Below are 45,968 nucleotides of genomic sequence, written 5' to 3' on the forward strand. Positions count from 1 at the left end.
TATTTTTACTCTTATTTTTCGCTGATTGTAGTTGATTGAACCTAGGAAAACCTAGGTTATTTGACAACAGTATTTAACCCCCTTAGACGAAGTTCCAAACCATCCAGCATCAAGATTAATGTTGCTATCGAAGACGCTATACTCCTGTTGCGGTTGAGAAAGTTTTAGTTTTGTTGCTCTTAATTCAGCAAGCAAAGTATTAAAACGCAACCGAGCAGTATGTAAACCTACACCATACATTCGCATGGTGATAAATCTCTGTTGTTGCCCATGTTGCTGATACTTAAAAGCGTTCGCTGATAAATGCGCGTCGTGATGAAGGCATAATTGCGCTAACATCTCTATATCTGATGGCGCCAATATTACCTTGACATGAAACTCAAAGTAATTCGTTGTAGGTAATACCTGCGCTTGTCTATCTGAAACTGGAACATCTTGGTTATTTACCATCGCTTCTATTTTGACACGCGCGACCGCAAAACCCGAAGACTCAAATTCACGCGCAAGCTTATATGCTTCTTGCTTGACGCTAATCAATGTACCGCGATGATATGATGCCGTCATCAATTGAAGAGCGACAACACCAAATGGTAACTCGATAAGTACGCTTTTTACTCCTAAAGTTTTACATAAACAGCAAAACTTATCCTGTGCTGCTTCTGATGTCGCATCAACGGTTACATGTACTTCAAACGTTCCTGTATATCTAGGTTGCTTTACCTAATAAAATGGTCGCTTTAATGCAAGATGGCGCCGTATCCATGTTTTAACTATCATATGTTGTAGGGTTTTAATCTGTATACTACAATTGTAGTATACGTCCTTTGTCTGCTGCAAGTGCTTAATATGAACTTTATTTTTAGTACTAGTCCTTCTACTATTACTCAAAAATAATTACTTTGGAAATAGATTTTACTCAATCTGAAAATCTTTGGCAAAAAGTAATTGCTATGCACAAGGATAATCCACTTTTTGACGAGGTACTTTTTGAGATAGAGACAGAACGCTATAAGCCTGATGTAGAAACGGAAGAATATTATAGGCGACTAGATGTAAAGGATGAGTTAAAGTGACTTCTACCTGGGCATGACATCTGACCATTCTCTTTACTTATTTCTTTGGAATGATGTTTGTAAGTAATGAGTATGATATTGATAATTTTAATAACTAGGGGCTTATTAATAAAAATAAATATCTAAAATTTTATTGTCTTGTGTCTTGTGGGGTGGGCATCCTTGCCCGCCCTCTGTAATAAAACGGGCAGGGATGCCCATTCCACAAGATATTTATTCCACAAGATATTTATTCCACAAGATATTTATTCCACAAGATATTTATTCCACAAGATATTTATTCCACAAGATATTTGTTCCACAAGTTATTTAATTCTGGAGTGTGTATGGGAAATGAAATCTATATTGTTGAACAATCGATATCAAATTATACGCGCGTTAGGAAAGGGTGGGTTTGGCGAAACCTTTCTAGCGGAGGATACTTATTTGCCTTCGCGTCGTATTTGTGTTGTTAAGCGACTTCAACCAGTTACGAATAATCCTAAAGCTTATGATGTTATACAACAACGCTTTAATCGAGAAGCTGCTATTTTAGAACAGTTGGGTGAAGGTAACGAGCAAATACCTAAGCTGTATGCTTATTTTGCTGAGGAAGAATATTTTTATTTGGTTCAGGAGTGGGTAGAGGGTTTAACTTTAAGCCAAAAGTTACAGCATCAGCACCAAGGTGTGTTGAGTGAAACTTTTGTTACTCAGTTGTTGGTGAGTTTATTACCAGTATTAGATTATATTCATAAACACGGTATTATTCACCGAGATATTAAACCTAGTAATATTATCTGGCGCCAAAAAGATAGTAAACCTGTTTTAATTGATTTTGGTATTGCTAAGGAAGTAATGAATACTGCGTTGAATGATGAAGGTGAACCTCGTAGTATTGTTGTGGGGACTCAGGGTTTTATGCCACCTGAGCAAGCAGCAGGTCAACCTGTATATTCTAGTGATATTTATAGCTTAGGGATGACGGCAATTTTTCTACTTACTGGTAAACATCCTTATGATATACAGGAATGGCGCCAAGATGTTGATATTAGTAATCATTTGGCAGCAGTTTTAACTAAAGCTACTAATTCGCATCCTAGTGAGCGTTATAATAATGCCAAAGCAATGTTGACAGACTTGCAACCTCAAGACTTTTTGGCGCCATCACCTAATAAAATAATTGATATAGCTGATATTGAAACGACTCCGCTTTCTGGATATAGTTCAAAAAGTCCAGCAGAACTAATTTCATACAGCAGAGAAGAATACCGTCATCGACAAATATTACTCAATAAAGTCAAAAACTATTGGATAAAAGGCGTTTTAGAAACTTCTTTACATGGAGTCGTATTAATTGAATTGGGTTTAGAAAACCGCTTCGATGCTTTAGACCGTCCTTGGGGTATGCTATGGGAAACTCCTGAACTTGCTCGGCAACCTTTACCAAGTAATACTAAAATATTGAATTTATTTCAACAAATGGGCGCCGGGTGTTCGTTATTAATTTTAGGTGAACCCGGCGCCGGAAAAACAATTACACTTTTAGAATTAGCGCGCGATTTAATAGCGCAAGCTGAGTACGATATTTTGCAGCCAATTCCAGTAGTATTTAACCTTTCGGCTTGGGCAAATGAAAGGATACCAATTGCTGAATGGTTAGTACAAGAACTTAATACTAAATATCAGGTTTCTAAAGAAATTGGTAGAGCTTGGGTTAAAAATCAACAGTTATTATTACTTTTAGATGGGTTAGACGAAGTTGGCACCGAACTTCGAGATGCTTGTGTGACTGCGATTAATAAATTTAGCCAAGAATACGGTGAAACTCAAATTGTTGTTTGTAGTCGCATCAAAGATTATGAAGCGTTACCCCATCGCTTGCGCTTTCAAGGTGCAGTCTTTATACAACCACTAACTTTAGAACAAATACACCAATATTTACATAACGCTGGTTTACCTCTCCAAGCATTATATAAAACTCTGCAAGCTGACATGATAATGCAAGAATTAGCCAAGTCTCCCTTGATGCTAAGTATTATGACTTTGGCTTATCAAGATTTATCGGTTACAGACTTACCACACATGAACTTGGAAGAACGGCGCCAGCATTTATTTGATAAGTATATTCAAAGAATGTTTTCTCGCAGAAGCATTAGTCATCAATATTCACAAAAACAAGCAACACACTCGCTAATTTGGCTAGCAAAAAAACTTAAAAAGCAATCACAGACAGTATTTTTCATTGAAAGAATGCAACCCAACTGGTTAGGGAAGTGGCAACCTCTTTATATAAGTGGTCTTGTACTAGTTTTTCTATTTATCGCTACACCTGTAGGAATGCTAATTTTACCTATTCAAAGAGTAGTACTTGTACTCATATTTACAAAACTGTTTTTTTGGAAAATTTTTGGCTTTGGCAAAATTCATCCTGCTGAAAATCTTAATTGGTCTTGGAAAAACGTGAGAAAGCATTTAGCTGTAGGACTCATATTAAGTCCCATTTTTGGTGTGATGCTAAAACTAACTGCGGAGCTAATAAGTACACCATCTAACTTATATGCTTTAATTACGCAAATCAATGAAGAAAAATGGTTGCAAGGTGCAGTATTTGGATTAAGTTTAGGAATAATTTTTGTACTAACTCGTGGATTAACAAGTCCCAGTATCCAAACATTGACGTATCCTAATCAGGGAATTTGGCAGTCAGCAAAAAATGCAATTATTTTTGGTTTAATCGGATTAGGGTTACTGGGTTTTACTAGTATAGCATTACTGCAAGTACGAACTGCAATTTGGGGCGCCTTTGGATTATTGTTTGGAGTTGCCGCAGGTGGTGGTGAAGCTTGCATAAAACACTTTATATTACGCTGTATTTTATATTTTAACGGTCATATTCCTTGGAATTATGCGCGTTTTCTCGACTATGCTACAGAACGCATTTTTTTACAAAAAGTTGGTGGTGGGTACATTTTTGTGCATCGCTCACTTCTAGAACATTTTGCTCAAATGAGTAAATCAATATAACGTTAACACCTTTGTCTTCTGCCGCAAGTAGGACGACAAAGCTATTTCTTTCCCTTAAACTCAACGCTAGAGGTACTCGTGGCTAGAAAGTAAATGTTGTGGGCAATTCAAGACAATTCATTTAATAAATGCTCAAACTGGCTAGCTACACAAGAAGGTCAGTTATGAACAAATTACGCTTTCTAGTGCTAGAAGATAATCCCATTGATGTCAAACTTCTAGAATTGACCTTGAAAAAACTTAGTATTGAACACGATTTAGTACTAGTCGATACCTATGGTGCTTTTTTGTCAGCGATTGAAAGTGATTCTTTTGACCTAATTCTTGCTGATTATTACTTAACTGATTTTAATGGGCTTGATGCTTTAAAAGTAGCGCGCACACGAATGCCAAATATACCGTTTATTCTAGTTTCTGGGATGATATGCGAAGAAATGGCAATCGAAGCAATAAAACTCGGCGCCACTGACTATATATTTAAACAGCGTATAGGAAGATTAGTACCTTCTATTAATAGAGCTTTACACGAAGCGCAAGAAAGACGCGAACTTGAGCATACACAACAGGAACGTGACCGTTTTTTTATGCTCTCACTTGATTTATTATGTATTGCTGGACTTGATGGATATTTAAAACGTGTTAATCCTGCTTTTGTAAATGCACTAGGTTACACCGAAGCGGAATTACTCGCTCAACCTTTTATCGAATTGATCCACCATGATGACCGCGCACTAACGATTACCGAATATCATAAACTTATATCTGGTGGGGCGCCTACAAAAAGTCTTGAGAATCGTTATCGCTGTAAAGATGGTTCATATAAATGGTTATCTTGGGGTGGAAATCCAATAATTGACGAAGGATTAATTTATTCTTCTGCCAGAGATATAACCGAACGCAAAATTGCCGAGCAAGAACGGGAGCAATTATTGCAGCGAGAAAAAGCAGCACGTGAAGAAGCTGAAAGAGCAAATCGTGTTAAAGATGAATTTTTAGCTGTATTATCGCACGAACTCAGAACACCACTAAATCCGATTCTTGGTTGGGTAAAACTTCTCAAGACTGGTAAATGTGATGCTACTCGTACTCAAAAAGCGCTTGATGTTATCGAACGTAACACTCAACTACAAACCCAATTAATCGAAGATTTACTTGATATTTCATGTATTTTACAAGGCAAGCTTACCCTTGAAACGGCGCCTGTGAATTTCAACAATGTAATTTATTCAGCTATTGATACAGTGCGTTTAGCAGTTGATGCCAAATCAATAGACTTACAACTTGATTTACCTTCTTCTACCATACAGGTAATGGGCGATGCTACAAGATTACAGCAAGTAGTATGGAATTTATTAACAAATGCCGTAAAATTTACACCGCAGAATGGACAGATAAAAATTGGGTTATCCACACTAAACAGGAATCAAGAAGTTTGTTTTACAGTTAGTGATACAGGAAAAGGAATCAATCTAAAATTTTTACCTTACGTGTTTGAATATTTTTATCAAGAAGATAGTTCAACAACACGCAAATTTGGAGGTTTAGGTTTAGGACTAGCAATTGCAAAGCAAATAGTCGAACTACACGGTGGAACCATTAGTGCTGATAGTTTAGGAGAAGGAAACGGCGCCACATTTACAGTAAAATTACCATTAAAGCAACAAATCACGAAAGAAGCATTTTTTGACTCAGTATCCTACGTTACAGGCTCAATTTTATCAGGTTTAAACATTCTCGTCGTCGATGATGAAATAGACTCACTCGAATACCTAGCCTTTACACTAGAACAAAACGGCGCCAAAGTCACATCCACATATCAAGCATCGCAAGCACTACAACTACTATCACAATCAAACTACGATTTATTAATAAGCGACATAGGAATGCCAGAAATGGACGGTTACGAACTAATACGTCAACTTCAAACATCCACACTCCAAAAAAACACTCCACCAAAAGCAATTGCCCTAACTGCCTACGCAGGAGAAGAAGACCAACATCAAGCGATAAAATCAGGTTTTCAAATGCATTTATCCAAACCCATAGAACCAGACACATTAATCAACGCCATAATCAAATTATACGATAATCAACCCAACAATCAAATCATACGATTACCGTAGGGGCGGGTTAACCAATAACCCATAACGAAGCGTCAACCTAATAAACCCGCCCCGTCTCCATCACATTTATAGTAACAATCCATAAATTCAATATAGATAAAGTTTAATTATATATCTTCTTGATTTTCATTATCTTTATTCTCAGCAGCACCTTGTTCCTATTCAGAAATAATGCTTTTAATTTCCGAAGCAGTAATATTAACCTGTTGTGATTTTGGCTCTTCCGTAATTAGCGTGCTAAATTACTTAAAAATAAGCTTGAAATTCTTACTAGGCTTTTATTACAGCCAATTTTTGATTACAATACTGCATTCTAACTAAAATGTACGACTATAAGCGACTGTAAGGCTTGATTTTAAAGGAAAGTTATCGACTGTGATTAAAATTTAGCACGCTAATTCCGGAAGAACCGAAAAGATTGGTGTATGTAGAGTATAGAGTTTTGCTGCTTTTCAGTACGTAAAATCAATTTTGCCTGTGTAGTCATATAATATCCATACTAGCAACTAATCTTATATGTCTCAATTGATACACAAGGCTGCTGTCAGTGTCTTATTGTTTGCGCTGTCTGGACTAGTAAATTATAAACCAACTCAAGCAGAAACGGCGCCACCACAAAGCGCGCGCGTATCACAAGCAAATTCAATCAAATATCAAATATTCGATACCAACTCTCCAAACAAACGGTATGCTATAGCATGGGGAATTCCGGGTAGAAAAAGTAATTCTCCAGAACTTGACGAAAAAGATGATTTTGAGAAAGTCGAAAACTATTTAGTTGATACCAAAACGAATAAAGTTATTACCAAGCTTAAATACTCTAAAACCTTCCCTAATCAAAATCATGGTGGAATAACAGCAGCATGGGCGCCTAATTCTAAATTAGTATTAGTTGTGCATAACGGAAAATGGCAACCACGAAATGTGTCTTTGGTAAATACTAGTGGCGTTCAAGTTGGTATATTCGACCAGCTAGTAAAAGATACACGCACTTATTTAGCCAAAAATGACGGCGCCGCTTTTCAAAAAAATAAAGAAAAACTAATTTTCAGTTTAGATACTTCTTCCAAATCTTTCAAACTGACAAACAACAGATTTCAAATTCCTATAATTACCTATATCCCTAAAGCACTAAATGGGTATGAAGCCAATGTACTATTAACTTATCAAGTTGACACTAACGGTAATCCAAAATTAAACCTAGTTAACGTCAAAAAAGTAACACCTAGTCCTTAACTCTATTATTAAGCTCTTGAAGTTCTTGATTTAATTTCTGTTGTCGCTGTACTAAATTTTCCAAATCCGACTTTGGCGCCAAACCATTTGTTTGATTTGGAATATTTTGTTCTACTTGATTTAAACAAGCAGCTAATGCAGCGGCAAACTCATAACGAGTCATTGCCCTATCTCCTCGAAATGTGCCATCTGGATAACCGGAGAGACATCCTAGTTGAGGATTATTTTGATTATTGGTTTGTGCTAATAGCTTTGAGGAATTAAAACAAATATTAGTTATACATATACTAGCTGCACTTGTAAAATAAATAAGTCGTGAAAGTTTAAAAAGCATATCTTTAGATATAAGCTAATGTGATTATAATTTGTTTGAAAGGACGGGCAAGGATGCCCGTTCCACAAGACAAACACTCTCTTCCTTTGTGTCTTTGTGGTAGAAAAAAATTAAATTCCCGACAACTCTAACGAAGTCGGGAATCTTATTTCTTATACTCAGCACTCAATACTCAGCACTCAGCACTCAGCACTAATTAATAAGCGTCTTGGAGTTCGTAAAAATCGGGTGAGATGTAATCTTTACGTAGGGGGAAACCAACCCAATCTTCGGGCATTAAAATGCGCTTTAAATTAGGATGTCCTTCGTAAACGATGCCGTACATATCGTAAGATTCGCGCTCTTGCCAGTCGGCAGTTCTCCAAATCCAGTACACAGATGCGACTCTAGGATTTTCGCGCGGCAAGAAAACTTTAATACGCACTTCTTCGGGTTTGTCAACATTATCAGCCATTTTTGCTAAATGGTACATGCTGACTAATTCCTGTCCGGGGCCCATATCAATGCCACATTGACATTGAAGATAGTTAAACCCATATGCATATAAAGCGGTTGCAGTTGGTAAAAGATAATCTGCTTCGATTTTAATTATCTCTACTCCAGCACTGTCAGGCGCCAATGACTCGTTATCAAACCCATTTTCTGTGAGCCATTGAGCAACCTTACCAGCTTGTACTAAAGCTTTCTCGGATGCTACTACTGGTTGTGATTCATCAGCCACGGTCGGTTGCCTCCTTTTGTGTTTGTGATGTTAGCAACGCTGGTGGTACCGCCATACCCATACCTTCGGTTAATTCCTTCGGTGGTGTATAACGTGCTTCTGACTGAATGTACTTGCCAGTGAGAATTTGTGGAACGGACTTCATGTTGTGAGTTGTGCTGTAGTAGCGGTGTGTTTGCTTGATTACAACACCACGTTCTTGCATTGAGTCGTTAGCAATCTTCTTACGTAGCTTAATAATCGCGTCGATAATAGCTTCTGGACGAGGAGGACACCCTGGTAAATATACGTCCACAGGAATTAATTTATCTACTCCACGTACTGCACTGGGTGAGTCAACACTGAACATTCCACCTGTAATTGTACAGGCGCCCATTGCAATTACATACTTTGGTTCGGGCATTTGCTCGTACAAACGCACCAACTGAGGCGCCATCTTCATGGTGATGGTACCAGCAGTAATAATTAAATCAGCTTGACGTGGGCTAGAACGAGGAATAAGACCAAAACGGTCGAAGTCAAATCTCGAACCAATTAGAGCTGCAAATTCAATAAAGCAGCAAGCTGTTCCAAACAGCAAAGGCCATAGACTCGAAAGTCTTGCCCAGTTATATAAGTCGTCAACGGTTGTTAAGATAACATTTTCCGACAGGTCAGAGGTTACCGTCGTGCGCTGAATTGGGTTTAAGATACGCTCAGTTTGTTGAGTTGTTATCTCTTTTGCCGCATTAGCATCTAAGACCATTCCAAAGCTCCTTTACGCCATGCGTATACTAGGGCAACTACAAGAATCGCTATAAAAATAAGCGCTTCTATAAACGCTAACAACCCTAGACGGTGAAATGCTACCGCCCAAGGATACAAAAATACTGTCTCCACATCGAAGACCACGAAAACAAGCGCAAACATGTAGTAGCGGATGTTGAACTGAATCCAGGCGCCACCAATCGGTTCCATACCAGATTCGTAAGTTGTGCGTCGTTCGGGGTTGCGCCCACTGGGTCGCAAAAGCTTAGACGCACTGAGAGCTAGGGCTGGAACTAGGCTACAGACAAGCAGGAAGCCTAGAAGGTACTCGTAACCGCTAAGGACAAACACAATATATTTCTACCGTGAGAGAATGAAACGAACTTTGTTACCTTAATTTACATACATTATATCGTCTTAGCTTTTTTGAATCTGACAAAACATATAGTTAGGTAATTTGATTCGTTTTTGGTTGTGATAGAAAAATCTAACACTTGTGTCATAATTTGTAACGTATATTTAAGATTCGCCTGTAAAATACCAGGCATCTGGGGCTATGAGCGAACACGAAAATGAACCAGTAGTTGACACAACGCCAGACGTTGATGAAAGTGCTGAAAGTGCTGAAAGTGCTGAAACTACCGAGTTAGACCGCTACGAATGTCGTTCCTGCGGTTACGTTTACGAACCTGAAAAAGGAGACGATAAACGTGATATCCCTCCTGGAAGACCTTTTGATGAACTACCTTTAATTTGGCGTTGTCCTGTTTGCGGCGCCAAGAAAGCAGCTTTTGTCAATATTGGCCCTGCGGGTAGTGCATCAGGTTTCAAAGAAAACCTTGGTTTTGGCTTAGGCGTGAATACACTAACCCCAACGCAAAAGAACCTTCTGATTTTTGGTGGTCTAGCAGCAGCCTTTTTACTTTTTATGAGCCTGTATGGCTTGCAATAACACATGTAGAGACGTGATTAATCATGTCTCTACGGACGTTTTAATTTGAACATTAACGAAATACATTCAAAAATACTAATGCTTTTAATTGCTAGATTTTGGCGGCGAATATTGACGACGGCTGTAGTGATTTTGATTTGCGTTGGTTGTAGCAGCGTTCCTAACACAGCATACAATCCTTGGTCGGTAATATCTGTGCCCACGGATGCAAAACTACTCGATGTCGGTTTTACCTCAGATAAACAACATGGTTTTATAGTAGGTAGTAATTCTGCTGTTTTAGAAACTAAAGATGGTGGTAACACTTGGAAAGAAGTTCCCCTTCAACTCGATAGCGAAAATTATCGTTTGACTTCCGTCAGCTTTTCTGGTAAAGAAGGCTGGATAGTTGGAGAGCCAGCTTTGATGCTACACACAACTGATGAAGGTCGCTCATGGTCGCAAATTCCCCTTAGTGAAAAATTACCAGGCGCCCCTGTTAGTGTTGTGGCATTAGGTGATAATAAAGCGGAAATGGCGACCAATGTAGGCGGTATTTATCAAACTTCAGATGGTGGTAAAAACTGGAAAGCTCAAGTTGCTGAAGCTGTTGGTTTTGTACGTAACATGAAGCGTTCACCAGATGGCAAATACGTAGCAGTATCCGCGAAAGGTAATTTTTACTCAACTTGGGAACCTGGACTAAACGCATGGGTTCCTCACAACCGTAACAGTTCACGTCGCGTCGAAAACATGGGCTTTACCTCAGATGGAAAGATGTGGATGATAGCGCGTGGTGGTCAACTTCAATTTTCTGACCCAGAAAAACCAGAAGAATGGCTCGAAGCTCAATATCCAGAATTTTCTACCAGTTGGGGTTTACTCGACATGGCATATCGTACACCCGATGAAATTTGGGTTACTGGTGGTAGCGGTAACTTGCTACGCAGTGCCGATGGTGGTAAAACCTGGGAAAAAGACCGTGATGTCGAACAAGTACCCGCTAACTTGTTTAAAGTCGTTTTCTTCTCACAAGACCAAGGGTTTGTACTAGGAGACCGTGGTGGTTACTTACTTAAGTATCAACCTGATATCGCATCTAACACCAAATTGGCGCCTGCCGCATAATAATGTAGAGACGCGAGGAACATCCATCGCGTCTCTACGGGATGTAAATTTTTTTATGAGAAAAACGTTGCGACTTGTAACTCTTTCTAAACTTTGTAGGATAATAAACAAGTAGGATATGCGCTACATGATGTCGCGCGCTGCTAGTTTAACTTTTACTTCGTCTCAAAATAGATGGGGTAATATCCGCTGCTAAATGTGAGAAACTCTTAGCAGAGGGTTTTAAATGTTTCAGATTCATGTAGGAGAGCCAATGTCAGGTACCACTGGAGAGCGTCCGTTTTCGGACATAATAACCAGCGTTCGTTACTGGGTAATTCACAGCATCACCATTCCAGCACTGTTTATTGCTGGTTGGCTATTTGTTAGCACCGGACTCGCGTATGATGTTTTTGGTACTCCCCGTCCAGATGAGTACTTTACTCAATCGCGACCTGAAGTACCAATCGTTAACAACCGTTTTGAAGCAAAACAACAAGTAGAAAAATATATTGGCAAGTAGTATCAAACTATGACTAGCGGTAATAACATAAACCAACCAATTCAGTATCCTATTTTTACGGTTCGCTGGCTGGCAGTTCACACTCTAGCTGTACCCACCGTTTTCTTTTTAGGTGCTATCGCATCAATGCAATTCATCCAACGATAGGATTCAACGATTAGAACTTAAGGATACAAGGATATTATGGATCGTTCACCAAATCCAAATAATCAACCCGTTGAGCTAAACCGAACTTCTTTATACCTCGGACTATTGCTCGTTTTCGTTTTGGGAATTCTATTCTCTAGTTACTTCTTTAACTAAGTAACTTTTGATTTTGTTTCCATCACTGGTGTATATAAATTTCCCAGTGATGATAATGTTAATTATTCTATTTTGTGAAGGGAGGAGAAAGTTGTGTCTGGAGGTGGGAGAATACCACTGTGGATTGTCGCTACAGTCGCAGGGTTAGGAGTAATTACTGTTGTAGGCATTTTCTTTTACGGCGCCTACGCTGGTCTTGGTTCTTCGATGTAATCTAATAAGAACCGATTATATAAAAACAAAAACCACCTACTTGTTGAGAGTAGGTGGTTTCAATTTGAATTGCTATGTTGGGGTACGAAGTTCCTCGACACCAACCTACGTGTGCTACATGTAACTATTCCTTAATGTCCCTAGCCATATCCTGGTTTTCTGCGTATAGCATTATAAAAACTATAGTCATAGCAGGAAAGATAAGACATGTTAAGGGAACCAAGATAGCAGGCAAAAAAGATGCTGACATAGTAAATAGTCCTGTTAAACTAAACTACGAATTCCCTTAGAGCTTACTGCAATTCCAAGCAATTTTTTACAAATTCTCAAGATTTTTAACATATGTAGAGATGCGATTAATCCCTTCGGGAAATCCTCCGGATTACGAGACGCGAGGAACATCGCATCTCTACACCTAAATCCCTAATAGCTCATCAAACTGCAAAACTGGCAAGTCGGGTGGAACAACTGTACGTTGAACACTCGCTTTATCGCTTTCCAACTGCGTTCTTATGTCTAATGATACGGCTTCTATACGTATTTCTACGCAGCCAAATGGAATATTTAATTCGGTTATTACTTCCATTCCTGACTCAAACGAATTTGGTAGCAAGTCTGTTAATATGTGTGGCCCTTCCAATAACCATCTTGTTTGACAGTCTTCTACCCATAATTTTATACACGTATTCGGACGTATTTCTTTTAATAAGATTCTGACTCGAATCGTATTACCAGAAACTAACTCTTTGCCTGGTACATTTATTTGAGGTACTGGTAATATTTCAATGTCTTCAAGATTGAATGGTAAAGAAGATAACATTTCTGCTACTGATGCTTCTGGCGCCAAAGTTTCGTCTAAATCTAATTGAGTATTATCACCACCTTCTTCTATATCATCAACTACTATTTCCTGCGCTATCCAAGTAGATGCTGTTTTGATTTCTTCTGTTTTTTCTGGAACTTCCTGTACAGACTGTATACGTGTATCTGCCTCAATATATATTATGCTTTGTGTATATAAGGCGCCTTCTAAACGCTCTTGAGAGATATTACTATTTTCATCCTCCCTTTGGTTTTCTGTACCGTTTTGTGTACTAATCAGATCGGACACATTTTGAGGCGCCATCGAAGCAGGATAATTTTGATACTCTAAATTAATATTTTCAGATGTAGAGTAACCTTGACTTTGCATCCATTTTTTAATTAACGGAGATACATAAGGTCTATTTGCCATTTCAGCGTTATATGAAAAAGTCGATGTTCGTAATGGCTCCGAGTTTTGTTCTGTATAATTATGGTGTTGATTACTTACAGCGGCATTATCTGTAATAGCATGGTTCGTTGTTTCTGGAACATCAACATTTACCTCCATTGTGTCAGTCTTACTGTCTAGAGTCTCATGCTCTATATTTTCTAGCTCTATATTTCTCAGTTCAATATTTTCTAGCTCTATATTTTGTACTTCTAAATTATCTTGTTCAAGACACTCTTCAACAAGGATGTTACTTGCTGAAGAGTCTTCAATGGGTAATTGTCTTTTTCTCAGAAACGGAAAAGTAGAACTAGCAATACTAGATGCTAATGCACCATAACTAGAGGAGTCAGATAATCTCCATGTTTCTACTTCCTCGCGTTTTGGTTTGTAATCATCGACACGTAGAGGTAGAGCGCGTTTGGGAGATGGTTGTGTAACTAACGGAGTAAATTGTCCTTTGGCTGTTTTTGCCAAATTGAAAAGTTCTAAATCTATTGATACTGTCTTTTCAGGTTCTGGAGTTAGCTGTGGTTGTGCCACATCTAGCATATCAGGTTCGCTAGGTTTCGCAGTTGCGACAGAGGCTAATAACTCGCTAACATCTGCTGTAACAATAAAAGACTGGCTTGCTAGTAATATTGCATCTCCCACACTTGACAAGGCGCCATATAAATAAATATCCGCCAAAATTAACTTAGACTCACAACTAGCAGGAATTTCTACAGAGAAATCAAAACCAAAAGGTAATAGTCTTTCTCCTATTGATTTTTGTTGCTGTACTAAAACTTCTAACCCAAGAGGAGAACGTAACTCAACACGCAACTCTCCGGCGCCAACACTTTCAAAATCAGAGGTATCATCTTTATGTGATGAATCATCATCTCGTAACTTGACTCGTCCACGTATAGTTAAAGAACGTCCCCATTGCGCTACATAACTTTGTTCATCAAGACGCAAAACCAATGGTAACGGTTGTTCTAACTGCGAAGACTCAGAATTTTCTTCCTCCAATAAAGAATTGCTATTTGGAAGTGCTAGCTCAATTAAGTTTTGCAATATTTGTTCTGCTGTATCACCTCTCACCCATACCGGGTTAACAGGTTGGTCTACAATTGCTTCTATTTCGCTGTTACGAATTGACAAAGCAAGACTGTTTATACTTAAGCCAACAGGTTCATCAACAATTACATCTATATTATCTATATTCTCTATCTCATCCGTATTATCTATCTCACCCGTGTCACCCGTATTATTTATCTCATCCGTATTATCTATCTCATCCGTATTATTTATCTCACCCGTATTATTTATCTCATCCGTATCATCCGTATCACCTGTATAATCCGTATAATCCGTGTTCGTATTTTCTACATCTACTCTTAGAAAACTAGGGGGAGCAGGAGGAATAGGAAGGTTAGATACAACGTAACCCTCTGTATTATTATTACCAGGAGTAATTTCGGTTGTGGCAATGAGCGGCAAAACTTGTAAACGAAGATTATGCTGCCATGAGTTGCCAAACATATCAGACATTAAATCGCCTGAACAGCGAACTTCCCATACTCCAGGGGTAAAGTCGGTAAAAGGCATTACCGCTGCTAAACCTTCTGAGTTTGTACGACGTAATCGCTTATGAATTCGGCGCCTGGGTGGTATTTCGGAAGGAGATTGATAAATAACCCTAACTTCTACATCAGTATTTACACTGTCAGAACTGGCGACTATCCGATATCGACCTTCAACGATTTCTGCATAAGCAGATTCTAAGGGCTGCCAAGCGCGCTCGCCCTGCTTTTGTATAAGAAATTGCCACTGTTCCATCGTTTGTGATGTTAAAACCTAAAGCCAAGAGTAATAATTGCATTTCCTTGCTTGTCAGTTTACCTTGCTCTATTACTAATTGCATCACATATTCTGTTGTTTTTATTGAAACATCATGTTTTTACCCAAACAACGCAATATGCGCGGTATGGTAGGTTACATTTTTAGCTAAAAACAAAAAAAACGGGCAGAGACAAACTCAACCCAACTTGACGTGATATCATCTTACCTATTTGAATTTGCTCTCTAAGTACAATTTAAGCGTAACGATTTTGATAGTAAGCCAAGATTTGCTTGACTAGTTTACTGTTTTCAACTGGTAAGTCAGGCGCCAAAAGAAGTTGTAAACATTCTACTTGGCTTTGGTTGTAGTCAAATGAAGAAGAAGATTGAGTAATTATTTCAACTTCTATACCTTCAACTTGGCGTAGATGAGCCGCTATTTCGCGATACACCGCTAAAGGTAGTCCAGCAAATTCAACTTTTTCACACGTTACGTTGTGGATGTGCATTTTTACGAAGCTCCGGTTGGAACAGTGTTTGGTGCTGGAGGTGCGCTGTCAGCAGATGCTGTTGTTGCTGGCGCCGCAGCTCCTTCTCCTACCATTCTCGCAACTTCGATGCCAAATTGTTCAAAAATTACTACTGGCTCTGAGCCTTCGTTCATTTCAATTCGTTTTACCAATAGTCCACTAGAAAGTCTATCACCAGCTTGAACATAGCGACTGGTTGGCTCATTCGGTACTTTGATAATGGCTTGAGGCTCGCTACCCACAAGCACTACACCTGTAACAGCAACTGCTCGCGCTAGTTCTGGTTGTGGTGTCGGTGGAAGTACTGATACTAGTGAAGGATTTGGAACTACCTGTGGCATTACTCTGGGTAAAACTGGCGTAAAACCACGAGTCATTGGGGGTGGCAGTTTCGCGATGACTCTACGATTCATTGGAAGTATACGCGGCTGAGTTCTTGCTGAAATTACCGAACTTCTACGTCTTATATTATTTTCAGACACACTCGAAACTCTTGCCGGCAATGTCGGTAACACAGGTACCACTCTTCTAAAGCTTGGCGCCGATGTTGTTGGCATAATTGGAATTGAAGGAGCAACAATTTGTGCAAATGGGTCAGGACGACCTCTAGTTATATCTATTGCTCTTTGAGTTGAGTTTGTCGGTTGAATTAAATTTGGTGTTGCCACAGTAGCTACTGTTGTTACCTGCGGTTTACCAGGTACAACTGGGTTACTGAACGGTTGAGCCAATTGTGTTGATGCTGGAACTGGAGTTGCGGCAGGAGTAGCAGCAGTTGTAGGAGTAGGAGCAGCTGCTTGTTCCCCTCCCTCTGATGAACACCCTGCGATTGTAAGAATTGCAATAGCTGCAACTGCAATTTTTGAATATCTGCCCATTAGTGTCAAAAGCCATTGGAAAAAAAATTTAATCGAAATCAACCAGAAACAGAAACCTGGTTTCTACGTAAAATCTTTGTTGTTATTACAAGATAGAATAAGAAACCAGGTTTCTAAGGTGAAATCTCATTCCGTTATAACCTAACTTTGAATAATTCAGTAGTCCTAAATGTCACTAATATATAAGTGATAATACGTATTTTTATTGAAGAGCAAGGCGGGTTTACCTAGTATTTACTTAGCTCATACTTATTAAACTATTAGGTAAACTTTCACCGCCTCTACTCTACACCCATTAAGGTTTTCAGCGAATCTAGTCCTTTTTTGACTCGACGAGAAACCGTAACAACACTAATTCCCATGCGTTCTGCAACTTCTTTCTGCGTCAAATCGTGTAAAAACACAAATTCTAGAACTTCACGAGTCCGCTGTTCTAATTGAAGCAGTGCTTGTTGTAAACGGATTTGGTCTTCTTGTGCGAGTTGAAAACTGCGGTAGTTGCTATCGGGTACCAATTCCCCCAAGCTCGCGGCGCCTTCTTCACCGTCTTGTACTGGTACATCTAAACTTAAAGGCGCCCGATTTGCCCAAGCAAGCTTAATTTCTTGCCATTCTTCAGTCGAAATATCGAGTGCTGCTGCTACTTCAGCATCCGTTGGTTGGCGATTATACTTCTCACGTAATGAACGCGACACTCCTATTGCTTGCTGCTGAATAGCTAGCCAGCGACGGGGAATTCTAACCGTAACACCTTTGTCACGTAAATAGTGCTGAATTTCACCGCGAATATAAGGAATTGCAAATGAACTAAAAGCATGACCTTTAGATATTTCAAACCTTTCAATCGCACGAATTAACCCTAAACAACCTACTTGGAGCAAATCCTCGTAGCTTTCTTGGCACTGATTAATCCAGTAGTGAGCTTCTCTTCTGACTAGTCCAAAGTTCAGTTTTACCAGTTGATTACGAATGTCAGCACTTTTGTCTCGCTGATAGGAGCGCAACAACTGCCAGACTTCTTGCTTCAGTTCGTTGGAGTTTGTTGTAACTAAGGTAGGCATTGGCACCGCGTTCATTATTTGGTTTATCAAACAACATCAAAACTTGTGTTGCACATTTATTAGTAGACTTCGACAGCTATAGATTGAAGAAGTACATAGCGCCAAGATATAAAATTTGTTACTGAAACAGGAACCGAGATAGTACTTAATTTGTGCTGTGGATGCCTGAGAAAAGCATCTGTATGTAAACCGATAATAATCAATAAACGTTTCTAATATTAAAAATTTTTTATCAAGAGAAATACTGAGTTTGTGAGAATTTGTTGATACCGACTTTAAGTTGAATTCACACAAATATATTATTTCTTCACAAAATAATTGAGTATTTATGCTCTCTTGTGCAACAGGCATACGAACTGTGTCCCCAAAACAACAGGCGCCTGACCATAAAGCACAGGCGCCTGAAATAAAATCACAGGCTCTTGGATGCCTGTGCCACAATACTATGAATTATTTAAGCTTTTGGCTCAATGCGACCGTAGAATATGCCGCGAATCTTAACTTCTTTAGGGTCGCCAGAACCTAAATCGGTGTCAGAAGGCTGTATGCTCTCAAAGGTACCAGCAATTTCACCGCTATTGCTATTGATTTTTGCAACAGATAAAGAAACGTTTCCTTCGAGAACTTGCGCGCGCTTAACGTTTTCACGAGTTAGTTCTTCAGCATCTGAGCGTGCAGGTAATGCAACGGCGTTATCGTAACCACTAGCAACACCACGACCTTTAGGGTCAAGGAAGGTGGCGCCACGGTAAGAAGGAACGCGGAACGAACCTTCAAAGTCAGTGGAGGTGTTAATACTGGTCAAATTAGGCTGGGTTGTAGCAACTAATCCTTTTACTGTAAAAAGGAACGGAATGAGTTCGCCACCAGGTAATTTAACTGTGGTTGCTTGGAAATCAAACCCGTCTTTTTCTATAAAGGTCAAACTACCATCAGGATTCACGTTTACGTCACCCTGAATTTGGTCGAGTGATGAAGTTTTACGAGTCACTAGTTTACCTGTAATAAATTCAGCTTGTTGACGTTTATTAGTTGGTTCTTCTTTTACAAAGTAATTAGTCGGTTCCAAGCACAGTTCTTTGAGGACGTAAGACTGGCTCTTATCAATGGGAATAGAACCTCGACTAGTTTCGCTTAATTGGGGGCATTTATTTGCTAAACCAGTGCCTCGAATCTGTTCGTAGGTTAGAGTGCCTGTACTAGCAGACGCAGGACCATCACTACAAGCAGTTATAAAGCCTAAGCATAATGCTAAGAATGTAACTATTAAACCGCGATACCTCATTGTCAACCTCAATGTCAAAAATTAATAAACGTCTTGCAACACGGCGCCAGTTTTTCACCAGCGCTTTGCTACACGGCTAAAGAGAAAATATTAAATTCTCATTTGTTAAGGATTTTACAAAATTATGGCTGCACTTGGAAGTGTTTCATACATTCGTTAATGTTTAATCGTAGAGAATCCTTACTGACTGGCGCCTTAAAGCCTGTTTACAAATCTTCATACTATGAGTTAAGAAACCGGGTAACTTCTACGAAACCCGGTTTCTTTGTTCAATCTTGTAATAAAAATAACGATTTTGCGTGGAAACGGGGTTTGTTTATGACGAATTTTTCTGTGGCAAGAAGCTAGAACTCGGCTAAAGTGGATAACCATATGAGTACTAGTAATAATTTTGAGTCAGTAATGTTATCCTACAAACTTCAAGCTATTAATGTAGCGGTACACGATGCTGTAACGGTTTGTCAAGGGGATACTATCCAACTTTTGGCGTTACTACGTCAATTAGAATCTTTACACCGTGAAATCCGCGAGGGTCCTTTTCAAGCGAATTTACCAGAAAATCGTCAAGCGCTTTACGCTCTATTACGGGAAATCGAATCTGAGGGAGGTTGGCCCTATATCGAACGCATGAAGTTACAAGCTTTTCTCAAGTTCTTAGAACAGGAGGAAGAAGACAAATAATGCCATTTTAGGTTTTAGATTTTGGATTTTAGATTTTAAATTCAATCCAAAATCCAAAATCCGTAATCTAAAATCTACTTGACACCTTCACAAAGATTACGGTCACGTGCATCAACGTTACGGTTGTACTTGAGATAATCTCCTACCCAGCTACATCCACGTTTTAATAAATCGTTTAAATCTAAATTCCACAAAATAATTGTTTTGTCTTCGCTTGCAGATGCGAGTGTTTGACCGTCTGGACTCCAAGCTGCGCTTAGTACTGGTGCATTATGTCCATTAAAGGTTTTGATGAGTTTACCTTCACGACTCCATAGTTTTACTGTGCTATCCCAACCTGCTGCTGCTAAAACTTCTCCGTTGGGACTAAAGGTTACTGAGTTGACGCTATCGCTATAACCTCTAAGCAAGGTTTTGAGTAATTTACCATTCCAATCCCATAATTTGACTGTGTTATCCCAACCAGCTGATGCGATTATTTTATCGGTAGGACTAAAGCTTGTGCCTAAAACCCAGCTATCGTGTGAGGTAAGGGTTTTTAATAATGTACCGTCTCGGCGCCAAAGTTTGACGGTTTTATCATCACTAGCTGAGGCAAGAATTTTTCCATCCGGACTCCAAGCGACATTATTTACCCAACCATTATGTCCAGATATCGTTTTGACGTTTTTGCCGTCACGGTTCCACAGTTTAATGGTTTTATCTTGACTCGCTGATGCTATAAATTCTCCATCCGGACTCCAAACTACGCTTCTAACTTTATCAAGATGTCCCGTTAAAGTTTTAACTAATGACCCATTTAAATTCCAAATTTTAGCGGTTTTATCATGACTTCCAGTCACAACAAATTTTCCAACTGGGTCAAAACTGACGCTTTGAACTAAGTCTGAATGTCCAACTAAGGTTTTGTCGAGGCTTGTGCTAGAAATTCCATCCTTTTTATTATGTTTCCATAGCTTAACGGTGTTATCTCGACTTGCCGATGCTAACATCTCACCGTTCCGACTCCAAACAACACTTGTAACTCCACCTTCATGGTTCTTTAGAACTGGTAATGAAGTTGATGCTAAATTCCATAACTTTATACTTTTGTCCCAACTGGCAGATGCGAGTGTTTTTCCGTCTGGGCTAAAAGCAATACTAGAAACAGCATCGTTGTGACCTTTAAATGTTTCGACTAACCGACCGTCAATACTCCACATATTAATTGCATTATCATCTCCAGCAGATGCTAAATATTTACTGTTTGGACTAAAGCTCAGATTCCAAACTGTGGCAGTGTGATTACGTAGTGTTTTTTCTAACCGATAATCAAATGGACGTTGTGCATTATTACCTACTTTACGCCAAAGCTGCACGGCGCCTGTACGATTTCCTAATACTAAGTATTGACTATCTGGACTAAATGCTACGGATGTTACACCTATAGAATTTTCTGGCAGTGTTGTTACTAAACTTCCATCTCTGTTCCAAATTTTGACTGTTTTGTCTTGACTCGCAGAAGCTATTAATTGACCATTCGGGCTAAATGTTACCCAGTTAATTTCTGCTGTATGTCCACGTAAAATTCTTACTAACTCACCATTAGAACGCCAAATTTTGATTGTACTATCTGCGCTACCTGTCGCTATTAACTCACCGTCAGGGCTAAAGTTAACGCTGTAAATACCTTGCGAATGTCCATCTAATGATTTATATGGTCGTGTTTCAAATTCGCCGTTTTCTTTTTGGCGCCACAGCTTTACAGTATTGTCTAAGCTGGCAGATGCTAATGTTTTCCCATCGGGACTAAAAGCAATACTAGTAACAGCAAAGTCATGTCCATCAAGAGTTTGAACTAGCGTACCATCTGGGCGCCAAATTTTGACCATCCGGTCAGTACTACCCGAAGCAATTAATTTACCATCTGGACTATAAGTAACACCCCAAAGAACATCTGTATGCCCTTCCAGACGGTTGATTTCTTTAACTCCATACACTGCTTGCTGTAATGCTGTGACTACACGCGAAGAAGTATCACCTTGAACTCCATTCGATTGTTTAAGTTTTCGCCAAGCTCGTAAACTCTCAATCAAAGCATCAAATTCCTTGGAAGAAGCAAACAAAGCTTCGCTTGCAGCAGTAATTGCACTTATTCGTAAGTTATCTTCGCTACGTTCGGCACGCACGCGATTTAGAACAGCCGCACGCTTTTGAAGGTCTGCTTGCCACCATAAACCACCAATTGAGGCAGTACAAAACAACAGTGCCACACCAGCCACTCTTGCTTCGCGTAAGCGTCTTTGAAGTACTAAAGTCAGTTGTTCTTGACTGAGTTTTTGAGCAACTTCAGCACGAGTTTTTTCAAATCTGACCTTTTCAAGTTCAGCAACAATGCCGTAGTTATTTTTTTGACGAATAGGCTCAACTAAATAATCATGAACAAGCTGGTAGCGGTCGCCAGATTCTTCACGCATTCGCAGTACTAAACCACTGCCGACTAAAATATCGAGTATTAACTCCCAATCAGAATCTAAATTAAATAACGTCTCAGCACTTTTGGTTAACGCAACTGCAAGCTCAATTTTAGTTCTGAGTGGTCGCGTACCTTTTTCATCGGTTAGTTCAAATAATAATTTCCAAGTTAGCTGCTCGTTTTCTCGACCACAGTCTTTAATAACCTCCGTCAACCAACGTTCTACTAACTTCGATGAACCACCAGATTCTTTATACTCTTCGAGAGTTTTAATTTTTTCGGCTTGAAGTTGGGCGCCAACTATTTGCAATTCAATCGGGTGAACTTGCTCAACTTCTGTCGCTAAATCTTGAACTAACTGATTAATTAAATCATTACTTAGTTCATAGTGTGAGCGAGAAGTCAAAATATCAATAACGCCAATAGCATCCTGAACTGAGAAATTCCCTAAATAATAACGAATGTCTTTATCTAATATATTTTTATTAATTACCCCTAAATCGTATGTGTTACGGTTGTTTTCGTTACACAGACGCTCAAACTCTAATAAATAATGTAAATAATCTTCACGAAGCGAAAAAATAATCTTGACAAAAGGAACATTTAGACACTGACTAACAAATTTATAAAAATGAATTCTTTGACTTTGCTCACGAACAGCGAAAAAGAATTCTTCTAATTGGTCAAAAATTAAAACAACTGTATAATTACGTTCTGCTAATTCCCGTAGCTTGGCAAGTATTATCGACGTTGAAAATTTGATTGATACCGATAAATCTGTTTGCGCTAATGCTTGATTAATATTTCGACCTAATACTGTAATCCAATCGCTATATACCGATAAAACAATTGGTATGGCAATGCGGTCGCCAATTACCTTTTCTGTTAAAGTTGGGACTAACCCAGCACGCAACAGCGAACTCTTACCAACACCGCTTGGCCCATGAACAATAGTTAACTTACAGTCTGTACGCCCTAAACGTCCAATTAAATTATTAATATCTTTTTCTCTTCCAGATGCAGCAATTTCTTGTGCTACTTCTTCGGGTATATAAGAAATTCTTGATTGGTTAATTGAAGTACACGCGACCACATTCCCTGTCGAACCATTTACTTTGTAACGTTGTGGTTGCAGCGTAGTGGCGCCAATAAATGCTCGCAATCCATACTGATGTTCTACTTGAACTTTTTCTTGCTTCAGGTTGAAAGCTTCACTATAGTTATGACGCTCAAAAAAGTAGAGTGAACGTAATTCTTCAACTATCTCTAAATATAAAGATGGCTCATACTGTACCTCGCAAACAACCTTTGCCCACTCCAAATTATTTATTGCCTCTTCCCACTCTCCTAAATGACGTTGTGCGCGTCCTAACAATAAAAGATACCAACTTTCTTGAGCGCGTGAGACATTTACAGAAACTTCTGCAATAGTCCGGGCTGTATTCGCCAATTCATATGCTTGTAGCCAATTTGACCGTGAAGCCGCAACAACTGCTAAAAATCCATATGCTTGGGCTTCAGAAGCTTTATCGGGGTAGATGGCATATAGCTCTAATGCTTGAGAAGCATAAGTATGTAACTCATCCCATGCTTCTATATGCTTCAGCATTTGTAAGAGCGGAGGTATAAATTGAGCTACTTTATCTTGGCGCCCAATTGACTCAAATGTTGAAAGTGATTTTTTAAACCAGACAATTCCTTCAAGCCAGTAGCTGCGATTCAATGCCGGACGTAAATCTGCCATTCGCCCATAGCATAAGCCAAGGTGGAATAACACTATAGCCTTATAAACAGACTGTGAGAATGTGAAAGTGTGGTTTTCATCGTCCCAAAGAGCCAAAGAGTGCTGGTAATGAGATAGCGCTTCTTCAACTTGGTCATTAATATAAGCGTTATATCCTGAAACAAATTCTAAACAGCGGTTCAGTTCTGGTTCAAGTTGAATATTGTATATGCGGAGTAAGTCTTCGCGTGCGGTTTCGATTTCTTTTGAACTATCCAGGGATGAAACTTTATCAAGGCTGTGGCTTTCATCCGTACTATTAAGAATATAATTAAATAAAAATTCAGTATTTTTACGGATTAAAGCTATTAACTCCTCCTTTGTCATTTCAAACTTAATCGTGGTTGCTGCCCAACTTTTAAAGTCAGGTGCAAGTCGTGACAATTGAGTAGCTACTTCATCTTTAAGCCATAACACCAAAGGAAAAGGAAAAGTATCAGCATAAATATCGCGTGCTTGGTTTAACCCAGTAAGTAAATCATCAATTTTGACAACCGATTCAAGCCCAAACACCATTAAAGCTTCGGGTAAAGCATCACCAGCAACAGCAGGAATATCTAAATATAAATCTGAAATTATTGTGTTGTGTAAATTTGCGGTTGTCAAAGCAGAAAGCTCTAGCTCACGTAAGTAAATGTCTTTAGTTAGTGTGCGTAAGTTTTCTAAAACTGATGTACGTAATTGTCCGTAGTTGCATCGGACTAATATTAGGGCAAATTGACCTTTAGAAAGCGCAACCGCTCGAATTAGACGTTGTAATGAACGATGATTCGCATTGGCGATTGCAGCCGTGAACTGCCACTCTGTCATAAAACTAAAACCGGGCTAAAAAGAATTATGTTCACCAAAACGCGGAAACTAGATTTTGGCATTGTAGGCGTTGGAATGGATACTGTGTAATTACGGAGTCTTTAGAAGGCTTTCTCTTCCGAACGCATTAAATACAGTAAAAATACTTAGGAATGTAGAGACCGAATATGTTCGGTCTCCTCCGCTACAATTCCAAAGACGCGACATGTCGCGTCTCTACAATTTGTCTTTGCCACGCTTGTACTTTTTCGGTTTCAGCTAGTGCTGGACTGATACCAAACCAACGTCCTGTGGCATCGCGGTATTCAAAAACAAACATGCTTCGCAATAGTCTTTGATATTCAGATTCGCCTTTAAGGCTTTGCTGATTAACTACTTCGTAGAGTAATTCCCATTCTTCTTCGTTTATCGCTAGCAGTAAATCGTCGCGATAATCTTTGATTACAGACTCTAAACAATCAGGTGAGAATGGAGGGTCTTGACGTTGTAAACAGCTATAAAGCAATCCTAAAAGATTACGAATATGACCTCCACTCACACGGCACAACCTATCCAAAGTTTCAGGCGCCTCAAATAATTCTGTAACTAAGTTTTCACGAGCGTTCCAGGCAATTTCGGGGAATGCTCGCGCTAACACAAGCTGACGTAATAAGGACATTCCTGGCTCGTAATCACTGCCTGAACGCTGTCTTACTAACACCATTGGCAGTACTTTTGGCGCCACCCCACCACCCAAACGGTTTTTCAGGGTTTCGTATTCGTTTGAGAAAATCAGCGCTAATGGAATTGTGTACACAACATGACATTTCAGGCGCCGCAGTTGTTCACCTCGGTCGATAAATAAATATTCGGGTTGCGAACGTCCCGATGGCATTGGTCGCATGTCAACTCGGTCTAAGTTATCAACTATTACAACCAATCCATTTTGACCTCGCATTTTAAGTTGCTCGTTAGCTCGGTCTAATAATTCGTCGTTGATTGCTTGCAATATGCTATTTGTACGAGGTTCAAGATATTGCCGCAATTGGGAGCGCATCTGTGGACTATCTTTTGTCTTGGCGCTAATTTTTGCAATTCCAATTGAAAATTCTGCTTCTGTGGAAATTTCTAGCGGAGTTTGCAAGAATTCACCGATTTCTTTGAACAGGTTGCTGAAGTATCCTGGTTTCGTTTTGATCCCAACTGCTTCTAAACTGGCGCCTACCTGACGGGCAATACTAAGCAATATATCGCTGACATCGATATCCGCCATGTCTAAATCTTGGCTTGATTCAAAATAAACTACATGAAAACCCGACATTTCCAGTTCAGTTTTCAACCGTTGTAACTCTGTTGATTTTCCACAGCCAATATGACCCGTAAATAGCTGACATGTTGGATCATCCGGAGAAATACGGACTATTGTACGTTGTAATTCCTCTACTATTTTACAACCACGTACATCAGAAAAGTCTATGTAGTACCGTCTGTCAGTGGCATCACCCATAACCAGTGTTTTGCTAGGGTTACAGGCTTTAAAGAAACGCGATAAGTTTATTGTTGTTCTCATGTAGATGCAATGTATAAGTATTTCTATTTACAGTACTTTTACGTATATATGCTCTAGGTAAGTGTTTTAACTTACGATTTTACGGAGGCAGTGGCGCCGTTTGTAGCAGAGCTATTATGTAAAATTCTTAGCCGCAATGAGGTTATCCCTGATAAAAAACAAGTGAATAATCATTTTTACACTCGCCACCTCGGTTTTGACAACGTATAAATCCAAAAATATTACTGACAGTGAGCGTGACTATACTTATAACACTTTGTCAACCATCCAGGAGTATATATTTAAGCGTTATATATTGCAATATTTTAATTAAGGCGCCTTAATTAATTATTCTTTCAAGAATATTTTTATGCATGAAGCGTGTTATTCTGTCAATACCTTGGATGTAGCTTATTTTCAGTATGATGGTTTACACCCCACGGTCAAAAAGCTACACTTAGTGCAAAATTAACGCTGCACACTTTAGGAAGGTACGAGCAAGCGTATTAGGGTGGATATACTAAATAGCACGGGTATTCATTAAGAGTTTTGATGTGCCTATTTCAAAAGTTAAAGTCAATCTCGCGTGCTAAAATCGCGCGAAATAATCGTGGCTGACAATTGCCGATATGAATAGATTCGCTCATGTGTGGAAGGGGTTTGAATGGCTGATACAGCATCAGTGTCTCGCACAGATTTAGAAGGTAGACGAAAAAAACTAAGGAAGCAGCGACGCAAAAAGATTATTCAAACTGTCTGGCAAAGCTTTGCTCTTGTTTCTCTTACAGGTGGTTTGTTATGGGCAACTGTTCAACCAACCTGGTTAGTTAAAACTGAACAAGACGTTAAAGTTTCTGGTAACCAATTACTTTCTGCTGACAAAATTCAGTCGCTGTTGCCTTTGTCTTATCCGCAATCAGTATGGAAAATTGAGCCATCACATATTGCCCAATCGCTACAAAAGCAACCATTGATTGCACACGCTTCGGTGACTCGTCGCTTGTTTCCACCAGGGTTAATTGTTGAAGTAATTGAACGAGTCCCTGTTGCCATCGTGCAAAAAACTCAAGCTTCGGACGAAAAAACTCCATTGTTGTTGCTTGATGCAACAGGTGTACTAATTAATGTTGATACAAAAAATTTGAAAACGCTTAAAGCAGGATTACCCAATCTTAAAGTAATTGGTTCTCCCGACCAATACCGGGAGTTTTGGGGGATGCTTTACGAAGCGGTAAGCCAAAGTTCTGTCGAAATCACCAAAATTGATTGTCAAGATTTGACCAACGTGATTTTAACAACTGAAATTGGGCTTGTACATCTAGGCGCCTTGGGGCCTCAACTAACCGAGCAAATCAAAGTTCTTGCACAAATGCGACACCTGCCTGCAAAAATAAATACAAATAAAATACAGTATATAGACCTTACAAATCCTAATTTACCAACTATGCAACTTCAAAATAGTACAAAAGAATTGATTACTCCTCGTGCCAAACGCTAAAATTTAGAATCAAAAGTTGTTAAATTAAAATGCTTTACTCTTGTTGTAGCGAGCAGGACTTTTTATGAGTGAATATACTTGGCACAATTATTTTACCAATGGAGTTGAAAACAGGTATTGTTGTTTTAACGCCCTGCAAGGAGAACCGATATAAACCTGTACAAGAAACAAGTTACTATTACCCTGTTGTTTTATTTCACAACTGGTTCACACGCACTATAGATGTCAGACAGTTTGATGATAGTGTCTTTTGTGAAGGTACTCCTTGTACTGTCACATTGTTACAGCATCAACAGGCTTGTATTAAGTTTTGTATTGTTTTGTCAAAAGTATATGGGAGGCACCAACATGATATTTTACAGATAAAGGCTGATGTGTGGAATCATAATTTATTGTATTCCTTAGCAGTAAGGCTACTTGACTGTCAAAGTAGGACAAATGTATTTTTGAAGATTTTTGGTAAAAAGCTTATACATAAGCATATTAACGTAATATATGAAACTCATTTATACATATATATACGTGAAATTTTGGAATCAGCAGTGCATTATTTGTTGCTCCTTAACGATGTAGTAGGGAAGCCAGATAGCGATTTAAATATCATGTTGAATGAATTTTATTACGCTTGGTTTAGGCTTGAAAACATAATAAAGGGGTTTAAAATAATTGCGCTCAGTCTGGGTGTATTACATGAAAATCTTTTAAATCTACGCAAATACAGATTTTTTGTAATGGAGTGAAAAAACAACAGATGCAGATGTAAAATTAATGACATCTCAAAAATTACTTCTTTAAGATGCACAGGTCAGTAACAACGCCAAAATTATACGGAGCAGTAAAGGTAACATAGCAGTGAAGTAATTAGCGTCACTGTTAAAGTTATACATAACACTCATAAGGTAAATACTAGGTATACTTCTTTAAAATTAGTTGTGCGATTGAGTGGGAGAAGTTAAGAGTAAAGCTCAGAAAATGCTAGTTTAATGCCAGCAGGTATGGGTATATCCGACATTTATGTTGGAATTCTGACTTGAATCCGCTCATCAAAGCTTCTGTTGTAAAGGAAGTTATGACAAGAAAAAACAATGCTTATCCATGATGGTTGGCTCACACTATAGTTGACTCATAGGTACACAACACCAACCGAATAGCCGTTTATCTACATGTACGCAAATCCAATGACATTTGACAATAGCCAAGGGCTTACTTATAAAAACTCTCAATCTCCAGGACAGCCATCCTTGACTCTTACGGGGAACTCCAATAACCCTTTTAGCCATTCTGGGTTAACTTTTGGGTCATCGGACAACAAAAAAACCCCAGCAGAAGATAGTCGTATTGGCGATATCGTTCCTGGGCGCGTTGCCAACATCAAAGTGATTGGAGTTGGTGGTGGTGGTAGTAATGCTGTTAACCGCATGATTGCTTCGGATGTTTCTGGAGTAGAATTTTGGTCTATTAACACTGATGCTCAAGCTTTAACACTCGCATCCGCTCCTAGTCGTTTGCAAATTGGGCAGAAATTAACACGCGGTTTGGGGGCAGGTGGAAACCCAGCAATTGGTCAAAAAGCTGCTGAAGAGTCGCGCGACGAAATTGCCACTGCTTTAGAAGGCGCCGACCTTGTTTTTATTACGGCTGGTATGGGAGGCGGAACGGGTACAGGTGCTGCTCCAATTGTGGCAGAGGTGGCAAAAGAAATGGGCGCCTTGACAGTAGGCGTTGTCACACGTCCATTTATATTTGAAGGGCGCCGTCGTATTAGTCAAGCCGAGCAAGGAATAGAAGGGCTAAAAAGTCGCGTTGATACCCTCATTATCATTCCCAATAACAAATTATTAGAAGTGATCCCCGAACAAACTCCAATGCAGGAAGCATTTCGCTATGCCGACGACGTACTACGGCAAGGGGTGCAAGGAATTTCAGATATCATTACAATTCCTGGCTTAATTAACGTAGACTTTGCCGATGTGCGCGCAGTAATGGCAGATGCAGGTTCGGCGTTAATGGGGATTGGTATTGGTTCAGGCAAATCACGCGCTCGCGAAGCTGCCATTGCCGCAATTTCTTCGCCACTTTTAGAATGTTCGATTGAAGGGGCGAGAGGTGTTGTGTTTAACATTACGGGTGGTAGTGACTTAACACTACACGAAGTCAATGCTGCCGCCGAAACGATTTACGAAGTCGTAGATCCGAACGCGAATATTATTTTTGGTGCCGTAATTGACGACCGACTTCAAGGCGAAGTGCGATTGACTGTAATTGCAACTGGCTTTACTGGCGAAGTTCAGCAAACACCTGCACAATCTGCCAGCGTAAACCCAAGAGGGGGGATACCAACACAACAAAGGCGCCCAATGCCAATGCAGCAACCACCTTTTACTCCACCTGCACAACAACAGCAACAACAACAACAACAACCACAGCAACCACCTGAACCCAAAGAAAAACCTGGATTAGATATTCCAGACTTTTTACGCAAGCGCAATAAGAATTAATTATCTTTCCCCTACGAATGATGATTAATATTACTTAATTTCAAAACACTTAAAGTGACTGTGTTCCCCATACAATTCGTTGAATGAACCTTTTAAGCTAATTATTAAAACCAGCTAAAAAGTTCTTATTTATACATGACCGGGCTGTGTAACAGTGCCGGATATTGTTGTCATTGCTAAAAAGCTATCTACCGTTAAGAGTTAAGAGTATCCAACCATTTAATTACTTGTTGACCGAGACGAGTACCCTCGAATCGGTCAATTTCGCGTATACCTGTTGGGCTGGTAACATTAACTTCAGTGAGATAGCCACCAATAACATCAATACCAACAAAAATTAAACCATCTACTAGTAATTTTGCAGCTAGTTGCTGGCAAATATCAAGTTCACGTGGTGTTATTTCAGTTTTAGCAACAGTACCACCAGCAGCCATATTATTGCGAAATTCTCCGGCTGTCGAAAGACGATTCAAGGCGCCTATCGGTTCACCGTTGAGTAATATAATTCGCTTATCTCCTTGCTTGGCTTCTGGTAAATACGTTTGCACCATTACAGGAACACGACCTTGAAGGGTACTAAGTTCAACAATCGAGTTGAAATTACGGTCTCCTGCTTGTAAAAATAAAATGCCTTCTCCTGCTTTGTTGCCCAAAGGTTTTAGTATAGCGGCGCCTTTAACTTCGACAAATTGGCGAATTCGGGCTTTATCAGCGCTAACAATAGTTTCGGGTATTGCCTCAGTAAACTGTAAAGCATACATTTTTTCATTGGCTGCTCGTATGCCGTTAGGGCTATTAACCACTAAAGTTTTGCGAGGGTCAATATAATCAAGAATATAAGTTGCGTATAAATACGGAACATCCACAGGTGGGTCAGTCCGCATAAACACAGCATCCATTGTGTCTAGGCAAACACTCAGACGTTCGCCTAGCTTATACCAAGCAGAAACAGCAACCCAGCGTCCTTCTACTAACTCAATCGGTGTAATTTCCACCCGTTCAAGAATGCCCCAAGCTTTGCTATCAACAACACTTAGTTGACTCGCTTGAGTTATCCATACTTCATGTCCTAACACACAAGCAGCTTCCATCAAAGCCACACTAGTATCGTGACAAGGGTCAAGCAAGTGGATAGGGTCAATAATAAAAGCTAATTTCACTTTTTTGTACGGCGGCGCCGGAAATATCTAAAGATGACACACCTATTGATTATCCACCTAAAAGTACCCTGATGAGTTATAAGTTATGAGTTCTGATTCCTAACTCCTAACTCTTAACTTTCAACTTCTAATAACTCATCTAACTTTCCTTTCGCATCGAGTGCGTGGATATCATCACAACCACCAACGTGAAGGTCATCAATAAAAATTTGTGGTAGAGAGCGTCTACCATTTGCACGTTGGGCCATTTTACCTCGTGCTACCTCATCCCCATCAATAGCGTACTCAACAAAATCAACACCTTTGTCTTTTAACAAAGCTTTCGCACGAATGCAAAACGGACAAGTTCTCCAAGTATAAATTTCAACTTTAGCAGTCATGGCGCTTTTACTTCAGTAACATTTCCTCATTTTAGAACGCTACCGCTGGTTATGCTATAAGTTAAACTCTACACCCATGCACAATTATAACTGGTTACTAAAAGCCCACACCAATATTACACACGTGGTGTGGGTAGTTTTTAGGTAGTTTACCCTTTAAATATTTAAGATTGAGAGACAAGCTTGTTGTTTTTCTTTCTTAGTCCAAAAGCACTTATAGCTACAAAACCGATAGCTGCAATAGTTGCAGGTTCAGAAACTTTTCTTCTCACCTTGCCTCTACCTGTACCGCTAGCACCATTGAAAGTAACATTATTGCTACTTCCGTCAATGCTTTGATAGCGGACACCAAAATTGTCCAAATCTAAGCTGTTGATAATACCGTTAAAAGCCAAAATCGCAGTGAAGTTGCCGCTATTGCCATTAAAGACTCCGCCACTAGCTCCTCCCTGGCAGTTATTACCATTTGTAAAGCATACGTCAACGTTACCAAACTGGTTAGGGAATGAGCCACCTCTGTCGTTGGAAAAAAGTCCTCCACTTTGTACTCGTGTGCTTCCAGAAGTATTGGTATTTCCAACTCCGAGTAAATTGTAGTTGGTATCAAAACCTAAAGCAGAAGTTCTAGAGGTAATGCCACTGCCTGATGTATTGGATAACTTAATATTAAATTTTGCCTCGGTTTTGGTATTGGCGCCAGTACCAACTGTGGAAAATCCTAGAAATTTAAAAGTTGCTAGTGATGAAAGTCCATTGACATTTTGTGTATTAACATTCCCATCAAAGTAAACATCAAATACTTGATTTACATCGTTAGCATCAAGGGTAACTTTGGTGTCATTACTAGAAACTATAAAAGCGGATGCTGAGGGAGCAAAAGCCACTGAAGTTACTGCTACTGTAGCGAGTGCGGATAAAACAGTAATAGGTTGTTTGAACAACATTGGTGTATTAAAAAAATTTTGAATGAGACTTTTACACTATAAGCAATCTGATTAAATATCGTCTATTGATTTGCGATATATTTATTGATGCTTCAATTTCAGCTTTAAAAAGATGATTTAACAGTATAAATACTAGTAATAAGCAATATTTTTTTAACATCGAAAATTATATTGATTTTCTATATTTGAATAAAACTGTAAGTGAATATACTTGTTTTGATAAAAAAGAGTAGGGACACAACAATGCTATGCCCCAGCCTTAAGATGAACGTATACTTTGAGTTTAAGTAATTACCGTGAAGAAACAGCGCAGTGAATAAGCTGTCCCAAGCGCTGACGGAGAATTTCTAAACCTGTTCCTTCACCCAACCTACGTATTTTCGTTTTTTCTCCAAAACCTACGCAGTATTGTATCGGATATAAATTGTAAAAAGAAATCCCGGTAACTGTTATGAGACCGGGATTTTAATATCTTATTTTCTTTATTGCTTTACCGCTCGTGTGCTGCGAAGTGAATTAGTTGTCCTAAACGCTGACGAAGAGTTTCTAAACCCAAACGATGGGTGGCAGAAATAAACACAGCCATTGGAAACTCTTCGCGCGCTATTTCAAGCGTATCGCTACTAACTTCATCTATTTTGTTAAACACAACCATTGCTGGCCCAGGCGTAACAGGCATTACAGCCAAAATATCCCGTACTGCACGAATGTGACTCAACCACGCGGGATGCGATAAATCAACCAAATGTATTAAAGCATCGGCTTCAGTCACTTCTTCCAAAGTGGCGCGGAAGGCATCCATCAGTGCTTCTGGCAGTTCGTGTATAAATCCTACCGTATCTGTAACTAGAATTTCTTGCGGTAGAGAGTCTAAAGCATCGGGAACTACCAAACGACGAGTAGTTGGGTCGAGCGTTGCAAACAATTGGTCGGCCGTATATACTTCGGCGTTGGTCAACGTATTTAGCAGTGTAGATTTTCCTGCGTTCGTATATCCAACTAAAGCCACAGAGGGAACTTCTTGGTGTTGGCGCCGTTGACGCAAACGTTCACGATGTGCTTGTAATTGGTTGACTTCTTGTTGCAAACGAGAAATACGGCGGCTAATGGCACGGCGTTCGGTTTCTAATTTAGTTTCACCAGGGCCTCGTGTACCAATACCACCCCCCAGTCGAGACATCGCTTGACCTCGACCTGTGAGGCGAGGCAACATGTACTCTAACTGTGCCAACTCAACTTGTAATTTACCAGCACGTGACTGAGCGCGCTGTGCAAAAATATCTAATATGACTTCGGTGCGGTCAACGACGCGAACACCAATTTGAGCTTCTAAGTTGCGAACCTGCGACGGTGTAAGGTCACGGTCGAAAACAACTAAATTTGCTCCTAAAGTTTGTGCTGTTAAGGCAATTTCTTGAACTTTACCTTCCCCGACGACAGTTTGGGGATGGGTACGGCTGCGTTTTTGCCACATAGTTTGCAAAACTTCGCCGCCTGCGGTATCAACCAACCGCCCTAATTCTTCGACAATATCTTTAAATTGTTGCGCGTTAACGTTGTCGGTCATGACACCAACAATTACAACGCGGTCATTGTCGCTATCAACATCAGTGGCAACATACTCTCGTCGAAATTCTTCTTCGAGTCCTTCTACCAATTCCAGAAAATCTTGATTTGATAGAACATCTAAACTCATTGCTGGCGAGACATTCCAACTTGGTGCTGGAAGTTTGTCTTTCTCATTTAATGAGGCGCCACTGTTAATTAAAACGGGGGTGTAAGAGGCTGTTAAATGTGCCAAATAAGCTTCTTTAACATATCCAGTTGCACCACCACCACGTTTGGTAAATCCAGTTCCAGTAATATTGAGTACAACCAGGGCATCAAGACGTTGCATAGCCATAGCTGTTAAAGCCGCTTCCGATGGTGGTTCTGGCTTTAAGTGGGTAGCTATACAACGGATACCGCAAAGTCGTTCTGCACCATAACGTGGCAACTCTAAAGGCGGAATCTGCGTTTGACGCGGAGTGCCCACCCCAACCCGGATAACTTGTCCGCGACGGTTAACGTAGGCACATACAGGGAAATTTATCTCAGTACTAATTGCTGCCAGACGCTGGGAAAATTCGGGCGTTGTAACGGTATCGCCCGGTAAGCGCTGGTGGTACAGCCGCTGTAGTTGTTTGAGCTGGCTGCTTTTTAAACCTTGGAGATTACCAAAGATAGTCTCGATAGGCGTTTTATACCAGTGAACTGGTCCTCGAATGCTTCCATGTCTATTTTACAACATCGCTTTTGTTGTCAAACTCCTACTTTTGGTAGATGCATCTTCACAATTAATTTACAAAATTGCCAATCTATGTATAAATAGATGCTTTAAGATTAAGCCAAATTACTATTAAGTTTTATTTGAGGTCAAGATGCGATTCTTATTTGGAGTACCTTTACTCATCAGTCTATCATTAGTAATGGCGCCAGGAATTACCATTGCGGCAGTAGTCGAATTGGTAGAAGAAGCACAAAGTGCCCAAAATGATTCAAATTACGACGAAGCAGAAAAATTATGGCGCCAAGTTATTAAACAGCAACCAAGAGACGCTTTAGCATACGCGCGCTTAGGTAGTGTACTATTCTCTCAAAATAGAATTGATGAAGGAATTGCCGCATACCAACAAGCTATCAAAATCAAGCCAAGTGCCAAAATTTACAATAACTACGGTGATAACTTACGCTCAGAAGATAAACTAAATGAAGCAATGATAGCCTATCAAGAAGCTTTAAAACTAGATTCCAAAAGCGAAGTAGCACGTAGTGGTTTAGGTACAGTATATCTTAGACAAGAAAATTATACACAAGCAATAGCAGAATTTCGTCAGTTAGTTGCCCTAAAACCAGATTGGAATAACTATGAATCATTAGGTGACGCTTTAACAGAAGCAGGAAAGCATGATGAAGCTAGAACAGCTTATCGACAAGCTATTAAATTAGAGCCAACATACTATTCGCTATATAATAAAGTTGCTGAATCTTTTCAGAAGCAAGAAAAGATCAATGATGCAATACTAGCTTATCGTCAAGCAATAAATGTTGATTCGACTAATTTTTATGCATACACTGGTCTTGCAGAATTAATAAAGTTTCCAAAATCGATTACGATTTTAACGCAATACGCAAAACAAGAACCTAAAAATGAAGTGCCACTCCAAGCTTTAGGTTATATTTATAAGCAAAATCAAAAGTTAAACGAATCAGTATCCGCATACCGTCAAGCAATAAAAGTTAAACCATCAGCAGAAAACTATTCAAGCTTAGGTGAAGTACTAGTAGAGCAAAATAAACTAGAACAAGCAGTTACAGCGTATCGTCAAACTATTAAACTTGAACCACAAGATTACCGATATGGCGCCTTAGCAGAAGTTCTAATTAAGCAAAATAAATTGAACGAAGCACTAACATCTTGTCAAACAGTAATAGACCTTTATAAAGGTAAAGACACTTCTTATATAAACTACTACACTTGTTCCGTAGCAGGTTTTGGTATTTATCAAAAGCAAGGATTAAAAAATGTCATGACAACCTTTCAACAGCTTACAAAAAAAATTCCTCCCAAAAACATGGCAGAAATATATGTCAACTTAGGTTATCGTATTCAAAGTACTGATAATTTTATCAAAGAAGACGCAATAGCCATTTTTGAAGAAGCATTAAAATTCAACCCCAGAAACAAAGAAGCCCAAGAAAACCTTCAAGAACTTCAACAAACTCAACAAAGCAGCTTTATTCAATAGCACTCTTGTGGAATGGGCATCCTTGCCCGTTCTCATAAGACCCACCCCACAAGACAAATTTAAAGATTAATTGCTACTTGGCGCCACATTTGTTTGTGGTTCAGTAGAGGTCGCAGGTTTATTAGTATCGGGGAAAGAGTTTTCAGGAGTAGTAGTACTGCTACCATTTGTCTCGCTAGTACTTGTACTATTAGAGCTTGGCTTCGGCGCCGTATTTTGTGTTGAAGGACTAGGTTTTGTCGTACTTGGCTGAGGTGGAACAGTAATATTAATGTTTGGTGTAGTGTTAGTTTGTGCAGGCGCCTGTTGAGGAACAACAACTGGAACTGGAACTGGAACTTCCTTAATGACTGGAACTTCCTTAGTGACTGGAACTGGAACTTCTTTGGTTCGCTCAATAATTTTGGTTTGACTTTGTTGAGTTACTGTTGGAATTGGAGTAGGAGTAGTTGCTGGTGCTACAACAGGCGCCGTAGTAGAGGATGGTGTAACCGTTTCTGAAGCTGTATTATTTTGGTTGAAATACCAGAAGGCGCCACCAATTAATCCTACCAACGCAAGTAAAAACCCTAATATTAATCCACGAGAAGTACTATCTTCGTCTTGTCGCGCTAGTCTTTCTTCTTGATAACCACGCTCTGTTGCTTGTCCGTGAACATACCCACTTTGGTAGTTGGAAGGTGTGGTGTTATTAACTGTCTCACTCGTTCGCTTAATATGAGTGTTTCCGTTACTATCCGTGTAACTTTCCTGTTGCTCGCGGTAGTTTTTGTTATCGTTTGAGTTATTCATAAGTTTTGCTTAAATAGTCACAAATACGCAGCTAGATAACGTGTTTTTTAAAACTCGCATCATTCTTGTTTCAGAATAACCCCTGCATTTCCCTAAACGTTTCTGTCTAAAGAGATGATATAAACATCTACCTGAAGGCTGATTAAGGCGCCTGGTATAATAAAATTGTAAAAATTAGATATATTTTCTATAAATAAGCAACTATTTCGATTTTATGTAGTAAAGACGCGCACATGTAACGTCGAGACCAGCGGTGGTATGTTTAATATGCTCAAGGTAAGTATAATTATCTTAATAAACAAATTTATTTACCAATTCAATCAGTTATAATTCCTCAATTTCAAGATGCTGCATTAGATTTGAGCAAAATTTTCCCTTAACCATTTCTGGAGAGGAAGTATTTAGAGAGCTACATGCTACAAATTTTTGACATCTTTAATAAAGATAGCCTTCATCAAGTCCTACTTTATCATGATATACTTTCGCTAAAGCTTGCCATTCATTAGAAAAAACTGTATTACGGTAAGTATTTCGTAATTCGCTAATAGCACGCTGTACATCTCTCGTTTGAATAGGTAGCTTGTCAGTATATTTAATTGTCTCCTTCATTAATAATAGTAAATTTCTGACATGACCGCCACTCATCAAACACAATCTGTCTAATGCCTCTGGCTGCTCGAATATAATCTACTATAGAACGATTTGAGTCTATGCGATTTCTTCTACACATTATGGAAGCTAGTGGAACTTCTCAAACTGATTTAGTCGGTCTTATTGGTTCAAGTGAGGTTGTGTCTCAGGTTGTAAATGGCGAACGTGCGATTGATGAATTACAAGCTAAAGTGCTAGGTGAGTATTTTCAAGTGGCGCCAAGTTTGTTTATTTAATATATCACTTGTAAAATATTTCTCTTCTTTCTTTCCTTCCTTTGCGTCATGCAGCGTCCTTTGGGGTTCGTTACATAAGCATCATTTTTTACAAATCAATTAGGAATGCTATAGGAGGGCGGGCAAGGATGCCCACCCCACAAGAACCTAGATAATATTTACACTATTTAATTGTGTTGATTTCAAAGTTGCTGACAAATCACTACCTGCGCTAATTAAAGTGTCATCGCCACTAATAGAAACAGATAGTAATGAGTTTGCAGCTAAAGTACTACCGCGACTAATTGAATCATCACCACTATACTCATATATAGTGACACTTTCTACCCCTGCATCGAGAATAAAGCGGGTACTACCACTACCCACATAAATAGTATCGTTACCAATGCCAGTAGATATGGTATTGTTGCCTTCACCTGCATAAATTACATCACTCCTGCACCTGTTTTAATAATATCGTTTCCGGCGCCTGCATAAATCAAATTATTACCGTTACCAGCAATTACTTGATTATTTCCTTCACCTGCGTAGATAGTTTTATTTCCTTTTCCGAGTCTAATAACATCATTACCTGCACCCGTAAATATTAAATCAATTCCGTTACCTGTAGTAATGCGGTTATTACCTTTACTTGCGTAAATAGTGTTATTGCCGTTCCCAAATGCAAAAACATCATTACCACTACCAGCATAAGCTAAATTATTACCGTTTGCAGCGATATAAAGATTGTCTCCTTCACTACCACAAAAGATATTATTTCCATCTCCTGCATCAAAACGGTCGTTACCAGCACCTGCATAAAATATATCGTTTCCGGCGCCACCATATAAAATATTATTGCTTTCACCAGCATATATGATGTTATTACCAGCACCCGCATCAATTACATCATCTCCACTGTTACCAAATAAAGTATCACTAGTTAGTCATATTCATTTTCCCAGTCTTCTACATCTAGGACAGAGAATTCCGTTAATTCTGGGTCATTTAAAAAATTTTCTGCCATAGCTGCTACGTATGGTGCAATTAATTTATGACGCTCTTCTAAGGGTAACTTGGCGATTTCCTGAAGCGACATTTTTGCTTGACTCGTCGGTTGCTCGACATCCTTGGTTTTCTGAACAAGGGACTGCACAAAATCTAATACCTGTTGTTGTTTTTCGTTTGATAGATTTCGCAAGTTTTTTAACACTGCTTGTTCTATTATTCATTGTTTAGTTCATATAAATTTATGTTTTCCCAATTATAGATTGAAACCGTGCGTCATCTCTTATACTAGCAAAGGCAGCTTCACTTTTTGCCTTTCTTGGACACTCATAACGGTTAATCTTGACGGCTTTTTGTAGAGATTCTAGTGCTAGGTCTTTTTTATTTAATAAAGCTAGACAGCGAGCTTGGTTATAATATAGTTGATAATCATATGAGTAGTAAGACGGGTGTAGTTTCATCACTTCATTAAAAGATGCTAAGGCTTCTTCTAATTTATTCATATTCATAAATAGAAGACCTAAACTATACCAACCGCTGTAATAATCAGATTTATATTTAATTGTCTGATGATAACAATATATAGCTTCTTCGTAACGCTGGAGTTTTTCTAATGCTGTACCTTTATAATACCAAGTTAAATAATCATCTTGTTTAATATCTGTGATTTGATTATAAATTTCTATTGCTTCTTCGTAACGTCCTGAGTTACTCAATTGATTACCAAGCGGGCGCCTTTGCAGTACAAAAGCTGTATCACGACTCGTTTGTGCTTCGTCAAAGCGTTCTAATTTGTTAAGGGGATAACTACGATTTTGCCAAGCTACAAAATAATCTGGATTTTCTTCGATTGCTTTATCATAAGAAGCTATGGCTTGTTCGTAACAACCCTGTTTTTCTAGAGCAAGACCTCGATTATTCCATGTATCGTAATATTCATGAAGTTCTAGAGATTTATCGTAACTGGCAACTGCATCTTGATAACTACCTAAGTCAAGATATATATTTCCTCGCAAATACCATACTTCGTAGTCGTTTGGCTGAATTTCTAAAGATTTATTAATACTTTCAATTGCTTCTGTATATTTATGCAAACGCTGTAGAATATTTGCTCTAACTCGCCAAAGTTCTGCATCGTCATATACCAATTCTAAAGCTTTGTCATAGCAAGCAACTATTTTTTCGTCATTACCAAGTTGTTCCCATGCATCTGCGGCTTTTCGGTAATATACAACAGCTTTTTTGTTGAAATTTAATAAATATAAAGCTTGTGCGGCTTTTTCACAGTTTTGTGCTGCTTCTTCGTAGCGGTTTAATTCCCAAAGTAAAGTATCTAACAATTCGTAAGCACAGTCTAAGTCAGGTTTTAGTTCCCATGCTTTACATAGACTGACTATGGCTTCTTCGTACTGTCCTAATTCTTCTAAAGCTAAACCTCTTTGGTACCAAACATCATAATTGTTTGGCTGAATTTGTAGTACTTGGTCAAATGCCACTATTGCTGCGTCGTAGTCTTCTGATTCCATTAACCCTAAGCCACGATTTAACCAACCCAAATAATGATCTCCGTAGCTTGCGGATTGCTGCTCGTGTTCGTTAGAATTTGACGACATTGTGTAATGTGGTAGCTTTGACGGTCAATTCCAATTCTAACTAATAGTAGGACAGGCGGGCACCTATCCTACGAATCGACGGCGCATATACTATAAGGAACGGCGCCTATTTCCTATTTTAGGGGTTGATTAATTTCTGAAAACGAGCCTGGTCGCGAATTTCATCAAATTCAGCTTCAGTTTTGGCGCTTTGACGATATTGGTTTGGACTAAGTTCAATTGCTTGCTGCAAACAATCAATAGCGAGTTCAACATCACCTACTACTGCATGACAGCAAGCTTTGTTATACCACGTTGAGTCATCATGTGGCTTAAATTTTAATGATTGGTCATAAGATGCTATGGCTGCTTGCAAGTCTCCCATTTCGTAAAGTAGCCAACCACGACTATACCAGGTGTTCTCATCATCAGGGTTGAGTTTCAATACGATGTCATAGCAAGCAAGCGCATCTTCATAACGTTCTAATTTTTCTAGTACGTTACCGCGATTGTACCAAGCGAAATCATCCAAATAGTTGATTCGCAAAGCATTTTCAAAACACGTTAACGCTTCAGAGTAGTCTTCAAGCTTATCGCAAAGCACTGCACCTAGACCTATCCAGGCATCTTTATAGTCTGATTTGATTTTTAACGCTTGTCTATAAGCTTTTACAGCATCTTCATACTGTCCCAAATCATCTAGTGCTTCAGCATGGCAACACCATAATATGTGGTTGTCGGTTTGCGCTGGCAATACCTTAGTATCATAAGCCAACATATCAAAATGTTCTTCACCAGCATTAAGCATATTTCTCGCCCTAGGTTCAAATTTGTTGTTGTTTTATAAGTTTTTTCAGCGAAAATACACCTACTTCCACGAGCAGGCTTATACATAATTTTTTATACATTAAGGCTTATTCTGTTATTGTATAAGCCTTACCTACTTAAAGCCTCGCGTTTTTAAAGATACCTTTAGATTTCATTTTTAACACCTCTCCTTTGAAAGATAAATAACTTGTCTTAGGACTGTTATGGGTATACCCATGACTCTTCTATAGGAGTATCGCTTTTTGACAGGCGCCACTTGTGCCTGCCAACACAGCCTACGGGTCGGTAATTCACATTTGGCATCTTTACGAGATAAAAACTCGATGCTCAGAATGACAAACTAATATTGTTAACTTCAATTGACAAAAGAGTACTTCCGGAATTTTTGATTTTTTTTACTGCCAATATAAACAAACCCTGATATTATGTTGCCAATGCAGCATCACTGTCTGTATTTTTTTTAACAACTAGCAAATAACATATGTATTATTAATGACTTTGCATAAATTCTTACCAGTAAACGGTAATTAATTACAACTATTTTTATAAATATTTTATAAAGATTAAATACTTAGAGTGTCTCTACATTTTGCAACTGCCGTCTGTAAATGTGGGTTTAACCAGGCATCAAACTGCGGGTAAATGGGTAATCGTGGTTTCAGGCGCCAGTTTGTAGGCTGTAATATTCGTTCTAAGTCATTTTTTTGTAAATGTGGGTAATCTGGGTTTACTTCGTCTTTTGGTCCAATTCCACCTAAATCTCTTGCACCTGCTTCGACACAAGCAATTAACCACTGGGAGTCTTGAACTAAATTGGGAGGAATTTGGATAGTAACATCAGCAGGCAAAATTTTGCGTGCTTGGGAAATTACATATGGTAGCTGACGGGGATTAAAAGACGGTGCATTAAAGCTTTGCTCTTTTCCAGGGCTATGAGGTTGTAAAATAACTTCTTGGATATGGTGGTAGTCCAAATGAATTTGAGCAATTGCTTCTAATGTCTCCCACCAATCTTGTTCGGTCTCACCAATTCCCAGTAGCAAACCCGTTGTAAAAGGTATTTTTAACTCTCCTGCCCATTGTAATTGTTGCAGTCTTTTAGATGGCACTTTACTCGGCGCCTGCTTATGGACAGTTTTTAAAAGTTCAGGGGTTAGCTGTTCTAACATTAATCCCATTGAAACGTTGACTTGTTTAAGCTTCTGCATTTCGTCAAAGCTTAATGGTCCCACATTCGTGTGTGGCAAAAAGCCCATACTAAGTGCTAACTCACATAGCTCGTATATCCGCTCAAACCAAGCCTGGCGCCGTGCCGACTGAGGATGAACTTCACCACTAAGTATCAATATTTCACATACAACTTGAGTATGAACTTGCGCTTTCAATCTTTTAAATATGCTCCCAGCTTCACTTAAACTCATCCAAGCACTTTTGCCAGGTTCCGCACGAAAGTTACAATAACTACATCTATTAAAGCACTCATAAGTAGGAACTATTGTATAAGCAGGACTATAAGTAATAATAGAGCTAAACATAAAACTCATAAATCATGTACGGGCGGGTTAACCCATATCCTAATTGGTAAAATAAAATTTTAGTTAAACCCGCCCTTTTTAAGATTCCAACCACACCATATCCTGCTGTTTCGCATAAATACTTTTAAGATGCTTTTTGACTGTATTAATTGTAATGTAAAGTCGCGCCGCAATTTCCTTATACGAAAGATTAGCTTTACGCAGTAACCAAACTTGAGTCTCACGCTCTGTCAAACCATATTTCTTTGCATCTCGTATCGCAATACTCTGATTTGACTCATGGCAATCTTCTAGAGTAACAATCATATATTCGTTCTTGTTATCATCCATCTCTAACCAGCGCGCGCGGATTCGCACTTTTGTTGAGTTTTTATCGACCTCAAGCTCCATAAATATATTACTGTCAGGGAAAAGCTCGCGACTTTCAATTAATGACTCACAAACATTCCAAATTTCTTCAGGAATTATTTGTTCTAAGTATAAACCTGTAAGCTTGTTACATATATTACGAGCATATTCATTTGCATGTAGTAATTTCATATCGGGTGTCAGTATTATTATCCCATCTACAAAACCTTCTATTACAGCTTGCAATAGATATATTTCTTCGCTTTTCCGTATATTCTTCATCGAGTCATTATCAAAAATATAACTTTTGGTAGATGCGTTGATATAATTATTTTGCGTGTTAAATTGAACCATTGTATAATTCCTTATTAACGATTAAGCAGCATTGTCAAATAAGAGTACCTGTAGGCACAATGACGACGCGGTAATGTCTACAACTACCCTGAACAAAATCAACGTGCATCTAATCTTGCGGAATTAAGGTGAATTAAGGTGAAGTTTTTAAGTACGGTGTGCAAGGGTTTTTTCCCTCAAATTAACTTATCTACCAATTCCAATGGATGCTTACAATCTCAACGAATACTTTCCAATATCTGAACAGCATAAATATGTTTCCCAGCTACAGGGACGAGTCGGTTTGACACGTCGTCGGGCTGAGTACTTTGTCAAGTTATGGGCATATTTGTTCCTCAAACAGCAGCACGAATTAAACAGGCGCCTAGAATTACCTTTAACAGACCTTGATTTACCATCAGGATTTGTGCAATGTACACATCGCGAAGCACAATCCATATTTTACGGAGACTCCGATCAAGGTAGCGATAGGGCTGCGGGTATGATGATTGATAAGTTTGTTGGTTTGGGATTAATCGAGAAGAAATTTGATGGCAACAATATATGTATTCGCGTTAAATCCTTATTACCACGTAATAGCTTAATTGATACTAATACAATTGAATTATTTCCTGATTCCTTCAATCCGCGAGTCGATGCTATACCTGTAGCGACTTTTTTATCACGTTACTACAACTGGATTGATAATAAAAATGTCGTTGTTCCGCAGCGAATAGCCAGAATTTTACGTGAATGGGCAGTACTATATCCAGCTTCCATGCGTGTATTGCGGCGCCGTGATACTCAAAACGCCGTAGGATTTTATATTTTGTACCCAGTAGCCAGAGAATCTGAAGACAATTTTTTCATGTCGCCGCGCAAAAGTCTATATTTAGGTATTGATATTGAAGTAGACCCCATCAAAATGGCGGCGCCTCAAGACCCAGACTGTAACGCTATACAAGTACGAGCATGGCAAATTGATTTTCCTTACAAAACTAAACATAATATAGAGATGCTTCTCATCGATGCTCAAAACACCTTAATTAAGATGCAAGCCGACTATCCCAACATGTGCGACATCTACACAATACCCTTGCATCCCGCAGACCAGCAACTAGGATACGCATTGGGATTTCAGAACATCAGTCAAGACCAACAAGCATCACTACACTGGATATACATAGCACTCGACAGATTTTTAGCGCTCAACATCCCCCAACAACTCTCAAATCTCAACTTTACTTAAACCAGTTATAAGCAGTTTTTAATATAAACAGTGAGCAAACACTTCTATATATGCTTTACACTACTTAACAATCAACGTAAATTCGAGCTTTCAGGCGCCTTAATGGCATCAAAATAAGTATGCCAAAAGTATGAGACTTCGCGGAATTACTTAAAAAAGCTAGAAAAATTTCAGATGAAATCCTTACCAAACAAGCATTTTAGCTAAAATATGTATAAATTCTTAAGATGCTTTACAAATAGAAACATATACATTAAGATAATTTACATCGGGTAAATAAATCTACCTGATACATACATAAATCAAGCAATCATAAAGACATGACCGCAACCTTACAACGTCGCGAAAGCGCAAACGTATGGGAACAGTTCTGCCGTTGGGTCGCAAGCACCGAAAACCGTCTCTACATCGGTTGGTTCGGCGTATTGATGATTCCTACCTTGTTGGCAGCAACTACCTGTTTCATCATCGCATTCGTAGCAGCACCTCCCGTTGACATCGACGGTATCCGCGAACCAGTAGCTGGTTCTTTAATGTACGGAAACAACATCATCTCTGGTGCAGTTGTTCCTTCTTCTAACGCTATCGGTTTACACTTCTACCCAATCTGGGAAGCAGCTTCCTTAGATGAGTGGTTGTACAACGGTGGTCCTTACCAGTTGGTAGTATTCCACTTCCTGATTGGCGTATTCTGCTACATGGGTCGTGAGTGGGAACTTTCTTACCGCTTAGGTATGCGTCC

44 protein-coding genes and 1 pseudogene are annotated in these 45,968 nt (G+C 39.1%); 18 read left to right on the plus strand and 27 right to left on the minus strand.

Going from position 1 to position 45,968, the window contains the following annotated elements; all coding sequences use genetic code 11:
• Positions 1-51: 51 nt before the first annotated feature.
• Entirely contained in the window at positions 52-564 is a 513-nt protein-coding gene (locus tag DSM106972_RS35355; protein ID WP_127085087.1) for a hypothetical protein, read from the minus strand.
• A 335-nt stretch (positions 565-899) separates the two neighbouring features.
• Here DSM106972_RS35355 and DSM106972_RS54130 point away from each other — a divergent pair, with 335 nt between their 5' ends.
• The 4 genes from DSM106972_RS54130 to DSM106972_RS35370 all read left to right on the plus strand — a co-directional run bounded on the left by DSM106972_RS54130 (position 900) and on the right by DSM106972_RS35370 (position 7,438).
• Positions 900-1,073, plus strand: coding sequence for a hypothetical protein (locus DSM106972_RS54130; RefSeq protein WP_186538872.1), 174 nt, complete (start codon positions 900-902; stop codon positions 1,071-1,073).
• Between the two features lie 333 nt (positions 1,074-1,406).
• Positions 1,407-4,079 carry a protein kinase domain-containing protein gene (locus DSM106972_RS51715; protein WP_145837738.1) on the plus strand — a complete coding sequence of 891 codons (2,673 nt, stop codon included), beginning with the start codon at positions 1,407-1,409 and terminating at the stop codon, positions 4,077-4,079.
• A gap of 164 nt (positions 4,080-4,243) precedes the next feature.
• On the plus strand, positions 4,244-6,202 hold the full coding sequence (locus tag DSM106972_RS35365) for a hybrid sensor histidine kinase/response regulator (protein WP_127085088.1): 1,959 nt from the start codon (positions 4,244-4,246) through the stop codon (positions 6,200-6,202).
• A gap of 516 nt (positions 6,203-6,718) precedes the next feature.
• Positions 6,719-7,438 (plus strand): hypothetical protein, encoded by a 720-nt coding sequence (locus DSM106972_RS35370; RefSeq protein ID WP_127085089.1) that lies wholly within the window; start codon positions 6,719-6,721, stop codon positions 7,436-7,438.
• Here the strand turns inward: DSM106972_RS35370 and DSM106972_RS35375 are convergent.
• From DSM106972_RS35375 to ndhC, 4 genes are all read right to left on the minus strand, one after another.
• On the minus strand, positions 7,428-7,772 hold the full coding sequence (locus DSM106972_RS35375; protein WP_127085090.1) for an S-layer homology domain-containing protein: 345 nt from the start codon (positions 7,770-7,772) through the stop codon (positions 7,428-7,430). The two genes, DSM106972_RS35370 and DSM106972_RS35375, sit on opposite strands and share 11 nt — an antisense overlap.
• A gap of 196 nt (positions 7,773-7,968) precedes the next feature.
• The gene (locus DSM106972_RS35380; protein ID WP_073623192.1) at positions 7,969-8,493 is read right to left on the minus strand and encodes an NAD(P)H-quinone oxidoreductase subunit J; all 525 of its coding nucleotides are present in this window, start codon (positions 8,491-8,493) and stop codon (positions 7,969-7,971) included.
• A complete protein-coding gene (gene ndhK / locus DSM106972_RS35385; protein ID WP_127085091.1) occupies positions 8,486-9,238 on the minus strand; it encodes a photosynthetic/respiratory NAD(P)H-quinone oxidoreductase subunit K in 753 nt (250 codons plus the stop codon). The genes DSM106972_RS35380 and ndhK overlap by 8 nt, the downstream gene beginning before the upstream one ends.
• Positions 9,229-9,591, minus strand: coding sequence for a photosynthetic/respiratory NAD(P)H-quinone oxidoreductase subunit C (ndhC, locus tag DSM106972_RS35390; RefSeq protein WP_026093494.1), 363 nt, complete (start codon positions 9,589-9,591; stop codon positions 9,229-9,231). Before ndhC ends, ndhK begins: the two co-directional genes overlap by 10 nt.
• A 205-nt stretch (positions 9,592-9,796) precedes the next feature.
• Between ndhC and DSM106972_RS35395 the strand changes: the two genes are divergently transcribed.
• The 6 genes from DSM106972_RS35395 to DSM106972_RS35420 all read left to right on the plus strand — a co-directional run bounded on the left by DSM106972_RS35395 (position 9,797) and on the right by DSM106972_RS35420 (position 12,317).
• Positions 9,797-10,192, plus strand: a complete 396-nt coding sequence (locus DSM106972_RS35395) for a rubredoxin (RefSeq protein ID WP_127085092.1) — start codon at positions 9,797-9,799, stop codon at positions 10,190-10,192.
• A gap of 78 nt (positions 10,193-10,270) precedes the next feature.
• Entirely contained in the window at positions 10,271-11,299 is a 1,029-nt protein-coding gene (locus tag DSM106972_RS35400) for a photosynthesis system II assembly factor Ycf48 (RefSeq protein ID WP_127085093.1), read from the plus strand.
• A gap of 253 nt (positions 11,300-11,552) precedes the next feature.
• The gene (gene psbE / locus DSM106972_RS35405) at positions 11,553-11,801 is read left to right on the plus strand and encodes a cytochrome b559 subunit alpha (RefSeq protein WP_026093495.1); all 249 of its coding nucleotides are present in this window, start codon (positions 11,553-11,555) and stop codon (positions 11,799-11,801) included.
• A gap of 9 nt (positions 11,802-11,810) precedes the next feature.
• Complete coding sequence (gene psbF, locus DSM106972_RS35410) at positions 11,811-11,948, plus strand: cytochrome b559 subunit beta (RefSeq protein ID WP_073623188.1); 138 nt, start codon at positions 11,811-11,813, stop codon at positions 11,946-11,948.
• Positions 11,949-11,984: 36 nt separating this feature from the next.
• Positions 11,985-12,104 carry a photosystem II reaction center protein PsbL gene (gene psbL, locus DSM106972_RS35415; protein WP_172644234.1) on the plus strand — a complete coding sequence of 40 codons (120 nt, stop codon included), beginning with the start codon at positions 11,985-11,987 and terminating at the stop codon, positions 12,102-12,104.
• Between the two features lie 93 nt (positions 12,105-12,197).
• The gene (locus DSM106972_RS35420; RefSeq protein WP_073623187.1) at positions 12,198-12,317 is read left to right on the plus strand and encodes a photosystem II reaction center protein J; all 120 of its coding nucleotides are present in this window, start codon (positions 12,198-12,200) and stop codon (positions 12,315-12,317) included.
• A gap of 124 nt (positions 12,318-12,441) precedes the next feature.
• Here the strand turns inward: DSM106972_RS35420 and psaI are convergent, their stop codons facing one another.
• The 6 genes from psaI to DSM106972_RS35450 all read right to left on the minus strand — a co-directional run bounded on the left by psaI (position 12,442) and on the right by DSM106972_RS35450 (position 19,150).
• The gene (gene psaI, locus DSM106972_RS35425) at positions 12,442-12,567 is read right to left on the minus strand and encodes a photosystem I reaction center subunit VIII (RefSeq protein ID WP_127085094.1); all 126 of its coding nucleotides are present in this window, start codon (positions 12,565-12,567) and stop codon (positions 12,442-12,444) included.
• Between the two features lie 165 nt (positions 12,568-12,732).
• Positions 12,733-15,393 (minus strand): hypothetical protein, encoded by a 2,661-nt coding sequence (locus DSM106972_RS35430; RefSeq protein ID WP_127085095.1) that lies wholly within the window; start codon positions 15,391-15,393, stop codon positions 12,733-12,735.
• Between the two features lie 257 nt (positions 15,394-15,650).
• Positions 15,651-15,905: a hypothetical protein gene (locus DSM106972_RS35435; protein WP_127085096.1), complete on the minus strand. Its 255-nt coding sequence runs from the start codon at positions 15,903-15,905 to the stop codon at positions 15,651-15,653.
• A 2-nt stretch (positions 15,906-15,907) separates the two neighbouring features.
• Positions 15,908-16,804: a hypothetical protein gene (locus DSM106972_RS35440; RefSeq protein ID WP_127085097.1), complete on the minus strand. Its 897-nt coding sequence runs from the start codon at positions 16,802-16,804 to the stop codon at positions 15,908-15,910.
• A gap of 281 nt (positions 16,805-17,085) precedes the next feature.
• Complete coding sequence (locus tag DSM106972_RS35445; RefSeq protein ID WP_127085098.1) at positions 17,086-17,865, minus strand: RNA polymerase sigma factor SigF; 780 nt, start codon at positions 17,863-17,865, stop codon at positions 17,086-17,088.
• A gap of 454 nt (positions 17,866-18,319) precedes the next feature.
• On the minus strand, positions 18,320-19,150 hold the full coding sequence (locus DSM106972_RS35450) for a photosystem II manganese-stabilizing polypeptide (protein WP_127085099.1): 831 nt from the start codon (positions 19,148-19,150) through the stop codon (positions 18,320-18,322).
• Between the two features lie 372 nt (positions 19,151-19,522).
• Here DSM106972_RS35450 and DSM106972_RS35455 point away from each other — a divergent pair, with 372 nt between their 5' ends.
• Complete coding sequence (locus tag DSM106972_RS35455) at positions 19,523-19,831, plus strand: hypothetical protein (protein WP_127085100.1); 309 nt, start codon at positions 19,523-19,525, stop codon at positions 19,829-19,831.
• Between the two features lie 74 nt (positions 19,832-19,905).
• Here the strand turns inward: DSM106972_RS35455 and DSM106972_RS35460 are convergent, their stop codons facing one another.
• A complete protein-coding gene (locus DSM106972_RS35460; RefSeq protein ID WP_127085101.1) occupies positions 19,906-24,879 on the minus strand; it encodes a WD40 domain-containing protein in 4,974 nt (1,657 codons plus the stop codon).
• 184 nt (positions 24,880-25,063) lie between these two features.
• Positions 25,064-26,428, minus strand: a complete 1,365-nt coding sequence (locus tag DSM106972_RS35465; RefSeq protein WP_127085102.1) for an ATP-binding protein — start codon at positions 26,426-26,428, stop codon at positions 25,064-25,066.
• Between the two features lie 643 nt (positions 26,429-27,071).
• On the opposite strand from DSM106972_RS35465, the gene DSM106972_RS35470 reads away from it, so the two are divergent.
• The 3 genes from DSM106972_RS35470 to ftsZ all read left to right on the plus strand — a co-directional run bounded on the left by DSM106972_RS35470 (position 27,072) and on the right by ftsZ (position 30,403).
• Positions 27,072-27,905: a cell division protein FtsQ/DivIB gene (locus DSM106972_RS35470; RefSeq protein WP_127085103.1), complete on the plus strand. Its 834-nt coding sequence runs from the start codon at positions 27,072-27,074 to the stop codon at positions 27,903-27,905.
• Positions 27,906-27,973: 68 nt separating this feature from the next.
• Positions 27,974-28,645, plus strand: coding sequence for a hypothetical protein (locus DSM106972_RS35475; protein ID WP_127085104.1), 672 nt, complete (start codon positions 27,974-27,976; stop codon positions 28,643-28,645).
• A 438-nt stretch (positions 28,646-29,083) separates the two neighbouring features.
• Complete coding sequence (ftsZ, locus tag DSM106972_RS35480) at positions 29,084-30,403, plus strand: cell division protein FtsZ (RefSeq protein WP_127085105.1); 1,320 nt, start codon at positions 29,084-29,086, stop codon at positions 30,401-30,403.
• A 194-nt stretch (positions 30,404-30,597) separates the two neighbouring features.
• Here the strand turns inward: ftsZ and gshB are convergent, their stop codons facing one another.
• The 4 genes from gshB to hflX all read right to left on the minus strand — a co-directional run bounded on the left by gshB (position 30,598) and on the right by hflX (position 35,120).
• Positions 30,598-31,563, minus strand: coding sequence for a glutathione synthase (gene gshB, locus DSM106972_RS35485; protein ID WP_127085106.1), 966 nt, complete (start codon positions 31,561-31,563; stop codon positions 30,598-30,600).
• A 113-nt stretch (positions 31,564-31,676) separates the two neighbouring features.
• Positions 31,677-31,943 (minus strand): glutaredoxin 3, encoded by a 267-nt coding sequence (gene grxC, locus DSM106972_RS35490; RefSeq protein ID WP_127085107.1) that lies wholly within the window; start codon positions 31,941-31,943, stop codon positions 31,677-31,679.
• A 164-nt stretch (positions 31,944-32,107) separates the two neighbouring features.
• Positions 32,108-32,887, minus strand: coding sequence for a cistern family PEP-CTERM protein (locus DSM106972_RS35495; RefSeq protein ID WP_127085108.1), 780 nt, complete (start codon positions 32,885-32,887; stop codon positions 32,108-32,110).
• Between the two features lie 490 nt (positions 32,888-33,377).
• Complete coding sequence (gene hflX / locus DSM106972_RS35500; protein ID WP_186538939.1) at positions 33,378-35,120, minus strand: GTPase HflX; 1,743 nt, start codon at positions 35,118-35,120, stop codon at positions 33,378-33,380.
• Positions 35,121-35,307: 187 nt separating this feature from the next.
• On the opposite strand from hflX, the gene DSM106972_RS35505 reads away from it, so the two are divergent.
• Positions 35,308-36,675: a tetratricopeptide repeat protein gene (locus DSM106972_RS35505; RefSeq protein ID WP_233787716.1), complete on the plus strand. Its 1,368-nt coding sequence runs from the start codon at positions 35,308-35,310 to the stop codon at positions 36,673-36,675.
• A gap of 66 nt (positions 36,676-36,741) precedes the next feature.
• Here DSM106972_RS35505 and DSM106972_RS35510 read toward each other — a convergent pair whose 3' ends face one another.
• Both DSM106972_RS35510 and DSM106972_RS35515 read right to left on the minus strand, forming a co-directional pair.
• Complete coding sequence (locus DSM106972_RS35510) at positions 36,742-37,467, minus strand: hypothetical protein (protein ID WP_127085110.1); 726 nt, start codon at positions 37,465-37,467, stop codon at positions 36,742-36,744.
• A 435-nt stretch (positions 37,468-37,902) separates the two neighbouring features.
• The gene (locus tag DSM106972_RS35515; protein ID WP_233787951.1) at positions 37,903-38,076 is read right to left on the minus strand and encodes a hypothetical protein; all 174 of its coding nucleotides are present in this window, start codon (positions 38,074-38,076) and stop codon (positions 37,903-37,905) included.
• Between the two features lie 101 nt (positions 38,077-38,177).
• Here DSM106972_RS35515 and DSM106972_RS35520 point away from each other — a divergent pair, with 101 nt between their 5' ends.
• Entirely contained in the window at positions 38,178-38,354 is a 177-nt protein-coding gene (locus DSM106972_RS35520) for a hypothetical protein (RefSeq protein ID WP_411675368.1), read from the plus strand.
• 147 nt (positions 38,355-38,501) lie between these two features.
• Here DSM106972_RS35520 and DSM106972_RS35525 read toward each other — a convergent pair whose 3' ends face one another.
• The 8 genes and pseudogenes from DSM106972_RS35525 to DSM106972_RS35555 all read right to left on the minus strand — a co-directional run bounded on the left by DSM106972_RS35525 (position 38,502) and on the right by DSM106972_RS35555 (position 43,998).
• Positions 38,502-38,720: a hypothetical protein gene (locus DSM106972_RS35525; protein WP_127085111.1), complete on the minus strand. Its 219-nt coding sequence runs from the start codon at positions 38,718-38,720 to the stop codon at positions 38,502-38,504.
• A 59-nt stretch (positions 38,721-38,779) separates the two neighbouring features.
• Positions 38,780-39,106 carry a calcium-binding protein gene (locus tag DSM106972_RS55535; RefSeq protein ID WP_459178369.1) on the minus strand — a complete coding sequence of 109 codons (327 nt, stop codon included), beginning with the start codon at positions 39,104-39,106 and terminating at the stop codon, positions 38,780-38,782.
• Between the two features lie 9 nt (positions 39,107-39,115).
• Positions 39,116-39,262: pseudogene (locus tag DSM106972_RS56160) on the minus strand (calcium-binding protein); the annotation flags it as partial.
• Positions 39,263-39,276: 14 nt separating this feature from the next.
• Positions 39,277-39,534 (minus strand): hypothetical protein, encoded by a 258-nt coding sequence (locus tag DSM106972_RS35535; RefSeq protein WP_127085112.1) that lies wholly within the window; start codon positions 39,532-39,534, stop codon positions 39,277-39,279.
• A gap of 49 nt (positions 39,535-39,583) precedes the next feature.
• On the minus strand, positions 39,584-40,954 hold the full coding sequence (locus DSM106972_RS35540) for a tetratricopeptide repeat protein (RefSeq protein WP_127085113.1): 1,371 nt from the start codon (positions 40,952-40,954) through the stop codon (positions 39,584-39,586).
• Between the two features lie 118 nt (positions 40,955-41,072).
• Entirely contained in the window at positions 41,073-41,741 is a 669-nt protein-coding gene (locus DSM106972_RS35545; protein ID WP_127085114.1) for a tetratricopeptide repeat protein, read from the minus strand.
• A 583-nt stretch (positions 41,742-42,324) separates the two neighbouring features.
• The gene (gene cofG, locus DSM106972_RS35550) at positions 42,325-43,296 is read right to left on the minus strand and encodes a 7,8-didemethyl-8-hydroxy-5-deazariboflavin synthase subunit CofG (RefSeq protein WP_127085115.1); all 972 of its coding nucleotides are present in this window, start codon (positions 43,294-43,296) and stop codon (positions 42,325-42,327) included.
• A 78-nt stretch (positions 43,297-43,374) separates the two neighbouring features.
• Entirely contained in the window at positions 43,375-43,998 is a 624-nt protein-coding gene (locus tag DSM106972_RS35555; RefSeq protein WP_127085116.1) for a PAS and helix-turn-helix domain-containing protein, read from the minus strand.
• 202 nt (positions 43,999-44,200) lie between these two features.
• Here DSM106972_RS35555 and DSM106972_RS35560 point away from each other — a divergent pair, with 202 nt between their 5' ends.
• Together DSM106972_RS35560 and DSM106972_RS35565 are read left to right on the plus strand one after the other, a co-directional pair.
• Complete coding sequence (locus DSM106972_RS35560; RefSeq protein WP_127085117.1) at positions 44,201-45,226, plus strand: hypothetical protein; 1,026 nt, start codon at positions 44,201-44,203, stop codon at positions 45,224-45,226.
• Positions 45,227-45,546: 320 nt separating this feature from the next.
• On the plus strand, positions 45,547-45,968 hold a 422-nt coding region (locus tag DSM106972_RS35565; protein WP_459178368.1), incomplete at its 3' end, for a photosynthetic reaction center family protein.

This window comes from Dulcicalothrix desertica PCC 7102 (assembly GCF_003991905.1).
GTDB classification, from domain to species: domain Bacteria; phylum Cyanobacteriota; class Cyanobacteriia; order Cyanobacteriales; family Nostocaceae; genus Dulcicalothrix; species Dulcicalothrix desertica.

What these genes read in the sequence shown, in the direction of transcription:
- DSM106972_RS35560 (WP_127085117.1), top strand. Translation starts at nt 44,201, where the DNA reads ATGGATGCTTACAATCTCAACGAATACTTTCCAATATCTGAACAGCAT.
- DSM106972_RS35540 (WP_127085113.1), bottom strand. Translation starts at nt 40,954, where the DNA reads ATGTCGTCAAATTCTAACGAACACGAGCAGCAATCCGCAAGCTACGGA.
- psaI (WP_127085094.1), bottom strand. Translation starts at nt 12,567, where the DNA reads ATGTCAGCATCTTTTTTGCCTGCTATCTTGGTTCCCTTAACATGTCTT.
- DSM106972_RS35395 (WP_127085092.1), top strand. Translation starts at nt 9,797, where the DNA reads ATGAGCGAACACGAAAATGAACCAGTAGTTGACACAACGCCAGACGTT.
- DSM106972_RS35510 (WP_127085110.1), bottom strand. Translation starts at nt 37,467, where the DNA reads ATGAATAACTCAAACGATAACAAAAACTACCGCGAGCAACAGGAAAGT.
- DSM106972_RS35445 (WP_127085098.1), bottom strand. Translation starts at nt 17,865, where the DNA reads ATGCCTACCTTAGTTACAACAAACTCCAACGAACTGAAGCAAGAAGTC.
- DSM106972_RS35400 (WP_127085093.1), top strand. Translation starts at nt 10,271, where the DNA reads ATGCTTTTAATTGCTAGATTTTGGCGGCGAATATTGACGACGGCTGTA.
- DSM106972_RS35520 (WP_411675368.1), top strand. Translation starts at nt 38,178, where the DNA reads ATGCGATTTCTTCTACACATTATGGAAGCTAGTGGAACTTCTCAAACT.
- DSM106972_RS35370 (WP_127085089.1), top strand. Translation starts at nt 6,719, where the DNA reads ATGTCTCAATTGATACACAAGGCTGCTGTCAGTGTCTTATTGTTTGCG.
- DSM106972_RS35375 (WP_127085090.1), bottom strand. Translation starts at nt 7,772, where the DNA reads ATGCTTTTTAAACTTTCACGACTTATTTATTTTACAAGTGCAGCTAGT.
- DSM106972_RS35450 (WP_127085099.1), bottom strand. Translation starts at nt 19,150, where the DNA reads ATGAGGTATCGCGGTTTAATAGTTACATTCTTAGCATTATGCTTAGGC.
- DSM106972_RS35505 (WP_233787716.1), top strand. Translation starts at nt 35,308, where the DNA reads ATGCGATTCTTATTTGGAGTACCTTTACTCATCAGTCTATCATTAGTA.
- ftsZ (WP_127085105.1), top strand. Translation starts at nt 29,084, where the DNA reads ATGACATTTGACAATAGCCAAGGGCTTACTTATAAAAACTCTCAATCT.
- psbE (WP_026093495.1), top strand. Translation starts at nt 11,553, where the DNA reads ATGTCAGGTACCACTGGAGAGCGTCCGTTTTCGGACATAATAACCAGC.
- grxC (WP_127085107.1), bottom strand. Translation starts at nt 31,943, where the DNA reads ATGACTGCTAAAGTTGAAATTTATACTTGGAGAACTTGTCCGTTTTGC.
- DSM106972_RS35430 (WP_127085095.1), bottom strand. Translation starts at nt 15,393, where the DNA reads ATGGAACAGTGGCAATTTCTTATACAAAAGCAGGGCGAGCGCGCTTGG.
- DSM106972_RS35440 (WP_127085097.1), bottom strand. Translation starts at nt 16,804, where the DNA reads ATGGGCAGATATTCAAAAATTGCAGTTGCAGCTATTGCAATTCTTACA.
- DSM106972_RS35435 (WP_127085096.1), bottom strand. Translation starts at nt 15,905, where the DNA reads ATGCACATCCACAACGTAACGTGTGAAAAAGTTGAATTTGCTGGACTA.
- DSM106972_RS35465 (WP_127085102.1), bottom strand. Translation starts at nt 26,428, where the DNA reads ATGAGAACAACAATAAACTTATCGCGTTTCTTTAAAGCCTGTAACCCT.
- DSM106972_RS35455 (WP_127085100.1), top strand. Translation starts at nt 19,523, where the DNA reads ATGAGTACTAGTAATAATTTTGAGTCAGTAATGTTATCCTACAAACTT.
- cofG (WP_127085115.1), bottom strand. Translation starts at nt 43,296, where the DNA reads ATGTTTAGCTCTATTATTACTTATAGTCCTGCTTATACAATAGTTCCT.
- DSM106972_RS35545 (WP_127085114.1), bottom strand. Translation starts at nt 41,741, where the DNA reads ATGCTTAATGCTGGTGAAGAACATTTTGATATGTTGGCTTATGATACT.
- DSM106972_RS35365 (WP_127085088.1), top strand. Translation starts at nt 4,244, where the DNA reads ATGAACAAATTACGCTTTCTAGTGCTAGAAGATAATCCCATTGATGTC.
- ndhK (WP_127085091.1), bottom strand. Translation starts at nt 9,238, where the DNA reads ATGGTCTTAGATGCTAATGCGGCAAAAGAGATAACAACTCAACAAACT.
- DSM106972_RS35460 (WP_127085101.1), bottom strand. Translation starts at nt 24,879, where the DNA reads ATGACAGAGTGGCAGTTCACGGCTGCAATCGCCAATGCGAATCATCGT.
- DSM106972_RS51715 (WP_145837738.1), top strand. Translation starts at nt 1,407, where the DNA reads ATGAAATCTATATTGTTGAACAATCGATATCAAATTATACGCGCGTTA.
- psbL (WP_172644234.1), top strand. Translation starts at nt 11,985, where the DNA reads ATGGATCGTTCACCAAATCCAAATAATCAACCCGTTGAGCTAAACCGA.
- DSM106972_RS35495 (WP_127085108.1), bottom strand. Translation starts at nt 32,887, where the DNA reads ATGTTGTTCAAACAACCTATTACTGTTTTATCCGCACTCGCTACAGTA.
- DSM106972_RS35555 (WP_127085116.1), bottom strand. Translation starts at nt 43,998, where the DNA reads ATGGTTCAATTTAACACGCAAAATAATTATATCAACGCATCTACCAAA.
- DSM106972_RS35355 (WP_127085087.1), bottom strand. Translation starts at nt 564, where the DNA reads ATGACGGCATCATATCATCGCGGTACATTGATTAGCGTCAAGCAAGAA.
- psbF (WP_073623188.1), top strand. Translation starts at nt 11,811, where the DNA reads ATGACTAGCGGTAATAACATAAACCAACCAATTCAGTATCCTATTTTT.
- DSM106972_RS35515 (WP_233787951.1), bottom strand. Translation starts at nt 38,076, where the DNA reads ATGAAGGAGACAATTAAATATACTGACAAGCTACCTATTCAAACGAGA.
- DSM106972_RS35470 (WP_127085103.1), top strand. Translation starts at nt 27,072, where the DNA reads ATGGCTGATACAGCATCAGTGTCTCGCACAGATTTAGAAGGTAGACGA.